Source organism: Paenibacillus chitinolyticus NBRC 15660 (genome assembly GCF_000739915.1).
GTDB lineage: Bacteria > Bacillota > Bacilli > Paenibacillales > NBRC-103111 > Paenibacillus_F > Paenibacillus_F chitinolyticus.
In genome coordinates this window covers 1-57,671 of record NZ_BBJT01000015.1, presented here as the reverse complement: position 1 = coordinate 57,671, position 57,671 = coordinate 1, and the positions used below count along the sequence as shown (strand labels likewise).

Sequence of the window (57,671 nt, the reverse complement as noted above, 5' to 3'; positions counted from 1 at the left end):
CTTTTATACTGTTCGGGGAGTTTGGCCGAATTGTTTCCGTAGGAACGAAAAAAATGGATAGGCGATCCAATTTTGAAAAGAAAGAGACCCGCAGCAACGGGCCGCGGGTCTTAAGATTTATTTATTAAAAGGGGGTCGAGTTTTAGTATAGGGCTTTTATATTAAAGGAAGATGAAAACTGGATTGCAGTTATGTTACAAATTGTTATCGGAGTGTATTCTCATCGCCCGGGGAGTGGTATAGTTCTAGGGTGAGCTTTGCGGCAATGCTTGCACAGAGCAGCTTAGAGGACAAAAAAGACAGAATTTGAAGGTGAACGGTTTTGAGTCAGGCCCCTTTTTACACCGTGCCTCCGGGTACGGGACACACGAACATTCCGCAAGCCGTCATGGCTTCCGCACATACAAGCAGAGAACTGGTCCCGGACGGAGAACGGGACGCTTTTTACTTCCGCCGCCTGGAGGCGCAGGGCATCGCCCTGAACGAGCCTCAGATCCGGGCGGTGAGACACTTCGAAGGACCGCTGCTCACGCTGGCGGGCGCCGGTTCGGGCAAGACGTCCGTGCTCGTCTGCCAGACGGGTTATCTGCTCGCGGTGCGTGGGATCCGGGCGGCGAGCATTTTGCTTGTCACGTTTTCCAGCAAAGCCGCCGCCGAAATGAGAGAACGCATCGCCGCACTGCCGGGAATAACGGCCCAGGAAGCTTCCCGGCTTCAAGCGCGGACGTTTCACTCTTTTTTTCTGCGGGTCATAAGGAGCCAAGGCGTCCAAGAAGAGATTTTTAACGAGACGCGCAGGCAGCACATCCTGCTCAAGCAGATTATGCGGGAGCTGGGCATTCCCGATACGTATCAGCCCGAGACGCTTCTGACGCTGCTTTCCTCTTATAAAATGAACCGTACGGAGCTGCAGGGTCTCCCGCAGCAGACGAAGGAAGAGAAGGAAATCCGCAGCATCCTGATCCGCTATGAAGAGTGGAAGCGGGCCAACGCCAAAATCGACTTCGACGACGTGCTTCTCCGGGCGTACCGGATGCTGAAGGAGAACGAGAGCCTGCTGCGCTCGCTGCAAAACCGTTTCCAGTATGTCATGGTGGACGAGTTCCAGGACACGAACGGCATCCAGTACGAGCTGATCCGCATGATTGCGTCGCCGCAGAATCATTTGATGGTGGTGGGGGATGACGATCAGACGATTTATTCGTTTAACGGGGCGCGGAGTGAATTTATTCTTCATTTCGAAAAGGAGTTCCCGTCCGCCAAGGTGATCACGCTGGCGATTAATTACCGCTCGGGGGCATCCATCGTCGGGCTCGGGAACGAAATCATCCGGCACAACAAGATGCGGCGGGTGAAGACGCTGAAAGCCGCGAACGCAGGCAGTGCCCGGCCCCAGTACATCCGCCCGCTAACGACTGACGAGGAGGCGGAAATCGTCCTCACCCGTATCCGGCAGGATGTGGAGCGGGGGAAACGGAGTTACGGGGATTACGCCGTGCTTTATCGCTCCGCAAGTAACAATCGGGCTCTGCTGGAGCAGCTCGTTCTGCGCGAAATCCCCTATATCGATTACGGGGACGGGCAGCTGCTGTACGAGCATTGGCTGATTAAGCCCGTTCTCGATCATATGCGTCTGTCTCTGAACCGCCGCGACTTCGAGGCGATGGAGGGAGTACTGCCATCCCTGTACATCAACCGCGAGCACGGGATGGCGTATATCCGCCAGCAGGAGGCGCGGCAGCCGAAGAAAGGGCCGCTGGTTCATCTGCTGTCCATGCCGGACAAGAAGGACTTCCAGATAGAGAAGATCCAGACTAGGCTGGAACTGATCCGGGAGCTGAAGAAGCTGAAGCCCATAGACGCGATCCGCAAAATGCGCGTGCATTTCTACGACGCCTATGTCGAGACGGATGGGCGGAAGCAACCGACCCAGCACAAGGAAATGCTCAAGGAGATGCTGGACGAACTGGAAACGTCGGCGGAACGGTTTCGCACCACGGCCGAGTTCGTCTTATTCGTGGACGATGTGCTGTCCCGGAGCAGGCAGAGCGGCCGCCATCTCTCCGAGGAACAGGGCAACCGGGTCGCGTTGATGACCATTCACCGTTCCAAAGGATTGGAGTTTCCGGTGGTCGTCCTGATCGGTGCCTGCGAGGGCAGCCTGCCCCACAGCTCCGTACTTGACCCGAAAGCGGTGGACGGCGCCGCCGATCTCGAAGAGGAACGGCGCCTCGCCTACGTGGCCGTGACCCGGGCCCGCGAGGAGCTCATCGTAAGCTCGCCTTCCCTGTACAGGGGAAGAAAGGCGGGCGTCTCGCGGTTCGTGTTGTCCGCTTTTACGGGGCGGAGCGGCGATACGCCGGCTTCCGGCCGGCGCGCGCAGCCGTCCTCCGGCAAGCGGACCGTCACGGCGGTGAGCCGCACCGCGGCGGCGTCCGGCCGGGCACCGGAGCGAAGCGCACCGGCCGCGCCGGTACGCACGGAGACGGTGCCCGCGTGGCTCTGCACCGGGCCGGGCTGCAACGCCTGGGTGCGGATCGCCGCCGGCGAACCCGCAGCGGGCAAGGCCTCCGGTGCGCCGGTCAAGGCCTGCCCGCTGTGCGGGGCGCCGATGACGGCGGGCCGCCGGGAAACGGCCGTGCGCACGGCCGGCCGTTGAGGGCGCCGGAGTGGGGCCCGCTGCCGGGCCGAGCTGCCGGCGAAGGCTTGCCCGCTGACCGGCGGGCCGTCCCGGGGCGGCCCGGACCCGATGCGGAGGCCGAAGCCTGCCCGCTCTGCGGCCACCGCCTAAGCCGCTCGTACTCCGGCGGGAATAGCTGCCGGAGCAACGTCAGCGCGTCGCTAACGGCGTCTACGGCACTCCCGCAATCCGACCGGAATCGCTCATGCGCATAGAATCTCATAAAAAGAACGGACCGGCATCTCCATACCCGGTCCGTTCTTTTTATTTCCACAAGCGGAGGACCGGCCCCTCCTCACCGAAAACCGGATCGGTGTCTGGCACGGGAACGCTGCGGATTTTTTCCCGGATGGCGGGGGTTGCGCTCTCTTTGTGAAGGTCGGGCTCCATGCCGTCCGGATAGGCCCCTACGATCTTGAAGTCGGGGCTGCCCGACAACTTTTTGTGCCCGGTTCCGGCAGGCAGCACGACCACATCGCCGGTCCTCAGCTCTACCGACTCTCCATGCTCGCCGCCGAGCCGGACTACCGCGCTTCCGCTAATGACGCCCAGTACCTCGTGCGCGTTGCTGTGGTAATGATGGTAATCGAACACGCCGTTGGTCCAGCTGTTCAGCCAGTTATGCCGGTTAAACAGCCTCTCCGTCTGCTCTGCGTTCTCCGAGAAAACCCCGCTGTACAGAAGCACGGGCAAATGGGGATGGTTCGGAATGTCGCCGTCTTCTTTGAAAAAGAATGTTTTCACGTCCACGTCCGCTGCGCTCATGTAAAGCTCCCTCCCTAAATCGACTGTCAAAATAAACTCTTGAAATTTTGGGGACTAAGTTATTGACCCTATATGTAGTTAACCTTCCCGCTATTTTTTTAATACGAGAAAATCAACCAAAAGACCTCCTCCGTTTTGGAACGGAAGAGGTCTTGTTGCGGTTTCCGTTTTTTGGGGCTGCCCGGCCGAACTTCCGGAAAAGCCTTAAAACCGGCCGTTACTGCGGATTGGTTGTCCAGATTCCGGCGGTCTTGATGAATACACGCGGAGGAAGCTTCAGCGTGGTAGTAATCAGCTCCGCTACGTCTTCCGGCTGCATCATCCGGTCTTCGTCGCCGATTTTAAGGCCCGCATTGCTCGCCAAATCGGTATTGACGGTGCTTGGCGTAAGCGCCGTTACACGGATGTTGGATTTGCGGACTTCCTGCATAAGCGCTTCGGTCAGACCGAGAACTCCGAATTTGGAGGCGCAGTAAGCCGATCCGGTTGCAAAACCGCGTTCTCCGGCCGTAGAGGCCACATTAATGATATTTCCGCTGTTTTGCTGGATCATACCCGGCAGGACTGCACGCGTCACATAGTAGGTTCCCATGAGGTTGACCTGAATAATGCGCTCCCACTGCTCGGGGTCCATATCCGCCACCGTGCCGAATTGGGCGATTCCCGCATTGTTGATCAAAATATCGACATGGCCGAGCTCTCCGGTCAGGGAGGAGATGGCCTGCTGCACTTCAGATGGTTTCGAAATATCGGCGGAAGCATAGAAAACGTTGACTCCGTATGTACCGGAAAGCTCTTTCTGAAGGGCTTCCAGATCCGCTGTGCTTCTGGCCAGAAGCCCGAGGTTAACGCCTTCTTTGGCAAGAGCGGCCGCGGCCGCTTTGCCGATTCCTTTGCCGGCCCCGGTAATGATAGCCGTTTTGTTCTTAAGCTCCATGAATGTCTCTCCTTTATTCCCTTGAGGGATCTTTGCTCTCTTAGCTAAGTTACCATAATGGTTACAGTTTATCAAAACCGGCCGAAACTATTTCCGGGTTAAAAAGAGGGTTAAAGAGGGCTTCTTTTCGGAAGTTTTTTTGTACGAAAGTTTGTTTTTCTCAAGACCCAAACTGTCTCTTATCCGCGCACATATTCTAGCAGGGATCCGAAAAAGGAGTGAGAGAATGGGAGCTTTGACTTCGATTATTATATTGACCCGGAACGGGCTCAAGCATACCCGGGCTTGTGTGGAAAGCGTACAAAAGTACACGTCTTTGCCGTACGAATTTATTTTTGTGGATAACGGATCGACCGACGGGACTTTGGCTTATTTATCAACGGTCCGGAATGCGACCGTGCTTGCCAACTCTGTGAATAAAGGCTTTGCCGGGGGCTGCAACCAGGGAATCCGGGCGGCTAAGGGAGACTATCTGCTGCTCCTGAACAACGACGTCGTCGTTACGGAAAATTGGCTGGAAGGGCTGCGCGGCTGGCTCGGTTGGGACCGGACCATCGGCATCGTCGGACCTGTTTCCTGCAATGTGGCGCCTATTCAGCGGATTCAGCCGGACCCTTATCAGACCATGGACGAGATGCAGCGGTTTGCGCGCAAGTGGAGAGAGCAAAACATCGGAATCGGCTTTTATCCGCATCGGCTGATCGGTTTTTGCATGCTTTTTCATAAAAAACTGATTGAAACCATCGGAGGCTTCGATGAGCGTTTTTACCCCGGCGGGTATGAAGATGACGATTTTTGCCTTCGTGCCCGGCTTAGCGGAAAAATTTTGTGGGCTGCCTGCGACGTTTACGTCCATCATCACGGTCACGCGACTTTTACGGCCAATGGACTCGCCTGGAACGAACAAGGCCTCTACAATGCGGAAATATTCCGAAATAAATGGAATTTGGAAGTTTCTGCGGTCGAACTGGAAAAAACGGGCTACAATCCGAGCCTCATCGTCGAGAAGGTTAAAACCTTTTGCCCCGAAAAGCATTTCGTGCATCTAGGAGAAGAAGAGGGCTTGACGTGAGCCCGAATTTTTTTGCACAGGGTAACTCTACAAACCGAATACGTCCGCAGTTAATAGATTAATAGTGGAGGTGAGGTAATGACCGTTTTATTTAACAATTTGATTCAAAACGGTGGCTTCGAGCTGGGAAGCACGGATGCCTGGGGAGTCTATAATGCCGTTGCGGTGAGTACAAATCCCAAGGTTGGCGCATATGCTTGCCTGCTGACGGGTGGAAATGTAGGAGCGGGGATCGTTCAGGCGGTTTTTGCTTTGCCGGGAGAAAGCTACTCGATTTCGGCCTCTTTCGCGAAAACCGGAACCGGAACGAGTCCGCAAGTTAACGTAGCGCTGGCTTACTATGATTCCTCGTATTTGTTCATTTCGTACGGAATAGCCAGCACGATCCAGCAGGGAACCCTTCCCGATGTGGCAACCGGATCCTGGAAAATGCTATATGAGGTAACCGGTGAGGTCCCTGCGAATGCGGCCTATGCCTCTTTTCTGGTGACTCTTTCGCCTTTGCAAAATTCATCGAACGTATTGATGGACGAAGTCTTTGTCGTGAATGCAAGTGCAAGCGCATCGGGCGTTACGGGTGCGACAGGGGCAACGGGCCCCGCAGGTCCGACCGGCCCGTCCGGCCCGGCTGGAAGTACGGGAGCCACGGGAGCTGATGGGGCAACAGGTGCAAATGGAGCCGATGGAGCAACGGGTGCTACTGGGGCTGATGGAGCTACAGGCGCTACTGGAGCCGATGGAGCGACAGGAGCAACAGGTGCCACCGGAGCGGCCGGAGTGACTGGTGCGACCGGAGCCACGGGGGCCGATGGAGCAACAGGCGCTACTGGGGCTGATGGAGCGACAGGTGCCACAGGGGCTGATGGAGCAACAGGAGCCACGGGAGCCGATGGAGCGACAGGTGCCACGGGAGCTGATGGGGCAACAGGTGCAACTGGAGCTGATGGAGCGACAGGTGCCACGGGAGCCGATGGAGCAACGGGTGCTACTGGGGCTGATGGAGCGACAGGAGCCACGGGAGCCGATGGAGCGACAGGAGCCACGGGAGCCGACGGAGCAACAGGTGCGACCGGGCCGACAGGAGCGACAGGAGCCACGGGAGCTGAAGGAGCGACAGGAGCCACGGGAGCTGACGGAGCGACAGGAGCAACGGGAGCCGATGGAGCGACAGGAGCGACCGGAGCCGATGGAGCGACAGGTGCAACGGGAGCCGATGGAGCAACAGGTGCGACCGGGCCGACAGGAGCGACAGGAGCAACGGGAGCTGACGGAGCGACAGGAGCAACTGGAGCTGACGGAGCGACAGGAGCAACTGGAGCTGACGGAGCGACAGGAGCAACCGGGTCGACAGGAGCGACAGGTGCAACTGGAGCCGATGGAGCGACAGGAGCAACGGGAGCTGATGGAGCGACAGGTGCAACGGGAGCCGATGGAGCGACAGGTGCAACCGGTTCTGACGGAGTGACAGGAGCAACTGGGGCAGATGGAGCAACAGGTGCGACTGGAGCTGATGGAGCGACAGGCGCGACCGGTGCTGATGGAGCGACAGGCGCGACCGGTGCTGATGGAGGGACAGGTGCCACGGGAGCTGACGGAACGATAGGTGCGACCGGGCCGACTGGAGCGACAGGTGCGACCGGAGCTGATGGAGTGACAGGAGCAACCGGAGCTGACGGAGCGACAGGTGCTACTGGGGCTGACGGAGCGACGGGTGCTACTGGAGCCGATGGAGCGACAGGCGCTACTGGGGCTGATGGAGCGACCGGAGCCAAGGGAGCCGATGGAGCGACGGGTGCAGCTGGGGCTGATGGAGCGACGGGTGCAGCTGGGGCTGATGGAGCGACGGGTGCAGCTGGGGCTGATGGAGCGACAGGAGCCACGGGAGCCGACGGAGTCACAGGGGCAACCGGGGCCGACGGGGCGACAGGTGTAACCGGAGCTGACGGAGCGACTGGTGTGACGGGAGTTGATGGAGCGACAGGAGCAACAGGTGCAACCGGGCCGACAGGAGCGACAGGTGCGACCGGAGCTGATGGAGCGACAGGAGCGACCGGAGCCGACGGAGTCACAGGTGCCACGGGAGCCGATGGAGCAAGAGGTGCGACCGGAGCTGATGGAGCGACAGGAGCCACGGGATCCGATGGAGCGACAGGTGCCACGGGGGCTGATGGAGCGACAGGTGCTACGGGGGCTGATGGAGCGACAGGTGCTACTGGGGCTGATGGAGCGACAGGAGCCACGGGAGCCGATGGAGCGACAGGTGCCACGGGGGCTGATGGAGCGACAGGTGTAACCGGAGCTGACGGAGCGACAGGAGCGACGGGGGCAGATGGAGCGACAGGTGAGACCGGAGCTGACGGAGTGACTGGTGCGACCGGGGCCGATGGAGCAACAGGTGCGACCGGGCCGACTGGAGCGACAGGAGTAACTGGAGCTGACGGAGCGACAGGAGTAACTGGAGCTGACGGAGCGACAGGTGCGACCGGAGCTGACGGAGTGATAGGAGCGACGGGGGCAGATGGAGCGACAGGAGCGACGGGGGTTGACGGAGCGACAGGTGCAACTGGAGCTGACGGAGCGACAGGTGCGACCGGTGCTGACGGAGCGACGGGTGCAACGGGAGTTGATGGAGCGACAGGTGCAACGGGAGCCGATGGAGCGACAGGAGCAACGGGAGCCGATGGAGTGACAGGAGCAACGGGAGCCGATGGGGCCACAGGAGCAACTGGGACCGACGGAGCGACAGGAGCAACGGGGGCTGATGGAGCGACAGGTGCCACGGGTGCTGATGGAACGACAGGTGCCACGGGAGCTGATGGAACGACAGGTGCCACGGGTGCTGATGGAACGACAGGTGCCACGGGTGCTGATGGAGCGACAGGTGCGACCGGGCCGACTGGAGCGACAGGAGCAACTGGGAACGACGGAGCGACAGGAGCAACGGGAGCCGACGGAGTCACAGGAGCAACGGGAGCCGACGGAGTCACAGGTGCCACGGGAGCCGATGGAGTGACAGGAGCCACGGGAGCTGATGGAGCGACTGGAGCAACTGGAGCCGATGGAGCGACAGGAGCAACGGGAGCCGACGGAGCAACGGGTGCGACCGGAGCTGATGGAGCGACAGGAGCGACCGGAGCTGACGGAGTGACAGGAGCCACGGGAGCCGACGGAGCAACGGGTGCGACCGGTGCTGACGGAGTGACAGGAGCAACCGGGCCGACTGGAGTGACAGGAGCCACGGGAGCCGACGGAGTGACAGGTGCGACCGGAGCTGACGGAGCGACAGGTGTCACGGGAGCCGATGGAGCAACAGGACCTACCGGACCGACAGGAGCCACAGGCGCCGACGGTACTGCGGGAACCGGTCTCACCTCGTTTGCCAGCCGGGGAAATACGGGAGGGACATCGGTCGCCGCAGGGGGACTGGTTCCGTTCAATACGGCCGGCGTCCAATACGGGACGGCTATTACGTTCAGTCCAACTGAGCCGACGACGACTTTTCTGATCAACGAACTGGGCTATTACCGGGTAAGTTTTCTCATCTATACGGAAACGCTCAGCCTGCTGTCTTCGGTAGCCGCAAGTTTCAGCGGGACGGCAGTGCCGCAGCCGAGTGACTCGGTATTTTCACTGGCATTGGCGGGAGGCGTATTGACAGGCGATCTGCTCTTCCAAGCGGAAACGACGGGAAGCCTTACGGTTTCCGTGTCCGGGTTGACGTTAACGCTCAGCGGCACGGGAACGAACGCCCAGATCACGATAGAAAAACTGGATTAACCCGCGTTCGTGATTTTTTCCGGGCTCTCTGTCTTGCGGCAGAGAGTTTTTTTTCGCACAAAAAAAACCCTCGGAAAGAGAATCGGCTCGCCGCCTTTTCTCTTTCCGAGGGTTTTGTTTTCACAGATAGACTGAGTGTGTACGGATGTCTTTTTACTTATATTCTCCGATCAAATAGTTGTAAAAAGGCTCGTCGACCCAGAACCGGTAAGACTCAACTTTGGTAGCCGGGCTGATTTTGCGGATGCCCTCGGCAATGGCTTCAGGTTTGTCGGCCAGGGAAAAGGTTTGGGCATAGTAGTGGCCTTTAGTGATTTTATTGTTGGCAATGACTTTGTAATCCGGCAGCTCGGTTCGGGAATAATAAAGCGGCTGCCACCAAGAATGAGCAATAAGGCCGCTTTGGTCTTCGCTGTTCTTCTTGGCGTATTTCAGGACGATTTCCTGGAACCGGTCTTTTTGCTGGGCTGTGGCGAACTCGAATGAAAGGTCATACTCCTTGGCATAGGCTATGTAGTTCCCGTTGTCGATCTTCACAACTTTGTAATCGTCGGTTTGAACCGGCTCTCCCCATTCTTTCAAGTAAATAAAAGCGGAGGTTTTCGGCTCCAACTGGACGCGGGCATCAATATTTTCACTGCGCAGGAGACCGATCAGCTGAAGGGCGTGGTCGATTTCGCTGTGTCCGTATGTAAGGGAACGCGCGCTGTCAAAGCGGGGCGTGTACCGGTCGTCTTTTACGTTGTAGCCGGTAATCAGATCGGCTTGCAGTGCTTGGTCCACGATGTTTTGCAGATCGGGCTGCTGGATCAGGTTCTGCACATTCCATGCGTCGCGTACCTGGCGGAGAATGTCCGGATCGGAGACACGGCCCAGCTCATGCTTGTACAGGCCCTGCAATTCCAGCACGCGTCCGAGCAAAATTTCCGCGTAAGAGGCGGAAGCAGGCTCATTACGCTGAAAAGCTTCGTGCAGCCCGGCAGGCAGAAGCTCCGTATCCGCGGCTGCGGCGAGTTCCTGGGCGGCCTGCGGCGTCAACTGCGAGATTTCATCGTCCGTATGAAGCTTGGCGAGCGAACGTGCCGCTTTCTCGGCGGGATAGGTATAGGCGAGCTCTTTTAAACCGGCTGCTTTCACGGCGATGTACACGGCCGTACTCTGGGTGAGGGGCTGATCGCCATCGAGCCTGTCTTGGGTGAGGATTCCTTTTTCGTACAACGCCAGAGCGGATTTGTAATAGGGACTGCTTTCCTTAATGTCCTGAAAAGGATTCGGTTTGCCTGACGGCTCCAGGTTAAGAACAGCGGCCAGAGCTTTAACAAAGTCGCCCTTTGTCGGTACGGACGGCAGCGTATAGCCGAACTGGTCTTTCAAGAACTGCCGGTATTCCTCCGACAAAAGAGTGGTTTGCTCTGCCGTCAGCGGGGCTGCTGCCCTAGCACCTGCTCCCTGCCCGTGGGCTTGGCCGGACCACAATGTCAGAAGCAGAGCGCCAGCGGCAAGGGCGGAGCCGAACCGGGTGGCGTTAAGTCGTGTAGCTGCGTACATGGAATGAACCCCTTCCTTGAAATTATTTATTCCAATCAGAAAAGTAGGAATTTATCAGGATGGTATCACCCTTTAAATAAGCTGTCAATACAAGGAAAGAACTTTGCCCGCTCCCGGCTTGACTTCGCCGTTTTCATTCGGGTAAGCTAAATTTATTAACGGCAGTCAAAAGTGAGGCGGTAATAACGTGAGCGAAGTAAAATCCGGATTGTTATACTCCAAAGAACACGAATGGGTCGAAGTGCTATCCGATACGAAAATCCGTGTAGGCATGACCCCTTTTGCACAAGAGCAACTCGGCGACATCGTATTCGTCGAACTACCGAAAACGGGCGCTTCCGTCAAGGCCGACGATATGCTGGGCAGTGTGGAATCGGTCAAAACGGTCTCCGACCTGATTAGTCCCGTTATCGGAACGGTCGCCCGAATCAACGACACTCTGGAAGAATCCCCGGAGCTGGTGAATACGGACCCGTACGGCGCAGGCTGGGTCGCCGAAATCGACATTTCCGGCAAAGAAGCCTTGGACGGGCTTATGACCGCCGATCAGTATCAGGCTTATATCGTTTCGGAGCAGTAATCGTTTGCCGCTCCGAGCTGGGCACCCTGCCGGAAACTTCCGGCAGGGTGCTTTTTTTTCGAGACGAGTAAATTCATCTCTCAAAAAAGACGTTCCCGGGTCGCTTCCGATCCGGGAACGTCTTTTTGCTGTTGCGCCAGGCGATTTTTGCCTGGGCTCACCTGATGCCTTAAAGGCTCCTACACGCACCCTCCGTTTACACGCGCCGTACTAGCCTCAACGCCGCCGTTTGGAGGCGATCGTCTTCTCGATGGCATTTTTCATCGCGTGTCCGGCACGCGCCCATGTCCACCGGCTCATATCCCTGCGCCCCCGGAGTCCCTTCTGCCTGCACAGCGCGGGATGCTCGTAAGCGTGTCTCATCTGTTTTTTAAGAGAGTCGAGATCCGGCTCCGCCCAAAGCTGCCCCTTCTGCGCAAACAAGTGGCGGAAGGAGCGGGAGATCGCTTTCTTCATACCGGCTGCGGGCGGTTTCAGCTTATACGGGACGAGAAAGGAATTGGCCCTTGTCACAAAGTCCATGTGACCGCCCCAGCCTGTCGCGATGACCGGAGTTCCGCTGGCCAGCGATTCTAGGAACGGCAGGCCGACGCCTTCTCCGCGCGTAGGAAGCACGAACGCATCGCCTGCGGTATAGACTCCCCGCACCGTACGGGGGCTGGCAGAGCCGGTCAGGAGATGAAGGGGGGCCGTCTTGTGCCGGATTCCCAGCTCTTTTTTGTAGGCCGCGATGCGGCCGCGGATCCATGCGCCCGATTCTTTCGAGCTGAATCCGCTCGTTTTGATCAGCAGCGCCGCGCGGTCCCGGGCGGAAAATTCCTCCCAGAAAGCCCTGAGCAGGGTTTCGGGATTTTTGCGGTGCTGGAAGGTGAAGACGGAGACGAACAGGAAGGCGCCCTTTTTTGTCACGGCCAGCTTCTTGTTCCGGGGATTAAACGCGCGGGAATCCACTCCATGCGGAACGATGTATACGGGGACGCGGACCCCGCTTCTTCTCATGGCGATTCTGTTCTGCACGGACGGCACGCAAACGGCGTCGAACCGGTTGATGTTCGGGAGCCAGTTCCGGGGGATTTTCGTCGTCTCCCAGACCGCATTCAAGATGAGATAGTCGTACTTTTTTCTCGCTTGCGCGATATTCAGAGTATGCGGCAGGCGATGGTAAACCAGCACCTTCGGCTTCTTCCGGACCAGAGGCCTGCGGGCCAAGGCAAGCATGAGCCTTTTGGATGGGGTGGAGAGGGACGAACGCCTGCGCGCGGGGGTTACTTTGACATGAACGCCCAACCGGTGCAGCGCAAGCACATATTCACGGCCGGCAGTTCCGATTCCGTTGTCGCCCAGCACGGGCCCGTTCCATATGACTTGATAATGACTCACCGTTATCCATCCTTTTTCACAGATTGGCAAAAAATTTCTTCATACATTCTCTCTTTCTATAGAGGAGTTCCGCTTCGCTGTCACACCTGAAAAACATTACTTTAGTTTACGGAAGCCGTTCAGGCTTTGAAACGGATAAGAAACTATTTTGCCCTATCGCTTGAAGGCTCTTTCCCGATCTTTGAAAAATAGGGCCGGTTGCACAGCGGCCGCTAGAACAGACGCCTTTTCCATCCGGTACCCGCTCTCATATATATAAAGGAGCGGTCTATGAAAGAAAGTCTATCCAGATCGGAAAGGTGGCCGAAAGCATGGCGGTTCCCGCGAGGTCTAACAAGTGGTCCAAATACAAGTTTATGAGAAATGCCGCCGGGCTTGTTCCTCATCTGCCGGCAACGAGTCCGATGTCGGAACGTTCCTTCCGGGAAATGTCGGAGCGGTACGGCCGGGTCGTTGTCAAACCCGTTGGCGGGATGCAGGGGCAGGGCATTTTCCATGTGTCGTGCCTGCCCGACGGCCGGTACGAAGTGCAGCATGAAAACCGCAAGATCAAGCTGGCGGGCAGGAGGGAAACTTACGCTTTTCTGAGGAAGCAAATCGGCTCTCAAGGCTATATCGTCCAGCAGAGCATCGACCGGGCGACGGTCGGGGAGAGGGCTTTCGATCTGCGTATTATCGTTCAGCGGAAAAAAAATTCGCGCCGCTGGGTTGTTACCGGGCGAGTGGCGAAAGTCGTGGGCAGCGGCTATTTCGTTTCGAACACATCCAGAAAGGGCCAGCTCCTGCTTCTGGACGAAGCGCTCGGCCGCTCTTCGCTTCACAGGCTGTCCCGGAAAGCGCTGCAGGAACGGATCGATGGGGTCGCACTTGCATGCGCGAAGACGCTGACGGAACATTTTCCGAGGCAGGTCATCTACGGCATTGATATCGGGCTGGACAAGCGCGGAAATGCATGGATTTTCGAAGGGAATTTATATCCGGCCCTGTCTCATTTCGTGAAGCTCAAAGACAAAACGATGTACCGCCGTATCAAGGCTTACGGCGAAGGCCAGTAAAGAACGAGGAAAGGGGACGCGCGGCATGTTCAGAACGATGATGAAATCCAAGCTCCACCGGGCCACCGTTACGGAGGCCAATCTGAACTATGTAGGAAGCATCACGATCGACGAAGATCTGATGGAGCTTGCGGACCTCCTGCCCAATGAAAAGGTTCAGATCGTGAACCTTAACAACGGATCTCGGATGGAGACGTATACGATAACGGGTCCCAGGGGATCGGGATGCGTCTGTCTGAACGGAGCGGCGGCAAGGCTTGTGCAGCCGGGCGATGTCGTCATCATTATTTCCTACGCGTTGATGAGTGAGGAAACGGCGGCGAACCACGTGCCCAAAGTGGTTATTTTGGAAGAAGGCAACAAAGTTGCGCACGATCGTTACGAGGAAAAGCACTCCACCGTGCCGGAACCTTCCTGACAGGTCCTCACGGCGGCGCAGTTGAAAAAGATCCCGAGGACCCTTCCGGAGCAGCTTGGCCGGAAGGGTCTTCGGGTTAGCCGTTAGAGGCCTGCGGAGCGCTGGAGGCGCCGGGCGATTTTCATGAAATCTTCCATTGAAATTCCAGGCGGCGAATATAAAATGCCGGGTATTCCGGTTGTCGACGACATCCCGCATGGGGGTAAGTATAGGGAGCGTTACGGTTAGGCATGTGTGGAACAGCTTGGGCGTGGCTAATATGCTCCGTACTTGGCTGCGCATTGACACCATCTCAAGCAGGATGCTAACGTCAAGGTAATGAAGAGCAAGGAAGGAGATACCGCCATGCGCACCCGTTACGACGTGATCATTATCGGAGCCGGTTCGATGGGCCTGAGCGCGGGTTATCAGCTCGCATCAAGCGGCGTGCGGACGCTGCTCCTCGATGCGGGCAATCCCCCGCACGAGGAGGGCAGTCATCACGGGGAAACGAGGCTCATCCGCCATGCCTACGGCGGAGCCTCCGCGTACGTGCCCCTTGCGCTGCGCGCCCAGAAGCTGTGGGAAGAGCTGGAGCGCCTATCCGGCGAGACGCTGCTGCGGACTACGGGCGTGCTGAACGTGAGCCGCGAAGAGACGGCCAACCACCGGAGCAAGATCGCCAACGCGCGGCGGTACGGCGTTCCGCTGGAGGAGCTCGATGCCGCCGACATCCACCGGCGGTGGCCGGGCTTCTCTCTGCCGGAGGGCTGGAGCGGCCTCTACGAGCCGGACGGCGGGGTGCTGCTCAGCGAAGCCTGCCTGCGCGTCTACCGGAGACTGGCGCTGGAAGCGGGCGCGGAGCTGCTGACGGATACGCCTGTCCGGTCCGTGCGGCTCGACGGAGGCGAAGCGGCCGTGACGACACCGGCCGGAACCTTCGCGTCCGGCCGTCTGATCGTCACGGCCGGAGCCGCGGCCGCGGGCATCCTGCCGGGCCGGCCGCTTCCCGTGACGGCGATCCGCAAAACAGTGGCTTGGTTCCGTGCCGGCAGCGGGCTTTACCGGTCCCCCGGCTTTCCGGGCTTTACCGTCCATACGGGGCTGGGGGAATATTACGGCTTCCCCGACTTCGACGGTTCGGGAGTCAAGGTAGGCCGGCACGACGAGGGGATTCCCGTGAGTCCCGGAGAGCCGAAGCATCCGTTCGGACGAACGGCCGCGGACGAGGAGGAGCTTCGCGCCTTTATGGAAGCGTACCTCCCGGGCGCCTCGGGTGTGCTGCTGAAAGGCAAGGTCTGCCTGTACGAACGTACGCCGGACGAGGATTTTATCATCGGACGGCTGCCCGGGCATCCGCATGTGAGCGTGGCGGCGGGCTTTTCCGGACACGGGTTCAAATTCGCGAGTGTCGTGGGCGAAATTTTGCGGGATCTGACCGTTAATGGAAGGTCCTCTCTGGATCTGACTCCTTTTTCACCGGAGCGGTTCAATTGATTTTAACCGGCGAATGACCGGTTTTCCGTTTCGGAATCTCTCATCCGGGTAAGTAATAGACGTAGGCGGCAGTTAAACAAGACTTCCTAAAAAGCCTGCAAATTTACCGTTTGAGGAGTGGATCATCATGGCTGACAAAATGTCTCGAGAAGAAGCAGGACGCAAAGGCGGAGAAGAAACCGCACGCACGCACGACAAAGATTTCTACCAGGAAATCGGACGTAAAGGCGGCGAATCCCGCGGAAACGACAGCGGCAGAAGCGACGGCAAGATGAGCCGCGAGGAAGCGGGAAGAAAAGGCGGACGCAGTTAAGACGATGAACGTGATCTCGACATATAACTCGACATATAAAAGGACTTGCAGCCCCCGGTTGTAAGTCCTTTTACTATGCGGATTAAGCCGGCCCCGCGCCGGATTGTTCACGGAATCGTTACAAATAGGGCCCAGATGAGCTATCCCTCTTTTGCAGGCATCCCGGTATAATAGGTTTAATTGATGGGAAAAGATGAAAGCAGCCGTAAAGGCGGCATGCCATGCAGTTTAGGGGGATTGAACATAAATGAATGCGCATAAACAGGAAAATTCCGCCGGTCCTTCCGGTTTGAAGTTAACATTCAGGCGCAGGAGATTCGGCACGGCCGTTCTTCTGCTGGTGCTGACAGCGGCGCTTGCCGGCTGCGGTTCGGGAGGCGGCGGACATGAAGGACATGGCGGTCAAGGCGCGGGCCAAGGGACAATCGACACGCTGAATCCGATCATGGCCAAAGTAAAGCTGCCGGCGGAACCGGTCAAACAAGGGACGGAAGCGGCGGTTGAAGTCACCGTCACCCAGGACGGCAAACCGGTGGACGATGCGGACGAGGTTCTTTTCGAAGTATGGAAAGAAGGCGCCCCGGACGACAAGCACGAGAAGATTAAAGGAACCCACGGCAAGGACGGCTTGTATACCTTAAAAAAGAAATTTGACGAGCCGGGAACGTATCTGATTATTTCCCACGTCACGGCCAGAACGATGCACACGATGCCGCAGGTGAAACTCCAGGTGGAATAGCCCGGCGTCGGATATCGTTATGATTCACGATGTAAGTGGGCGGGTCCGGATGGAAATCATCCGGGCTTTTTTGCGATAAGAAGCCCGGCGTTGCCGTGCTAACCGGGCCGCGCTATACTCAAGTCAGGCAAGCCGCAGAGACTGAGGAGGATAAGTACGCCATGACATTCAAATGGGACGGTCATACGCACACGAAGTTTTGCTATCACGGAAATCCCGCCGAGGAACCGGCATACTTGGACCGGGCGATTGAGCTCGGCTTCGAGCGCTATACCATAAGCGAGCATCCGCCGCTGCCGGATAAGTGGGTCGACAATCCGCGGCTCATGGCGGAATTGGCCATGCCGATGGAGGAGCTGCCGGACTATTTGGCTTATGCCGAAGAGATGAAAGCGAGATATGCCGGCAGGATCGAAGTGACCGTGGGCCTCGAGATGGATTACCTGTACGGCAGGGAAGACTTCTCCGACGCGCTGCTGGATCGGTACGGAAGCCGGCTCGAGGACGTCGTCGTATCCGTCCATTATCTTCCCGGAGCGGGCGGCATGCGCTGCATCGACTTCACCGCGGACGACTTCCGGGAAGGTTTGCTCGCCCATTACGGGAGTATGGACGCGGTAGCGGAAGAGTACTACAACCACGTCGAGAAAGCGATCGACTGGGCGGCCGGGCTGCCTATGCGCAAGCGCCTCGGCCACGTGCAGCTGATCGAGAAGTTCCGTGAGGCGCTTCCGCCGATCAGCCCGGAACTGATCGAGCGCAGGCTGACCGCACTGCTGCCCAAGCTCCAGGAGACTGGCGTCGGCATCGACGTGAACGTCGCCGGTCTGCGGGTGCCGACCTGCGGGCAGACCTACGTGCCGCGGTGGTTTCTCGCCGCCTGCGTGAGCCGGGGCATTCCGCTGATTTACGGCTCCGATACGCATAAGCCGGAGCACGTGGGAGCGGACTGGGCCTGGTTTGAGACCGCTTTCGGCACGAGCCGCGCGGAAAGCTGAGAGAAGCGGCCCTGTGAAGAGGCGCTTGGAGCAGCCGCTCCACAGGGCCGCGTGAAGCACCGGAGGCCGTAAGGGAAGTTCTCCCTTACGGCCTCAAATCCGCGGCGGGAAGCCGCCGGAGCCGGAAAGCACCGCCAAGGAGGCGGCCGCGTCAAGCGGGCCGTTTCCTGAAGCGGTGCTTTTTGTGCAGCGGGCGGCTTTTGGGCGCTGTAAGGACGCGGAGAGGAATACCCGCGTCCGCCGCTGAACTCTTGTTCTACATCAATAGAACAAGAGTCAGCAGATCGAACAGGGCCAGCGTGAGGATCGTCTCGTTGCTCGGACCGGGATATCCCGGGAAACCCGGATACCCCGGAAAACCGGGAGCAGGGGGAAAGAATCCCCTTTCCTCGGATTCATCAAGCGGCTGCCCGTATGGTCCTGTTCTTCCATATCCGTTAACATGGCCGGCAATATACCCCTGCCCGTATCCCATGTCAGGTCCATAACCATACCCCTGGCCCTGCCCGCCGGATACTTTCAGCCGGACATAATTCGGGTCCACTCCCATAATCATCCCGTCATAAGTGCGGCCCGATTTGGTCTGCACCCGGACGTGACGGTTCATATACGATTTGCACAAACAATAAAAATCCTCTTTGTACATGGCTGGTGTCCTCCGTTTTCCGTTCTCTTCCCTCCAGCTTATGTGCGGATGCCCTGCCGGGCGTGGGCATCCGGCTGTTTTGGGCGCTCCGCCCGCGGCGGCGGGTACACCCGGAAGGCGAAAAGAGGTTTTGGGCGTGATCAAAACCAATTCCGAACAAACGAGGCTGCTTGCTCGTTTACTGCGGGCGGAAGTCGAGGCTTTTTTTCTTGACAAGAAGTGGTAGAGCCCTTGGCGATACCCCATGCCCATCAAGTTACGTACCCGATTCTTGGGGAAAACATGGCCTATTCAAAAGTGCTCATGGTATATTAATCTCAACGATTTATTACGTCATGGTGTATGGCAATCATTCAGTCGGCAGAGGTGAACAAAATGAAGAATAGCAGGCGAAAGAACAGGGGGACTTTGCAGTATCACATCTCAATGAAGGATCAGGAATTTCAGCTTGAGCCTTACTCGAAACGTTTGTTTGATGTGATCAAGATGGGGCTGCTTTTTGCAGCAGCTCTTTATGTCGTGCTGCTTGTGTTCGAGCTGCTTACCTTGATCGGCTCTTGGAGCAGCAGTTCTTTTCTCGGAATGCAGCGTCTCAATGCATGGATTTGCGGCGGCGTGTTTGTCCTAACCATTGTTGGCGCCTTTCCACGCCTTGCCAAACGTTCTGAGCATAAGCCGGAGCAACTGCGTTTTGAGGATGGATCGCTTTGTTTTCGTCTCAACGGCAACGATGTTGCATGGAGGAGCAGCGACATTCTGGGAGTGAACCAGCACTACCGCCGCAATAACTTGATCACTTCGTGGATGTTCGTATACGATGTACGCACTGCCAAAGGGATATACCGGCTCGATTTGGAAGACTATGCGCGTGAGGTGGTTGTGGCAAATTACTTGCTAGACTGCAACCGGGAGCGCAATGCGGAGAAGGTACGCAAATGGCAGTCAGCTAAACAAGCGTTTCGTACGTCGCATCGGGTGACGTTCGGTACGAAGCGGAGGCTTGTTGTCTTCGAACAGCAGCCCCCTTGTATGACAATTGGACATAAGCGGCTGGAACTATCGTCCGTTCGTCGGATTGTCGTCGATCCGACGGTGGAAGGACGCGGGAGATTGAACATTCATGTGGCGGTTATACAGCAGAACGGCAAGGAAGTGGCCCTATCGTCACTGCGTTACCGTGCCATCGAAGATGACTGGGATTCGTTTTTACATCATCTGTTTGCAATCGCAAGAAGGGCCAATGTCCCTGTGGAGTTGAAGACGGAAAACCGTCGTGATGTGTCGCTTGGCCCGTCACGAAACAAAACATATCCAATATGGAATGGAAAGGAAGGAAGCAGCGAATGACTAGAGTCATAGAAGTAGCGAATAAGTCGTCAGAAAAAGGTTAAATCGACCCTATCTAGACGCTATTTTGACTGTGACTTGACGCTAATTACAAGTGCACTTCAACCTGACATAGGACTACAACCATAAGGTTGGCAAGCATTTTAACTGGACATATCGGAGCTTAGCGTGCATTATTTTCCTTTTCATGAGCTGACCCTTTTAGGTGTCGTCTACGAAAGTATCATATCTAGAAAACAAGCAGCATAGATCATTTTCTTGAAAATGGCCAGTTCATTGTTTCTTTATTGTACCTATTTTTAGGATGCGGAAATCCATGATCATCAAAATTTACTAAAATGCTTGAAGATACCGTGCGTTCATCTAAAGCCAATAGCTTAACTTGATGGGTATGTGGCGATACCCCAAGAAGGGCGATTGAAGAAAACTGGACACCGGAAACAATGCCGGAAAAAGTTAATCGTCACATTCAATATATCGAAGAAAATTTTTACGTACGTAAAGGCTATTCAATTGACGAAGCACGCGAGATCGTTCAAAGGAACCGGGATAAGGAAATTAACTCTTGGGGGGCAAAAAGATGATTACTGTAAAGGACATTATTGAATTTGTGAGTGATGGAGAAAAATTCAATTTTTGTTGTTCCGCGTTTCTGGATTCATTTTATGCTGCCGTCGATCAGCAGCGAATCGAAATGATTAAAGACGAACCGGAGGCATTTCCTGATGTCGAACACTTTTATTATTGTCACGTTGCCGCTATGACTCACAAGCTGGCAAATGATTTTAAGCTGATCGTTCCCGAATGGGTTCATAAAGAAAAATACATTTTGACCGAACCGCATTACGACGTCTTCGACAAAAATAACGAGATTTTAAAAAAATACTTGGAGGATGTCAGTCCGTATGAATTTAAAATTAGAAACATTTTTGTAAAAGAAAATGCACTTGATCGCGTTTAAGGGGACGGTGTAGTTAATAGAGAACTTCAAACTTGAGAAAAGCGAAATGATAAAGCAGAACTTTCGATATTTCCTCGGTGTCTTTTTGTATGGCCTGATGTAAGAGTGGCATGTAGTCTCCCGCACCTGAAACATAGTAGAAGAACACAGTAAGATTCCAATTAACTGACCATATAAATGGCACTGCAAGCGTTTCAGCTTCATTTTCTTACATTTTTGAATTTGAAAAAATGATTTCCACGTCTTAAACAAGATCTCCGCTTACCAACGTAACGAATATAGTTCATGTAAATGAGCGCCTGGTACGACTTGTGATGTGATATTGATGATGTAGAAGTTCATCGCGCTGAGCTTCTTGCTTTTCTCGGAATACGTTAGCCCCTTTTTCTTTTCACGTACGGCCTGATCCTTCTCTCTTTTTCTCATTTGAATCTCGGTCAGACGATACACGACTAAGCGTGCAGGCAATTTCTGATACATCCCAATATACACATCTGAAATCTCCCTTGTTTCTCCTGGCTCAAGCTGTTCCATAATCGATTCTATCGAAAGCTGGATGTACTCAGAATGCTTTTTTACAGTTCCATTACCAAAGGTCTCAGGATGTTCATTTTTCTGATAGACTCTCGTATTTAGCTTTAAACGTAAACCGTAATACGCCTTATTTTCATCAATTGTATGTAAGCCGTTTAAATCAAAGTAACCTAAATCGCGGATAAATAAGTCTTTGGGTAGAATCGAATTCAAACACTCTGTCCCATATGTTTTATCATTTTCTTTCCCATGCCCCGTGTAGAGATTTAAAAATCCTCCGCTTTGAAGTTCATATTCCAGTTGAATTTTAACCCCTGCTGTGTGACTGCTGCCGCCGGATCCTGCATAATGCTCGGAAAAGATGTCGGGAAGTTGAAAAATGGTGGAGTCTAAGATCCGAATACGTGAAAAGTTGCGTGCATATTCGCTATGTATAGATGCTGCCCCCAACAGTTTTTGCTGCAACAAAAGGTAAAGAATCTGCTGATGAAAGGTTACGGCTGCCGAGTTAAATCGTTGATTGAGTCCTTCTGGACTGATCAAGATACCAGTCGAAGCCTCTAATTTACTGCATAGCTGGTTAAGCGATGTTGCTCCAACTTTTTGACTTAGCCAAACGCATAATGATACTAAGTCTTGGGCTCTAAATTTACTTGATCGAGTGACGAAACCTATTGTTTTTGCCAGATCGGAAAGAGAAGAAGGGGACAAATGTCGCGTTAGTTCTTGTGAAAATAATTGAAGTTCCTCTTTAATGCCTAAACTATCCTTTCGTGGTTGATTCTACAAAAAAAAGAATAGTTTATTTCGTTGTGTATGGGTAGTATTTCCATAGTTTGATGGGCATGCGGCGGTACCCCTCTATGAGCTGCTTTGGCTTCGATTCTATCAGTGAAATAGCAGACTATTATTGGGAGCGCATAAATGCTGAGATTAAAATCGTATTATTAGTTAAGTTTATCGATGTTCAAACTCATGACATTCACTTTGAAATCCGAAATATACACAATACAATATGAATGAGTCAGAAAAACTTGCTGACGATGTTGCTAAAGTAGTGGGCACAAATCTAAAAGTAAATAGGGTCAGGAGGAGTTGCATGAAAAACGCCGAGCTTTATGCCGACGAGTGGTCCAAGCTTGCGACAGATCGGAAGAAAGAAAAAATCGAATCGCTGCTGGCTGAATTGACTTTACCATTCATTTTCTCTGGAATGGAGACGTTTTCGCTAAACGGCGTCACAACCGAAACCATAGTGCTCAACTGCGAGGGTCGCAGCTTTGTCTTCGTACCTGGATGCAAGCGAGCGATACTTGGGTGGGACCGTGGCATTGAAGGACTGTATGAGAGCGCATTGGAGGATATCGCATCCAGTTTCGAATCGGTGCTTGACCCGTTGACTTGGTGGAGAAGGCAGCTTGCACTTGCCGTGGACGCACAGGATGGCAATTTGCCTTACTTTGAGGAGCAGGTCATGGAGTTGGAACAGAATCCACCGGAAAAGCCAGATGATGATCTTAAAGCTTTTTATAGTTTTCAGGGACTGGAAACGTATGTCAACGAAAACACTTCTCCTGTGCGGACGGCCGATCTTCCGCCGATGATCGTAGAACGCGGCTTGAGCGAGGCAGGTCTTATCCATCTGGGGCAGGTTAACCGGCGGACGAACGAGCATTGGGTGACGTCCGAGCATTTCGACCGCGTGAAGGATTACTTGTATAAATTCAATACAGAGTTGACAACAGCGGTATATTCAAGATGCTGCCGCTTCGAGCGTACAAAAGACGATCCTGCTCTTTATGACGTCTATCTCTATGAGCGCTTGACATACAAAGATCTCATTTCCCAGCTTGACGCCGAAGGGTTTGCATTGCCGACTGAAGACCAGTGGGAATATCTATGCGGGGCGGGCCGGAGATTGCTCTTTCAGTTCGGCAATCAATTCGACGAGGATTACCGTTACTCTCATATGTGCGAGGAAGGCGAAAATATTTTGGAAAAACCCAATATGTTCGGCTTGTCCATTGCTTATGATCCATATAAATATGAGCTGGTGACTGGACCTTGTCAGGTGAAGGGAGGGGATGGCGGAGCTGCGCTCTGCGGCGGCGAACCATTCATCTATACTATGCTTCCACTGTCAGCGTATTGGCGTGAAACGCCGGACAAAACCGTGCCCGAAGACGGAGAACTGGAAAATGGTTACTACTTCTATCGCCGTGTTTTGATCATCGAATAAAAGTTTAAACTAACATTTAATCAAGCGAATTATCAGTTTGCCTGGATTTCTTCTGTATTTATTCGTTTGTAAAATCAAGTTCTTGTCAATCGACCGATATCGGAGGATAGCAAGCATCATCTTTCCATGGTGCTTTTCTTATACTCGGGATACGTTTTTTTATTACTTTTTCTAATGGGATAATATGTGTTAAATAACTTATATTTATAGACGAATCGATGATTTTTCATTATGGGGTCCTGACGCGTGCCCATCAAGTTAAGAAATTCAATGTTCCCCAAAACGAAAAAAATGAACCGTACTCTCATATGACTACGATAAAAAGTTAAAATTGTTGTTATGGGAGGTTCTCAAAATCTTAGCTTGATGGGCATGTGGTAGAGCCCCTAAAGTAGATAAAAATTTACAGGAGGGACGCCGAGATGAGAATATGTCAGGTCGACGAGGAAATCAGTCTGGAATTATTGGAGCTTAAGCATGCGGAAGCCTTGTTCCGCCTGACGGACGAGAACCGGGAGCAGCTCGGACAGTGGCTGTTCTGGGCATACGACACGAAAGAAGTCGGGGATTCCGTCGCATTTATCCAGTCTACATTGCATGCGTTCGCAGAAGGCAAATCGCTGGCCGCAGCCATCATGGTCCGGGGAGAACTGGCCGGAGTCATTGATTATCATGCGATGGTTCCCGCTCACGGAAGGGCCGAAATCGGGTATTGGCTCGGTAAAGCTCATCAAGGCCGGGGAATTATGACCCGCGCGTGCCGGGCGTTCATTGGATACGGGTGGTCCGAAAAGAACCTCAACCGGATAGTCATTATGGCGGATGTCGAGAACGCGGCAAGCCGGGCTATACCGCAGCGGCTCGGTTTTACGCTCGAAGGCGTGATGAGAGAATGGGAGGTTAAGGAGAGCGGCAAGCGCGACATGGCTCTTTATTCCATCCTCCGCAGGGAATGGACGGAGAATTGAATTTTTTGGATAAAAGGAAGAATCCGGGCCGTTCCCATGATAAAATAAGAGTCGACCGGCGCTTTTGCGCCCGATGACCAGAACGGATCAGGAGGAGATTGTAATGTTATTGGAAGTGATCGCAACAACAGTCGGCGACGCAATCGCGGCCGAACAGGCAGGAGCGGACAGGCTGGAGCTGGTGACCGGCATGAAAGAGGGCGGATTGACTCCGAGCGCGGGCCTTATCGAGGGCACGGTGCGGAGCGTGAAAATTCCTTCCGCCGTCATGGTGCGGCCTCACAGCAAATCGTTTGTTTACGACGCGGACGATGTGCGCGCTATGCGGAGAGATATCCGGCTCATCCGCGAAACCGGCGCAGCCGGAATCGTGATCGGTACGCTTACCCCGCAGAACGAGATCGACGTTCCGGTGCTGGAAGCGCTGCTGGAGGAAGCCGGCGGACTTGAAGTGGTGTTTCACCGGGCGTTCGACGCCGTGCCGGATCAGATTGCGGCCTTCCGGCAGCTCTCCGGCTACAAGCAGATCACCCGCATTCTGACATCCGGCGGCAAACCTAGCGCGCTGGATGCCGTTGACCGGATGAAGGAACTGGTGGAGCTCAGCCGCGATTCCCACATCACGATATTGGCCGGCAGCGGACTGAATGCGGAATCGCTGGAATCTTTCGTAAAAGACACCGGCGTGACGGAAGTCCATTTCGGCGGTGCCGTCCGCGGTCCTAAAGGCGTGGAAGACGATATCGCCGCCGAGAAAATCCGGGAGATCCGCGACATACTGGCGCGTTGCTAGCGGACAGGCAGACAGCCGGACAGGCTCTACGATACGGATCGGGCGCCAGGCTGAAGGGGATGGGGCGGCTTCCCGGAGATGACAACGAACGGCCGGGACCGCCGGCCAGCAGTCTCAGCCGCGCGTTTTTCCCCGGCTCTTGAAGCGGCCCCTGCAAACAGGCCGGTTTTTCCTTCGCGGGAGAGACCGGCCTGATTGCATGGCGCGGCCGCCGGACTGTCCCTGAGAGTCAATCGCCGGGTACACGGGTTTGACTCTCCTTCGCGAAGCGACGCCCAAGCGGGCCCGGGATTTGCGCGCCAGTTGGCCGGACTTCTTCCGCTACCCATACGCCACCCGTAGTTCGGGCAAGCAAAAAAGGCTGTCTCACGGAAGGTGAGGCAGCCTTTTTTGCATATTCGATCATGAGGGGTACGAACTGTGGTTAAGACGGGCAGCTGTTGCAGGAAGACCGAATCGTCGTCTTTATCCCGCTTTTCCTATTACGGCTGGATGTTTGTGTAAGCCGTAAGCAGACTGACCGTAAGGAGCAGCGCGCCAAAGGCGTACTTGTACATTTTTGTCGGCACAGTGGACATGGAAGACTCTCCTCCTCGTTTTTTATTCCTCTTCATTATACAATAAACAAAATGCTTCAGTTGTAAACATTCTGTAATGGTTTCCTTCACAATTGATCTTTATTTCATTTTTTTAAGGTCGCTCAACGAATAAAACGTCCCGCGCCAGTAGACGCCGCCTTGTTTGAGCGTCAGTCCCACGGACCGGACAAGCACGTAGACAAGCAGAGCCGCACTCGCCGGAACGGCGAGGGTATCGAGGCCCGGTGAACCTGCCATCATCCGGATCTGCTTCCGGTAAAGGGCCGTCATGATAAGCACGCTGGCCAGATGGACGAGACTGCGCCAATCGCCGTAGAGCAGCATGCCGAGCCAGGGAAACGTAAACAGCAGGAGCTGGCCCGCTCCGGCCGCTGCCGCCACAGAAACTTTGTAGCCGAAGCCGGAGAACAGATTTTTCTCCAGTCCCCGGACGGCCGCTCTCATGCTCGGATACCATTCGACCTGCAGCCTGCTCCGCCCCGATGCGAGGCGCTGGCGGAGACCGGCCAGCTTCACCCGCGCGCCGAGCTGGAGGTCGTCGTCCGGCCGGAGGGCGATCGCTTCGTGCGTCCCGATCGCTTCATAGGCCCGCCGGTGAATGAGATTGAACGCGCCGATGCCCATGCCGCCTTTCCGCTCCCCGTCCAGATTCGCGCGCCAAGGGCGCGTGAACAGGCTTAGCGAGAAGAGGAAGTGGCGGATGAAGCTGCGCAGCCAGAACGTGGGCGCCGTCATGTGGGGCGTGAGCGTCAGATGATCCGCATGCTCGCTCAGCGCAAAGCCGACCGCTTCCCGGACCGTGTCCGGGTGAAAGCGGATATCGGCGTCGGTAAAGAGCAGCCACTGACCGCGGGCCTGCCGGTAGCCCTGGTACAGGGCGTGGTTTTTGCCGAGCCAACCGCCCGGCAGGCGCGTCACGTGGATCACCCGCATGGGGATGCGGATATCCCCGCGCTCCTCCTCGGACCACCGTTTGAGCTCGTCCAGCGTGCGTCCGGTCCCGTCCTGCGAACGGTCGTTTACGACAATCAGCTCCAGCCGGGGGTAAGTTTGCGCGAGCAGATGCCGCACCGTATCGCGAATTGTCGTCTCTTCCTCTTTGGCGGCGATAATAACCGAGACGAGAGGCGTGGGATCGGGCAGCGGACCGGAAGGGGGCAGTTCGCGAAACAGCCTTGCGCCCCGCAGGTGATCCGCCAGCATGGCCAGCCAGTAGAGCAGGATAAGCAGAGCCAATATTCCGGCTATGGACATGAACGGCCTCCTTGTGGAACAATAATAGGGAACTAGGGGGAAGAGAGCTGCCCGTGATGGGATAAACAGGACTCCTCCTAGGAAAGTGGAAAATAACCGGTTGCACGCAGAAAGAACGGCAGGAAAAACGGGGTTTTCATGCCGGCTGTCCGGCCGTTTTATCCGGGTGAGAACAGCACCGTGTACTTGCATGTACATCAAATCGGTACGTTATAGAACCGGAACATAGCAGCTAGTCTTAACGATTTGTCAAAACAGCGCATCAAAGAAAGGAGGCTCCCGCATGGACATTTCCCGGAACGAAGGGGAAGCCGCAAGCCTTGCCAAACCACCGGCCAGCAAAGCTTCCAAAGCCTCCAAAGACGGCTACTGGAAAAAAGTATCCGGAAGACAGCTTCCCGCCTTCTTTTCGGAAATCCGGGAAGAAGCGGGCGCCGCACTTCCGTGCGTGTTCGTGTGTATCGGCACCGACCGCTCGACGGGAGACGCCCTCGGCCCGCTCGTCGGCTCCATGCTGGCCGAAGCCGGCTACAGCGTCATCGGCACCCTGGAGCATCCCTGCGATGCGAGCAATCTTGTGCAGCGCCTCGCGGAAATCCCGGCGGAAGTCCCGGTCGTCGGCATCGACGCGTGTCTCGGACAGCCGTCTTCCGTCGGGCTGTACCAGGTGTCGAACCGGCCGATTTTCCCGGGCAAATCGCTCGGCAAGAACCTCCCGCTCGTCGGCGACTACACCGTCGCCGCGATCGTGAACGCCGACGGCCCCCGGCAGTACGCCGTCTTGCAGACGACCTCGCTGAACCGGGTGATCGGCATGGCGAGGGAAATCGCCGCCGCCGTTCAAGCGGCGTTCCCGCCGGTCCGCGCTTAGGCCGTCCGTTCGGCGGCGGATCGCTGCGCGAACTCTCGCACCCGCGGGACGCCGCACACCGGGGCCCTGCCTAAGCGACGGCCGTGCGGCGCTTTAGCGCCCGCGCAGGTCCTGCGTGCCCGGCGGAACGGCAGCCGCTCCCAGGGAGCCCGCAGTGCATAGTCTCCGGCGGGAGACCGCTTAAGTATGCTCTTATTATACATTTGCTTCCGCAATGTTGCGAAGCCTGCGTCCCTGAGTCCGCCCGATGAAACACGCGGACAACCAGCCGCAGGCTTGTATGCTTTTGTAAACTTTTTTACCCGCACACACGAATAAAACAGGGAGATGAACCATACACATGAGAAACGGATTTGGCGGAGGGCTGGGCGAACGAAACGGGGGAAAAATGCCCAAAGCGACCCTCAAAGATGTATCCCTGCGCCGCATTTTGGGACTGTTCCGGCTTTACCGGGGACAACTGACCGTGATCGTCCTGCTGGCTCTCGGAGGAGCCGTACTCGGCCTCGTTCCTCCGCTTGTCATGAAAGAAATCATAGACACCGCCATCCCGCAACAAAGCTTTCGGCTCCTTGCCGTCTTCGCCGTTCTGCTCGTGGCTCTGCCGCTGCTCAGCGGCATGCTCGGAGTGGCGCAGAACCACTTGAACACCAAAGTCGCCCAAGGCGTCATGCGCGACCTGCGGATGACCCTTTTCCGCAATCTCCAGCGGCAGTCCATGTCCTTCTTTACCGCAGCCCGGGCCGGCGAAGTGGTCCAGAGGCTGACGGAGGACATCCAGGCGGTCCAGACTGTCGTCACCAGCCTCGTCGTGTCGTCGATTACCCAGATCGTCATCGTCATCACGACCGTCGGCATCCTCTTCGCCCTCGACTGGCGCCTGGCCATCGTGGCGCTCATCATCCTGCCCGCTTTCATTTTGCCGGTACGCAAAGTCTCCGGCGTCCGCAAGCGCCTGCGCGGAGAAACGCAAAAAGTCCGCGCCGATATGTCGGCGCAGCTCGGCGAGATTTTCGGTGTCTCCGGCGCTATGCTCACCCGGATTTTCACGCGCGAGAAAGAGCAGGAAGAGCGTTTCGGCGGGATGAACCAGCAGGTGATGGATCTGGAGCTCCGTCTCAATCTGATCGGACGCTGGTATATGATGTTTCTCGGGGTGCTGGGCCCGCTCGGCACCGCGGTCATTTATATGTACGGAGGATACTCCGTCATTCAAGGAAGTATGAGCATAGGCGGGATCGTAGCCTTCGCGGCCTATCTCGGACGGCTGTACAGTCCTGTCGGGACCCTGCTTAACCTGCATGTGGAGGTGGCGACCGCGCTGGGCGTCTTCCAGCGTATTTTCGATTACCAGGACATGAAGGCCGAAGTGGAGGAGGCGGAAGGAGCGGCCGAACTCCCTCCGGTGAGCGGAAGTATATCGGTGCGTGATGTTTCATTTGCTTACTCGCCGGGTAATACGGTTCTATCCGATATTTCCTTCCAAGCGGAAGCGGGTGAAGTTGTCGCGCTGGTCGGTCCAAGCGGAGCGGGTAAATCGACCCTTATCAGTCTGATGGCAAGGCTCCATGATCCGTCGGAGGGCACCGTAGAGATAGACGGATTCGATGTGAAAAAGGTTAGTCTGTCGTCGCTCCGCCGTCAGATTGCCTACGTTACGCAGGAATCGTTCCTCTTTCACGCCACCGTGAGGGAAAATCTGCTCTTCGCCAAAGAAGACGCTACGGAAGAAGAGCTGGCAGATGCCTGCCGCCAGGCGTACATTTACGACTTTGTGCAGTCTCTGCCGCAGGGATTCGACACCATGGTCGGTGAACGCGGACACCGTCTTTCGGGCGGAGAGCGGCAGCGCTTGGCAATCGCCAGAGCCCTGCTCAAAAATCCGCGCATTCTGATCCTGGACGAAGCGACTTCTCACCTGGATTCGGAATCCGAGGCTTTCGTTCAGGCTGCTTTGGAGCAGCTGATGAAAGGCCGGACGACGCTGGTTATTGCGCATCGCCTCTCGACTATTCTTCATGCGGACCGCATTCTGGTTCTGCAGAAAGGAAGAATAGTGGAGTCCGGCACCCACAAGGAAATGATGGAAGTTGACGGTCTCTACGCACGTCTGTACCGGACACAATTTAAACGGGCAGACGGATGACACAACGGCCCCTTGAATCCAAACAAAGAACACCGATGGTTCCAATCGGATATTTCGGAGTACGGCGGGAGATGCGTACTGTAACGAATTCAAAGGAGGAATTTCCAATGAAGGAGTTCAGTAAGACGCTGGCAACGATGACGAGGCCCTTTTCCTTTGTTCACAAGACGTTAAGCGAGTTTGGTTTCGTGCGTCCCAAGACCCATGAGAACCAACTATATGTTACCACCTTTGCGGATTCCATTACGCAGCGTGTATATACCCTGGCCGTACCGACCCGGCTTCTGGAAAACGGGCATACGGAAGTGTATCTCGGCCACACCCGTTTCGATACGGAGGAGGAGCCGCCTTCCCGTGTCGTCGAAGCGGCCATTTGCCGGATGAAAGAGCTTGCCGATTATTTGAACCAGCCGAACAAACGCCCTCATACCGTCGAGACGGCAAGCAACGGGTATATGGCGACGGATTCTTACGATATCCGCAGGCTGGGCAACGAAATGAAAAAAATGAAAACCAACAGCGAGTTGAAGCAAACCGGACTGATTCCCGATCCCATTCAGTAGCTCTCATAGAAAGGGTCAGGAGGCCCCGCTGCGGCGCGGGTCTTTTCTGGTTCCGCTTTTCCGGTAGCTTCGGCTCCGCTGTTCCCATATACGAACAAAAGGAGTGTTGACGATGACACCGATTCATCATATAAACTACCGGAACGAACATAATGAGGTGTACTGCTGTCTGAGAAATAAAGTCGTGGAGCTGGATGACCGGCAGAAGAGCGATTTTTGCAGCGGCTGCCAGATGTTTGCGGGCTTTGCGGGAGGCAAAGGCGTGGAATGCGAGTGGGAGGACATGAGGGACGTGCCGAACCCGATGCGGGTGACCGACCCCATGAAGGAGTTTATGAGCAACCAGATCCGCAAGATCGAACTGGACGATCCGGCCGTTCTGGCGCATGGAAATTAAGCCCTATAAAGTGTGTATGCCGACTAGGCATATACACTTTTTTTATTTTTTCACCCATAAATATCCAGTACATTCCTTATAATCTTGTATGTTTATGCAACAATTGTGCATGATTTACGTCTAAAAAGAAGTAAGTCACTTTCATCACATACAGAAGGGAAAGAACAGCATGAACAATGGAATGAAAAAAGGACTGGCCGTTCTGGCCGTATCCATGGCTATGACCACGGGGGCGGCATACGCTTCGCCGGCTGCCGTAACGAAAGCGGACAACCTCGTCCCGATTAGCGCGGAAGTGTCGCAGTCCGTACAAGTGACCGTTAACAATCAAGTTCTGGAAGCCGAAGGATATATGAAAGCGGGAGCCAAGGAGGCGATGATTCCTCTTCGCGCCGTGGCGGAAGCGATCGGCATGGAACTGAAATGGAACCAGGAGGATTACTCCGTCGAACTGTCCAAGGACCGTATCTGGACGCTCGTTAAAACCGGCGAAGACCGTTATGTGCTGAACAAAATGTACAAGCCGCTCGGAACGGCTCCGGAGCTTGTGGACAGCAAGCTGTATGTACCGGCTTCGTTTGCCAGCGAAATTCTTCACGGAACGGTAAACGCTCAGGGCAGCGCCGTGTCCATCTCATTCAACGAGAAGAAGGAGAACGTCGTGACGAAAGGTGTTGTAACTTCCGTTCGCAGCGCGGACGGCTATAAAGCGGTGCAAATTCAAGGTTTCGGCACGGCCGGACTCGTTCTCAACGTGGGCGACGACACGGTATTTGTCACCGACAAGGGAGACAAGCTTACGTTCGACCAGCTTGCGCTCGGTCAAATCGTCGAAGCGGAGCACTCCATGGTCATGACCATGAGTCTGCCGCCTCAAACGCCTACATACAAGATTACCGTGTCCGGTTACTCGGCGGATGCCGAGAAGCTGCTCGGAACCTCCGGCACCGTGGAAGAAGTGCGCACGGATGATAACGGCAGCCAAAGCGTGACCATCAAAGGTCAAGGGCTAACCGAGCAGTCTCAGAGCGAAATTGTGCTGCGTCTTTCCGATGCGACGGAAGTCGTTGATAAAGAAGGCGCCAAAGCCGACAAAAAAGCGCTCGTTAAAGGCGCGAAAGTCATCGGCTTCTACAACGGCGTCATGACGAAAAGCCTGCCTCCTATCGGCGGAGCGGTGAAGATCGTCGTAGACGTCGAGCCGGAAGCGGCTGCAGCCCAAGCGGAGTAAGAGAAGCCGGGAGGACTCCGGCTGCGCAAGGGCCGTCCGAACGGCCGGCCACGCATCGGCATTAAGAAAGGCAGTTCCCGTTTTAGAACGGGGGCTGCTTTTTTATTATATTCAGGTATAATCTTTCTTTTTATGCTTATGAAAAGGAGTTATTTTTTAAAAATAATTGAAACTATTTCCCGATTCTGGTATCTATAGGATAAGAATATCCTTTTAAGTTTACGGGATTAACCGCTAACGCCGTTGAAAACTTGGCTTGTTTCATAAATTACGCAAGGGGGAGGCTCCGCTGATGACAATCGCGATCTATACAGATGACCCGGATATGGCCCACGTGCTTTCATATTTTTTTAACGAGACGGTTTGTTCCGTTCACGCGAGATCTGAACTCGGCGGCCTCCCGGAACCGGGCGGCGGGCAGGCGATACTGGCTGTGGGCAGCCCGGACGAGAAAGACTGGTTTCGGCTTAAACGTTCCGTAAAACAGGGAACAACGACCTATTTGATGATCCGTGAACCTATGACTCCGCTGGAAACGGTCTATGCCAAAGAAATCGGCGTGAGAGAAATATTGATGGACCCCGTTACTCGTCTTAGAAGCAAGGCCGCCGAAACGCCGGATAAGCTGATCTCTGTCCTGGTCTGCCCGGGTCTGTACGAAGCGGCGGCGGGTTCCGAGCTGGTCTACATCGGGGAAGGGACCTACTTTCATCCGAAACAGTTCTGTATCAAATACGGCAGTACAAGGATCGAGCTTTCGGAGAAAGAAGCGGCGCTGCTTTCGTTCTTTGTGGAGAACGAAGGGATTGTCGTGACCAAGCATACCATTGCGGAAAAGCTCTGGGGCGGGTACATCCAGCCGGACGGAATCTCCAAGGTGATCGCCAGAATGAAGAACAAGCTGGGGCCCGCCCGCGTATTGATTTCCTCCCGGCAATTGGGGGGATTTATGTATGTCAAAGAGCGGGAGGCGGCGGAGTACGCCGTTACCCGGCGCCTAAAATAAAACCCCTGTCCCGCTTGTGTACGGGATAGGGGTTGGTGTCGGCCGACCGCCGCCGACTGTTCACCTCGGGTACGGTACTTATTTTAAATACGTGGATTTAATATAGTAGAACTCATACTCCGAAGTGGAGAAGTTGGCGAAGGATGCTTTAAGTCTGTCATTGGTGTGAGCGCTGAACTGCATCGTGACCGTATCGTTGGCTACCACGAACATAACGTGCGAGTATTTTAAGGCGCTGATGAAGCCGCCTGCGGGAGTCGTCGTTTTGGTAGTCTTGTAGAAATAACCTTTCGTATCCACCATATACTGCTTCAAACCGTTGGAGATGTTACGGCCTGTATTGACCCAGGCGAGGCTTTCCGGTTTCCAGGTGCTGTCCGTCGGGATGCCGCCGGTGTAAATCGCTTGAGAAACGTAGTTGGCGCAGTCGACACCGCCGTTTTCGGTATGTTTGGCATACTTCGGGTTCCATTTGCTCGTGTCGTAGCCGGACGCGTTCGTTGTGTTCGAAGTCCATTTGTTGGCATAATCCCTGGCGGCAATCCTGTCGTAGGTGACGGCGGCAAGCGGCTGGACCATCGAAGCTTCCGCCGCGCTCTTGACGAGGAAGTTTTTGTTGGTCGTTACCGCTTCCGTCACAAACTCTTCGCCGTTTTCGATCATGCTGGACTCATTGGAAGGAATAAAATAATCCGCGGGAATCCAGTCGACCAGTCCGTTAAGAAATTCCAGATTGGCGTTCTTGAGGTCCGGGCTGCCGTTCACGATCGGAGCCGTAATCCGGAACGAATCGTTCTGGTCCGTGGAAGTCCCGATATATTCTTGCAGATCTTTCATCCGGTCGTTGACGACCTGTTCCGCATCCGTGGAACTTGTGTCTTTGCGCAGCTTCAAGACGTTAAGCTTGCTTTTCAATCCTTTCACGTAGGGCAGCTCATCGACCGATTTCGCCTTGAGCGTTTTATTCAAGGAAATGTTTACGCGGGCCGTCAACTGATTGTCTTTAACCGAGTAATCCGAAGTGGATAATTGAATGGAGTTAATCGTGTAATAGGGCGTGTAGGCTTTTTTGACAAAGTTTTCGACTTCCTTTTGAACGGCCTTCTGATAAAGGTCGTCTTTGACGCCTGCGGGGGATGTTTGGGCAAAAGCCGAAGTCGTTGTAAAAGCGGAAATCAACACCAGAGAAGTGACCATTTTTTTAAGCTTCATAAATAAATTCCCTCCTAAATTAAGTGGATTTAATGGCGGCATGTTCCGACAGAATAATAAAGCGCTTTCGGTTTTGTGCGTTTGTATGTTCTGTACGTTCACCTCCGCTTGAGTCGGAAACCTCCGTAAATCCTTTACACTATAAAAGATATACCGGGCGGAATATTCGGGCTATAGCCAGAACGGGGATACCGGACCGGCATTATGGGGACAAAGCGGGGGCATACCGCGGACACGGTCCCGGTTTCGGGATAGAAAAAAGGCAGCTCCCGTCCTCGAACGGGAACTGCCTTTTGATGAATCCGCGCCGCGCCGTGAACACAGCCGCAGGCTACTTGCTCTTGTCCGGATCTTCCGGCCGGTCGGGCTTACGGAGGGAATCCTCCTCCGTAAGAGGTGCGCGGCCGGTTCCGGACTCGGAAGCGGGAGCCGCCTCGGAGCGGGAATGCTCAGGCTCCCGCGTCGGGTCCGCCGGAGCTTCGGCGCCGGACAGCATGCGCACCACCGGGCGCCCGCTTTCGCCGGCAGGCTGCTGCGCCGCCGTCTCCGCCGAAGGCCCGGGAGCGGGATCCGCGTCCTGCGCCGTCGCATCGGCCGCGGACCCGGCGCTTCCGGCTGCCGTCAGCTCGGCCGCTCTCGCTTCGGCGGCCTGCGCCTCTGCGGCTTGCTCGGCGGCCGCTTTCTTTTTCTTGCCGCGGAGGAACCGCCACAAGGCAGCGAGGGCGGCGACAAGAATGACGCCGAACTTTTTCAGGAAGACGAGCAGCAGGCCGATCAGACCGACCTTTTTGGCGACCGCAAGGCCCGCGCCCCCGAGAATCAAGCCCGACAGACCGTATTCGGCCAGCTTGTCCGTTTTGGAGTTGTATTCTTCGTACCGTTCTCCGGCCTTAACCTGCAGCTTCGGCAGGATGGAGGAGGTCAGCACCTTACGGTCCGCGGCGAGATTTTTCGGGTCGGTCACGAGAACGACGGAAATCACGCCCTTCCGGGTAAGTACGTTGACGTTATAGTTGACGAATTTTTCATCCTTGGAATCGTGTCCCAGCAGGGACCAGGAAAGGCTATGTATGTCGTTATCGTAAAAAGGTTTTACATCCCAGCCGTCGACGAACAAGCGGTTGGATACATCCCCTCTTTTATTCGCTTCTTCCGTTCCGGTTTTGTAACTTTCAAGGAGCTTGTCTGCATCGATTTTGTCCTTCTCGTCGTCCTTGACGTGGCCGGTTTCCTCATATTCGAAAATAACCGCCCAGTTCTGCTTTTCGTCTTTCGGGAAAACGGAACCGATTTCTCGGTTGTTTACGTGGGAACCGTTTTGCTGCTCAAACTTTTTGGTATCGGTATCATTCAGAAACACAAAATCTTTGCCCAGATCCAGCTCGGCGATTTGTCCGAGTTCCACTTTTTTCGGACCTTCCACCCAGTTCAAGGTTTCTTCGGCCGAGGCCGGGGCCGTCCATAAAGAGACGCAGAGGGCTGCGCCGGTTACCAGGGTAATTAACTTGGGAAGCTTCAAAATTTTCTCTCCTTTGTTTATAAATGATTAATAATTAAATATTGATCATTATATAATTTATTAATTATTTTACAAGACAAATAATGGTTATAATCTTTGTTTATTTGTTTCTCCGCTCTCAATGGTCTACACTATACATAAGGTTTCGTACTCTAATTAAGAAATGAGGATGTCCAGGATGTACATTGCCGTAAATACCATTGAAGTTCCCAATCCACCGCAAATGGTCGAAATGTTCCGCAAGCAGGCGCCTAACATGAAAGAACTCCAAGGCTTTCTCGGACTGGAAGTCTGGACCGACGAACAGGCAATTAAAGTGATCACGAAGTGGGAAAATAAAGAAGCGTTCGAGGCGTATACCCAAAGCGAGGTTTTCAAACGTTCTCACGGCGGCCATGGAGGCCAGGAGATGAAGCCGAAAGCGCGTCTTTCGTATTTCGAAGGCGAGACGCTCATCTAGGGAAAGCTTCCGAAACTTTAACGTACATTCATTCGTTTATAGGATAACGGCCCCGCTTCGGGGCTGTTTATATTTGTAGAGGCGCCGTTTGCTTAATTCCCGTGTCTAACGTGTCTAAAGGGATGAAACCGCCAAACGGCAAAATCCACATGTGCTTAACCCGTTTTTACGTTTTTAAACCAGGAGTGCTGCTTAATGAAAAAAACTGCCATAATAGCCGGCGCGTCGGGACTGGTAGGCAGAGAGTTGATCTCTGTCCTTATCGCCGATCCCGGTTACGAGAAAATTATCGTCTTGGTCCGCACGCGAATCGAGGGACGGGACAGTGAAAGCAAGTTTCATCAAATCGTGACGGATTGGAACCCGGAGCAGCTGGAGCAAGCTTTGCGCGGAGAATTGAAACAGGCGGATGTGTTTTGCGCGCTGGGCACCACGATCAAGAAAGCCGGGACACAGGAACAGTTCCGTGAAGTCGATTATGAATACCCGATGATTCTGGGCAACCTGGCGAAGAAGTACGGGGCCCGCCAATTTCTTGTCGTTTCCGCCATGGGAGCGAAGCGGGATTCGAAATTTTTTTACAGCCGGGTCAAAGGAGATCTGGAACACGGTTTATCCAAACTGGGACTTCGTACACTGCGAATATTCAGACCTTCCCTCCTGCTGGGAGACAGAGAAGAAGAATTCCGTTTCGGCGAGAAAGCGGGAGCCATTGCCGCGAAGGCCTTCTCTTTCCTGATGGCGGGGGGTCTTCGTAAATATAGGCCGATACCGGCTCAGCGGGTCGCTGCGGGGATGGCGCAGGCCGCCAAGCAGAAACCCGAAAGTATCCGCATCTACGAATCGCATCAGATTTAACGCGAAAGAGCCTGACCGTTCACGATTGAACGGTCAGGCTCTTTTTGTTTGCTTGCATGCTGCACGGAAGCGGCGTCAGGACATGATCAGCGTCCATAACTGTTTGCCGATCAGCACTGTGGTCATGATCAGAAAAAGCGGCTTGACGAAGGAAGCGCCTTTGCGGATGGCGAAACGGGTTCCCGCCAGCGCGCCTCCGATCATGGCGATCCCCATCGGAATTCCGTACGCGAGACTTACGGAATCCAGCAGGAAGAAGGTGACCAGCGCACCGATATTGCTGGCGAAATTAAGCACCTTCGAATTGGCGGATGCTCCCACGAAATCAAAACCGAGCAGCAGAAACAGAAAAATAAGGAACGAGCCCGCTCCGGGCCCGAAGAAGCCGTCGTAAAAGCCGATAACGAAAGCTCCGGCCGCCAGCCAGAACCTGCTCCGGGACGTAAGGCCGCTGAAAGTGGACGCCGCTCCCCAGTTTTTTTTGAGCAGCGTGTAGACCGTCACGGCAATGAGCAGCACCACGACCAGCGGTTTAAGAAACTCGGACGGTATCCGGTGTACCAGCAGCGCGCCGAGCATCGAACCGGCCAGGGACAGCGGAAAAAGCGCCGCCGCCAGCCGGAAATGGATTTTTCCGGAAAGCAGGAACGAAGTCATGCTGGTCAGCGAGCACATCGTTCCCGCCAGCTTGTTGGTTCCGAGAACGAGCGCCGGCGGAAGCCCCGTAAACAGCAGGGCCGGAACGGTAATAAGACCGCCCCCGCCGACAATCGAATCCACGAAAGCGGCCAAAAACCCGGTCACAATCAGAAAAAGCAGCAGTTCCCAGCTTAAAGCTTCCATTATGTGCAGCCACCGTCCTCCAACCTGTGATACCTTTTCCCAATTGTACATCGGAAGAAGGAAGGAGGACAGATGAAATTGCGGGCCCGCTTATTTCGTTTTGGAACCGGAAGGTTTGCTTACTCCGCTGGTTGATCCGCGCAGTTTCAGAAGCTCCGATACCGTGACGAAATGATAACCCCGCTTCGACAGCTCCGGCAAAATTTTACGGATCGCATCGACCGTATTCATAGAGCCCAGGACATGATCGTGGAACAGGACAATGTCACCTTCGCGGGCGTTGTTCAGCACCTTGTTCACGACCCGGTTCACACCTGGAGCTTTCCAGTCCTCCGTGTCCTGGTGCCAGGACCATAGAATAGGCAGACACCCTTCCGCCAGAGAGACATGGACGAGCCTTTCATGGTAATAGCCGCCAGGCGGGCGGAACAGGACGGGTGCCGTTCCGTTTATGGATTTGATCACCTTCTGTGTCGCCGCGATTTCGCTGCGGATGCTTTCCGTGGAACGGTTGTTGGTCAGAAAAGGGTGGCTGTACGTATGATTGCCGATCTCGTGCCCCTCGGCCGCCTCTCGTTTGATCAGTTCGGGAAACCTCTCGGCCCTTTTTCCGACTACGAAAAACGTGGCTTTCGCCCCGTACTTTTTCAGCTCGTCCAAAATTTGCGCCGTCTGTACCGGGTCCGGTCCGTCGTCGAACGTCAGTGCAATCACTTTGCCTGCGGACGGGACCTCCCAGACGATTTCTCCGCGCTGTTCGTAATAATCCCGATCCCGGGGTTTGGCGGCAGCGGCGTGCGGATCTTTCTCCGCCGATATCGGCGAAGCCGGTGAAGCGGTTGAACGGAGCCGCAGCCCGTTCACGTCTTCCGCCCGGGGTGCGGAAACGGTTGGCCCGCTTGAGGCGTGAAGCCCGCCGGATGCGAGCGCGGGAGCGGGTGCGAGGGTGAAGAAGACGCAAACGGCGCAGGCCGCAGCCGTCCGCCGCAAGGGGGCCTTGACAGACCCGGAATTCTTACTCATGCTGACTGATCCTCCTGTCGGTTTGCATGTCGGATAAGGGTTAGCCTGCCCTTACATCTCCATTTCATCCGGCTTTCCGAAGGCTGTTAGGCAAAAAAAGCCGGTTCCGCAAGCGCGGTCCGGCGTTCATTCTTATCCCCCGTAAGCGCTGCGGAACGCTTTGGACAGCGTATCGGCGTTCACGTCCCACAGGACGGCTATCTCTGGAGCGACATGTTCCTCCCACCAGTCCGCCTGGACTTTGCGGTTATCCGAATGCTCCACGATGAACGCGATGTTCTGGGCCACTTTCCGGGTATATAATTTCTCCGCTTCTTCGATTTTTTCCGGAGAGACGTACACCTTCAGCCGTTTGACGGTTCGGTAAAGCTCGCGGCTGCACGAACGGCGTATTCCCCTGGCGTTAGGAATTTGCGGCTTATGCTTCTCGTTGGTTTTATTCTTCAACCGGATCGCCTCCTTACTCTGTTTCAGTGTATGCGGCTGACCTGCCGGAAGTGAGGAGGAAAGGGAGGGGAAACCTGAGAGCGCCGCGATAAACAATAAAAAAAGGAAGCCTGAGGCTTCCTGTCAGTCGATGACATTGATATAGGCGATCATCGGGCCGCTGTGGGCGATATCCGTGTGAGTCATGCAGATGAGCCGGTAGGTTCCCGTTTTTTCCGCTTTGAAGTTGACGACTGTTTCTTTGCCTTTTTTTACTTCGCCCTTGATATTCAGACCCTCGATAATAAAAGGATGGCTCGCTCCGTTGACTCCGTAAATGCTGAGCCGGATATTCTCGCCTTTGCGCACGACAATCGTGCCGGGGTCCCAACGGTAAGCTTCGATTTCTTTGCCGTTCTCCAGCTTCGTGGAAAATTCTCCGGTAACGAGCTGGATCGTCCGTTCCGAAGCCGTGGCCGGCTCCGCCGCCGTAGACAGGATTTGCGGATTCCGGAAAAACAGGACTGCCGCGAACGCTACGCACAGAAACCCGAGGAACATGACGAAGTGATATTTTTTGAGCACAAAAGATTTGAACATGAACTTTCCCCCCCAGACCAGTTTGTACACTATATGCGCGGGCTTTTCAGCTCATGATGAAAATAACGGGACAAGTAAAAGTTGTCCGCGGGGTCGGTCTGTTGATCCGTTCGCCGGCACTTCGCCTACCCTGGATTTCGCCTGGCCCGGAAGAGGCCCGCGGCTGTATCGGCTATCTGCGTAAGCTTCTTTATCGTCTCCTTTACGGCCCGGCCGTATTGTTAAGTGGTTGGCGGCCTTTCTCTATGGTAGAATAGGGGAGATTCTACTAGAAGAAGGCGCGGGAAGACCCGCGAATCGACAATCATGCTGGGGAAAGTAGGTTGGAGATGGGAGAGTTTATTCATTCGCTTTTGGTATTTTTTGAAGGCCTCGGGTACTGGGGGGTCATGCTCGGGCTGATGATCGAAGTTATTCCGAGTGAGATCGTCCTTTCGTATGCGGGCTATCTGGTAGCCAAAGGCGAGATCGGTTTTGCAGGCGCCGTCTTTTTCGGCACCGTGGGTGGAGTCATCGCCCAGATTTTCGTCTACTGGGTCGGCCGTTACGGCGGACGTCCTATTTTGGAAAGGTACGGCAAGTACATATTCATTAGTAAGCACCACATCGACGTTGCGGAGACCTGGTTCAACAAATACGGAACAGGCGTTATTTTTACGGCCCGTTTCATACCGGTCGTCCGGCATGCGATCTCGGTACCGGCGGGGCTTGCCAAAATGCCTCTGGGACTCTTTACGTTCTATACGACGCTGGCGGTTATTCCGTGGTCCATGCTGTTCGTCTATCTCGGGATGACCCTGAAAGACAATTGGGAGAACATCGACGACATTGCAGGCAAATACACAGTTCCGATTCTAATCGCAGCTATCGGTCTTATGATCATTTATCTGGTAGCCAAAAAAATGCGGGCAAAGCGTAAATAACGCAGTTTGCCGCCAAAGAAGGGATGGATTTTATGAGCACCAACTTATCCGCCGTCATCGGCAAAGGCTTAACGCCGCAGCAGTTCATCGACAGCATGCAGCGCAACCAGGAAGCGTTTCTTGACTGGTACGGGAAGTTTCAGTGGGAGACAGAGGACGACCGGGAATTTTTCGAATCCCTGAACAACCGTGACGACCTGCGCTGCGTCATCATTGCGGCTGAGTGGTGCGGCGACGTCGTGCGCAACATTCCGGTCGTATTCAAGGCGCTGGAAAACAGCGGAATGCCGGTAGAAGTCCTCATTATGGAGGAACATACCGACGTTATGGACCAGTTTCTGACTTTCGGCGGACGCTCCATTCCGGTCGTTATTTTCACGGATACGGGCGGCCACGTGCTTGGTAAATGGGGTCCCCGTCCTGAACGGGTACAGGCTGTCATGAAAGCCTTCAAAGAAGGAAATCCGGACCGCGAAGCACCTGATTACAACGATAAAATCCAGGCGGTACGCGCGGAAATGCTCCGCCAGTACGGCGAAGGTGTCGGCTATCAGTCCGTCATCGTAAGCGAGCTCCGCGAGCTGCTTTCCACGTTCTGACAGGAGGGGTACGCATGATCCGCATCGAAACATTTAAGCTCGGTCCCATGGAGACGAACGCTTACCTGCTGACCGACGAAAGCGGGCAGAAGGGCGTTGTCATCGACCCCGGCATGAAGCCGGGACCGCTGCTCAAGCGCATTAAGGACATGGAGATCGAAGCCATTCTGCTTACGCATGCGCATCTCGATCATATCGGAGGCGTGCAGGAGCTCCGGGAACTGAAGAAGTGCCCGGTCTATCTCCACGATGCCGAGAGCGACTGGCTGGGCAGCCCTAAGCTGAACGGCTCCGCGCGCTGGCCGGACGTTACGGACCCGATAGTGGTCGAGCCGGCGGAATACGCGCTTGATGAGGGACAGGTGCTCGAATTTCTCGGCGCCAAGATCAAGGTGTTTCACACCCCGGGCCATTCGCCGGGCAGCGTCAGCTTCCTGTTCGACAACCATCTGATCGGCGGGGATGTGCTGTTCCGTCTGTCCGTGGGCCGTACGGACCTTTCCGGCGGCGATTGGAACACGCTGCTCGACTCCATTCACGGAAAGCTTTTCGAGCTTGACGACGACGTAACGGTTTACCCGGGCCACGGTCCGAAGACTACGATCGGTTACGAAAAACAAAACAATCCGTATATTTAAGGGCAGTAATCCTTTACCGCCCCAAAAAGCCTCCGGAATGCAAGCCGGGCGAACTCCTTTTTGCTGACAACGGATCCTTCGGGACATCGGCGTCAGCGGACGGGCATTCGCCGGGGCACGGCATCCGGAGGCTTTTTTTTCATGCGAAAGCCTAATTTCAAGGGGCTGGGTGTATACCGTGTTCCGGGTGGGAACAAACCCATAGACTGTTGGTGTAAGGCTGTAAGCCTACTTTCCGCGCAAGGCAATTAAATACGGATTGATAACATACAGGAGGGAATACCAATGGAACATGTTAAAAAACCATACACTGGTCCCGTCTACACCCCCAAACAAACGGGTCCTATGCCTCAAGCCGTAGCGCCCATGCCCATGCCAATGCCCATGCCGCTTCCGGCACCGATGCCCATGCCACTGCCTTATCCCGGACCGCTGCCGTCCCCGGTCATTCATACGCCGCCGCCTATGCCTATCGTCAAACCGGTGATTGTAGTAAGCTGCAAACCGCATTATCCCGTCTGTCATCCGATCAAACCGATCGCGAAGAAATGCCGGCCCGACAATTCCGCCAGTATCCTCGTCCTTTTCATTCTTCTCGTTATCATTTCAAGCGGTTTCGGTTACGCCAAACGGTGTTAGTTCGGAGGTTTTCCGCAAGGAACGTCTGATTAAGAGCAATCCTTCAGAATCCGAATGCGAAAGCGTGCGGGTTCTTTTTTTTTGGCGGAATATATCCGCACGAAGCGTCGGCTAAGAAGGAATACCGGACTGACTTGCGATAAAAAGCTTGCCTGCACCGTAAAAATGTGATATTTTGGAAAAAGAAGACACGAAACGAATAGATTTGTTTGCGAAGAACGCAAACTTTCGGCAGAAGCCGCGAGTTTGCGTTTTTTAGTTTCGTTTTGTGAATTTCATAACCCTCATGCTTCAAAAAGCCCGCTTGAAGCGGTGTTTCGGGCAGATTCCCCGTTTTAACCCCGCCAGTCGCTTCATTCCCTCGCTGCATAATGCGCTTCATCGGTTCGGTTTAAAGGCTGCATGACTTCATTTCTGCAGCCCCGGACCAGCCCCGCGTCATTCCCGAACGAACGGGAACGAACTTAGAATTCCTCCCGATCGTTCTAGACTTGGACCTTCGGCCGCATACAAGATTCAAAAACATTGAACCTTCCGTACGTTCAGCCGTGGAGTAAAGTCAACCCAAAGCCCGTTGCCCGTCAGCGGGTTTTTGCCCCGCGTCCATCATTTCCCCCTCGATTGTCCCGTGTGCGTTTTGCCGCTCGAAATCTGTTTGCGCCTCCTCGCCGGAGCGGGGTATGATGACGGTATAAGAACCGTAAGAAGGGATGGATATTAATGAACAAAACGGATCATCCGTACGCGGAAAGGCAGCAGCGGCTGCAAAAGGCGATGCAGGCCGGCGGTATCGACGCCTTCCTGGTAAACCATCATGTGGACTTGTACTATTTTAACGGCTCCATGCAAAATGGCTATTTGTTCGTTCCCGCTGAAGGCAATCCGCTGTTCGTTGTGCGCCGCAGCATCACAAGAGCGCAGCAGGAGTCGCTCGCGGAGGTGGAGGAATTCGGCTCCCTCCGCACGCTTAAAGACCGGCTCGCCCAGCGCTACCCCGGCGTATTCGCTTCGGGGAAAGAGGCCGTCATCGCCACGGAGTTCGACGTGCTCCCCGTCCAGCAGTTCCAGCGGCTGGAAGGGGCTTTTCCCGGCGTGAAATGGAAAGACGGTTCGCTGCTCGTCAAAGAGCTGCGGATGATCAAGTCCGCCGATGAAATCGCGCTTATCCGCAAGGCCGCGGACGTTATCGACCGGACGCTGGAGAAGGCGCTCGCCGGTATCCGGGAAGGGATGCCCGAGTTCGAGCTGATGAGTCTCATCGAGCGGGAGAACCGCCTCCAAGGCCATCTCGGGCTCATGCGCATGCGCGCGTATAACTCCGAGCTCATTACCGGCTGCGTGGCGGCAGGGGCGGCTGCGGCCGAGCCGACTTATTTTGACGGTCCGGCGGGCGGCAGGGGACTCAGCCCGGCAAGTCCGCAAAGTGCGGGCAGCCGGCCCATCGGCCGCAACGAGCCTATTCTTATCGACATCGGCTGCAACATCGAAGGCTACGTGATCGATCAGACGCGTACCGCGGTGATCGGCGCTTTGCCGGATGAGCTTCAGCGCGCATACGAAATTTCGGAGAAAATTTTGAAGGAAGCCGAAGCGATGATGAAGCCGGGCACCGTTGCGGAGCATCTCTACCTGCAATCGCTGGATACGGCGTCTGCCGAAGGACTGGGCGGCCATTTTATGGGGTACGGGATTGATCAGGTTAAGTTTCTCGGACACGGAATCGGTCTGGAAATCGACGAGTTTCCGGTGTTGGCCAAAGGGTTTAAATACAAGCTCGAGCCCGGCATGGTCATCGCCGTGGAGCCGAAATTCACATTCCCTGGACTGGGTGTTGTCGGGATCGAGAATACATATGCCATTACGGAAACCGGATTCGAGAAGCTTACCGTATCCCGGGAGGGCGTCCTGGTTCTCTGACAATAGCCCGCATCCGCAGCGGGAGTTCAACCGGAGGTCAATAAAAACTCCCCCCAAACCGTCCGGAAAACAGGGAGACGTTTATGGACAGCGTACTCTTTTTTTAGTACGATGTTACTAATCCATGCTAGATTCGAAGGTAGAGTTTATGCTTTCCGCATCGCTTCAGGAGAATCGGGACAGGGCAGCTCAGCCCGCTCTGCATGGGAAAGGGGGAATCCGGATGCTGTCTTTGGGAGCTCGCGTGATCATTGTAGAGGACCGGCTCGAGCAGAATCTGCCGATCGGCGATTACGCCTACATCATCGCTTATGACCGCAACAACGACAATTTGTTCGACTATGTCATCCGAGTGCCGAAGCTGAATAAACATTTTTTCGTGCCCGCCTCAGATATCGAACTGGAAGAAGTCCTGCTTCGTCAGGAAGTCGACCGTTTGGAGAAGGAAGCCTTGATCGATTTCGCGCTGGCGACGCGCAACGAAGAACTGTTTAACCGAGTGATGAATGGCGAACCGGTTGAAATCGTTGCAGAGAAGAGCAAAGAAGTTCAAAGCGCCGAGGATTTCATCAAACAGGTGAACCTTCGCGCTTGGATATAGATGATCGTTTGAAGAGCTTCGGGGCTTGTTTCCCGTACAAAAGATTGCAAACAGAGCCTTTCCGACTTAGTTGACCCGGAGGGGCTCTTTTTGCGATCTGACTTTTGCATTCCCGCGGTTACCGAAAAACCGCAAAATTCCGCTTATTTCTGCGTTTTCGGCCGCGAATCAATTGAGATCAAAAAATAACTAGGCTATAATAGGTAGAATGAATTTGGCGTGTACATACAAAGAGAGGTGCGAATCGTCTGTGAGCATTACTATTAAGGATGTCGAACACGTGGCCAAGCTGGCCCGCCTTGATCTTTCTGCCGAAGAGAAGGAACAGTTTACGGAGCAGCTTAACGCTATTTTGAAATACGCCGAACAGCTTGGAAAGCTGGATACGGAACATGTGGAGCCGACGAGTCATGCCATGTCCGTCAAGAACGTGACGCGGGAGGATGAAGTCCGTCCGTCCCTGCCTTTGGACAAAGTGATGCTGAACGCTCCGGAAGAAGAAGACGGGCAGTTCAAAGTGCCCGCCGTTATGGAGTAATACGAACGTTTAACCAGACCTTGGAGTTTGCACGGTTGTCTGTTATTTGAAGGGAGGCACCTTACGTTGTCGCTATTTGAGTTGAGATTACAAGAATTACATACACAGCTTCTGGATAAAAAAGTATCCGTCACGGAGCTGGTCGATCAGTCTTACAAGCGGATCGCCGAAGTGGACGGCAAAGTAAAAGCGTTCCTCAAGCTTGACGAGGAGAATGCCCGCCGCTCTGCCAAGACGCTGGACGAGCAGATTGCCGCGGGAGAATCCCGTGGGATCCTGTTCGGTCTGCCTGCAGGCATCAAGGATAACATCGTGACCGAAGGCGTCACGACCACGTGCGCGAGCAAGTTCCTGTCGAACTATACGCCCGTGTACGACGCGACTGTGATGCGCAAACTGAAGGAAGCCCAGGCGCTTCCCGTCGGCAAGCTGAACATGGACGAGTTTGCCATGGGCGGCTCCAACGAGAACTCCGCGTTCCACGCGACACGCAATCCGTGGGATCTCGACCGCGTACCCGGCGGTTCCAGCGGTGGCTCTGCGGCTTCCGTGGCTGCCGGCGAGGTGTATTTCTCGCTGGGCTCCGACACCGGCGGTTCGATCCGCCAGCCGGCCGCCTACTGCGGCGTGGTCGGCCTGAAGCCGACCTACGGGCTCGTGTCCCGGTTCGGACTTGTCGCGTTCGCCTCTTCGCTGGACCAGATCGGTCCGCTCACGAAGAACGTCGAAGACTCCGCTTACGTCCTGCAGTCGATTGCGGGCCACGATCCGCAGGACTCCACGTCGGCGAACGTGGAGATTCCCGATTACGTCTCCGCATTGACCGGCGACGTCAAAGGGCTCCGCATCGCGGTGCCGAAGGAATACCTGGGTGCCGGTGTCGACCCTCAGGTGAAGGAGAAGATTCAGGATGCGCTCCGCGTGCTGGAAGGGCTGGGAGCGGTGGTCGAGGAAGTTTCCCTGCCGCATTCCGAGTATGCCGTCGCGGCGTACTATCTGCTCGCTTCATCGGAAGCGTCCTCTAACCTCGCGCGTTACGACGGCGTCCGTTACGGCATCCGTACGGACAACGCGAACAACCTGCTGGAAATGTATCATATGTCCAGAAGCGAAGGTTTCGGTCCGGAAGTGAAGCGCCGGATTATGCTCGGGACTTACGCGCTCAGCTCCGGTTATTATGACGCCTATTATCTGAAGGCGCAGAAAGTCCGCACGCTGATCAAGCAGGATTTCGATCAAGTTTTCGCAAACTACGATGTCGTGATCGGCCCTACGGCTCCTACGACGGCGTTCCGTCTCGGAGAGCAGGTAGGCGACCCGCTTACGATGTATTTGAACGATATTTTGACCATCCCGGTCAACCTGGCAGGTATTCCGGCCATCAGCGTACCGTGTGGTCTGGCCTCTGGCCTGCCTGTAGGACTGCAGATCATCGGGAAGGCGCTGGACGAGTCCACCGTGCTGCGCGTAGCTCACGCTTTCGAGCAGAACACCGATTTTCACAAGCAGCGTCCGCAGCTATAACGCGTAACAGGAGGGATCTTTTTGTCAGCGACTGAAACGAAATACGAAACCGTGATCGGGCTTGAAGTTCACGTTGAACTGCATACAAATTCCAAAATCTTCTGCGGCTGCTCCACCTCGTTCGGCGCGCCTCCGAACACGCATACGTGCCCGGTCTGTCTCGGGCATCCGGGCGTTCTGCCGGTACTTAACCGGCAGGCTGTCGAATATGCGATGAAAGCCGCCATGGCTTTGAACTGCGAGATCGCGGACGTGACGAAATTCGACCGCAAAAACTATTTCTATCCGGATTCGCCCAAGGCGTACCAGATTTCCCAGTTCGACAAGCCGATCGGCGAGAACGGCTGGATCGACATTGAAGTGGGCGGGGAGACGAAACGTATCGGCATCACCCGGCTGCATCTGGAAGAAGATGCGGGCAAGCTGACTCACGTCGACGGCGGTTACGCTTCGCTCGTTGACTTCAACCGGGTCGGAACGCCGCTGGTCGAGATCGTCTCCGAGCCGGATCTCCGCTCTCCGGAAGAGGCTCGCGCGTATCTGGAGAAACTTCGCGCCATCATGCTTTACTGCGACGTTTCGGACGTCAAGATGGAAGAAGGTTCTCTGCGCTGCGACGCCAACATCTCTATCCGTCCGGTAGGCCAGGAGAAATTCGGCACACGCGCGGAGCTTAAGAACATGAACTCCTTCCGCGGCGTACAGCGCGGTCTCGAATATGAAGAAATCCGCCAGGCGGAAGTGCTGGACGGCGGAGGCGAGGTCGTCCAGGAAACACGGCGCTGGGACGAAGGCCAAGGCAAGACGATTTCCATGCGGGGCAAGGAAGAATCGCATGATTACCGCTATTTCCCGGATCCGGATCTCGTGAACCTGCATATCGATGCCGCTTGGAAAGAGCGCGTAAAATCGTCGATTCCGGAGCTTCCGGATGCCCGTAAAGCACGCTACGTAAGCAAGTACGGACTTCCGGGCTACGATGCCGAGGTGATTACCGCTTCCATGAAGATGGCCGATTTCTTCGAGGAAAGCTTGAAATATACGTCCGACGCGAAGGTTGTTTCCAACTGGATCATGGGCGACCTTCTCGGGTATCTCAATGCCGGCGGACTGGATTTCGGCGAGATCCGAATAACTGGTCAAGGACTCGGTGAAATGATCGGTCTGATCGAAAAAGGTACCATTTCCAACAAAATCGCGAAAACCGTTTTTAAAGAAATGATCGAAAGCGGCAAAGCGCCGCAGCAGATTGTCGAAGAGAAGGGTCTCGTTCAGATCAGTGACGAAGGCGCCATCAAATCCGTAGTCGAGCAGGTTGTGGCAGGCAACCCGCAATCCGTAGCCGATTATAAAGCGGGCAAAGAGAAGGCGGTCGGCTTCCTCGTCGGCCAGGTTATGAAAGAAACGAAAGGCAAAGCCAATCCCGGCTTGGTCAACAAGCTCATCGTGGAGACTTTGCAGGCGCAATAAGCCGAACAGCGAAAGAGTTTTAGGCACATCGAACGGCAAGTCCATCAGGATATGCCGTTTTTTTACAACATGAAGGGCGTAAAACGGGCATGAGGAGATGAAAACGATGATGAGACAAATCCCCCTGGACGATGTTCAAGCCGTGCTGGAGCTGCTTGCTCTGCAGACAACCGCTTATCTCGTAGAGGCCGGATTAATCGGGTACAAAGACATTCCGCCTCTTAGGGATAGCCCGTTAACCCTGCGGTGTTCCAAAGAGACGTTTACGGGGTATTATGTCAATGACCGGGAGGAGGGGCGGGAAGAACTCGCGGGCGCAATCGCTTGGGAAGAAAAAGGAACGGAGCTGACGATTACGCGGATGATGGTTCACTCCCGTCATTTCCGCCAGGGAATTGCCTCCGCATTGATTCGGCATGCGCTCACGACCAACCCGCAGGCGGGCCGATTTGTCGTGTCTACGGGAGAAGCGAACCTGCCCGCCGTCCGTCTTTACGAGAAATTCGGTTTTCACCGTACCGGCAAACGCACGATTGCCCCTTCTATCGCTTTGGTGACATTTGAAAAAATTCGGGGCATCCAATGAAACAGAAACAGGGGCATGTTGCGAAAAGTTAAGGAGCGTGGGAACGAAGTTGAATGATCCTTGGGTAATCGGGCAGTTCGATTTGACGATTAGACTGATTTTGGCTTTGGTGCTTGGAGGATTGATCGGCTTCGAACGGGAGCTGAGCAACCAGGCGGCCGGATTCCGGACGCATATCCTGGTCTGTGTCGGTTCCGCTTTGATCATGCTGCTCTCCATCTACGGATTCAGCGCGTTTTCCAAAGAATTGAATGTGCGTATGGACCCTTCCCGGCTTGCGGCGCAAGTAGTCAGCGGCATCGGTTTCCTTGGCGCCGGAACGATCATACGCAACGGCTTTTCCGTTTCCGGACTTACGACGGCAGCCTCGCTTTGGGTCGTTGCGGCAATCGGCCTCGCTGCGGGAGCCGGGTTTTATTACGCGGCCATCCTATCCACGATCATGGTCGTCCTTTCTCTGTGGATTTTAAATAAAATCGAGCACAAATATTTCGGCGCCAAGAAACGCCATCTGATCCGGGTTCATGCACTGGACCGGCCCGGCAATCTCGGTAAAATCTCCGACATCCTCGAAAAGAATAAAGTGCAGATACGCAAATTCGGCGTGGATGAAGAAGAAAGAGATGAGCGGCAGACGGTTATGATCTATCTGAATGTCATCATACCGGATTACCATCTGGTTCCTCTGCTGCTGGATGATATCCGTCATCTGGACGGCGTGGTGGGAGTAACCATGGAATAATCGGAAACGTCAAGCGGGGCGAATCGGCCCTGCTTTTTCTTTTTTATCCGATTTGAAGGGGGAATCTTTTTAGTATCGTCAAAAGATATGTAAATCGGATGTTAAGCACGTTATAGTAAAGAGGGCACAAGAGAAAGGGCGGTGAAGCAATGGAGCACCTGACAGACGAACAGCTGGTGGAGCAGATTAACCGGGGTCAAGCGGAAGCTTATCGCGTATTGGTTGATCGGCACAAAAGCTATGTGTATACGCTGATTTACCGCATGGTGAACCATCGCGAAACCGCCGAAGACTTGTCCCAGGAAGTGTTTCTGAAGCTGTACCGCTCTTTATCCCATTTCAGAGGGGAGAGCAAGTTCACGACATGGCTGTACCGGATGACCGTTAACCTCGTTACCGATTACCGCCGCGCCCAGCGCAGGCGTCCTGTCGTTCCGCTGCTCGACAAGCTTAAGACCTGGTTGGCCGACCGCAGGACCGAGCCCGAACAGCAGGCGATCCGTCATGAAGAGAGCGACTCCCTCCACCGGATGATCGCTCAAATGCCGGAGAAATACAAACTGGTGATGTATCTTTATCACTTCAAACAATTGTCGTACCAGGAAATATCGGATGTGACCGATCTTCCCCTAAAGACAATCGAGACGCGCTTATACCGCGGCAAAGCCATGCTTAAAGAAAAATGGTTGGAGGTGTATCCAGATGCCCGAACAAACGCCCAGACGTCCCAGTCAGCCCCGGCTTCACGCGCTTCACAATAGCCCGGAACTTCCGCCCGCACTCCAAGCCGAACTAAACGGCATGAAGTTGCTCCAACCTTCCGCCAATTTCACCGACCGGGTGATGAAGGATGTCGCCGCGGGGAATACCGTGCCTGGATTTCGGCCCGTAGCGCCGAAGAAACGAAGGCATTCGGAACTCGTCAATCTTTTTGTCGCCACAGCGGCTACTTATATATTTATCAACTCCGGTCTTTTGAAACTTTTGAATTCGCATGTGGCCGACTGGTCCGAATTCGTCCAACATTTGTCCAACAGAATAGGATAACGTGCATGAACGATCATGCAGCAAGGAGGTACGGAATGTCACAACAATTCTCTTACACCCCAGGAGGCTCGCCCGAGATGGATGACTTGAAAGATCCGCACTTTTACGAGGAGCAGCGGCGGAACTATCCGCCTGGCTCCCCTTACGGCGCGCCGTCATATCCCCCGTATTTTCAACAGCCGCCCAAGAAGAAATGGCTGGCCATGCTCCTTTCCCTGATGATGCCGGGAACCGGCCAATTTTATGTGGGGATGATGCAGCGCGGATTGTTTATCATGATGCTCGTCATTATGGATATTTTCGCGATTGTGCTTTTCGCAACACGGGATGAAGGAACGAACGTGGCCATGATCACGCTGTTTTCGCTCATTCTGCCGGTTATTTACTTCTACAACGTATTTGAAGCTTTGCAGCTTACGGATATCGTAAACCGCCGCCGTTTTTACGGAGAATCCGAGGAATTGACCGATCCTCTGCAAAAGCTGGCTAAAGGCGGAAACTTGGGTATCCTGCTGATTGCGGCGGGCGGATTCCTTTTTCTGGCCAGCAGCAAACCGGTTTGGCTGGAATCTTTCTTTAAGCTGTTCGGTTCTTATTTCGGAGCCATCGTTTTGATTATCGGCGGAATTGCTCTCTTTGTCTGGGAAACGAAAAGAAAACAATAGATCGGGTGATCGGATTGATTAAAGCGGGCAGATTTACGGCAGCGGTGCTGTTTGTCACTGTTGGCGTATCCATGCTTCTGGACCGGGCCGCAGGCACCCATATGGTGGGGCAACTGATACGCTGGTGGCCCTTTTTGTTTGTGGCCGCAGGGCTGGAATTGATAGTGCTGCAATTTCTGTCGAAGTCCCGGGAAACGGCCGTCAAACTGGACCCGGTGGCTATTTTTTTCTCGGTGATAATCTGTGCCGTTGTCGTCGGCTCCCAGGGATTCAGCCAGGGGCTGCTGTCCGGGCTTAACTTCAATGTCGATGCGGTGCAGGGCCGTAGCTTTGACAAGGAACCGACGGAGCTTACCCTGACTCCCGCGGTAACCCGAATTCACGCAATCAACACGAACGGCCGCATTGAGCTGGCTGCTGAAGACGGGGATGCCGTCCGGATTCAGGCAACGGTCTGGGTGAATGACGACGACGAGCAAGAAGCCCGCAAAATCGCGGATGCTTCACATGTCGAGCAGAGCATTCAAGGGGCTGAATTAACGCTTAAAGCGGTCGGGGAAGAATATACGAAGGCCTGGTTAGTCAAAAATAAAGCGAGGATAGATATTACCGTTACGCTGCCGCGAACGGCGTCTCTCGATTATTTGGCCGAAACGGAAAATGGCTCCATTCGCGCGGCAGGCCTTCGGACCCCAAACCTGTTTTCCGCACATACGAGTAACGGATCGATGGAATTAACCGATATTCAGGGAAACGTAGAAGCGGTTACGGAGAACGGCAAAATCAGTGCAGGTTCCATCTCGGGAGCCGTTAAAGCGCAATCTGTCAACGGCGAGATCGTTGTGCGGGACACGGGAGCGGGGGTTAACGTTGCCGCCTCCAATGGTAAAGTCAGCCTTTCCTCCGTTAAAGGGGACGCGGTGGCTCGTACCGACAACGGCAGTATAACTATCAAAAATGTCTTCGGCCGCGTCGAAGCGCATACCGAGAACGGAGCGGTACGGCTCGAATCCGCCGAAATGGCCGGAGATTGGCAGGCCAGCACCGATAACGGCCGGATTACGATCCGCCTCCCCGGTGGAGCGGGCTTTAAGGTTCAAGGGTCCGCGAGGGTGCTTCATACGGGGCTCCCGATCCGGCTGGAGGAGGAGAAACTGAGCGGTACTGTGGGAAGCGGCGAACATATCCTTGCGATCCGGACGGATGGCGAGATTTCCCTGGAAACCGTAAATTAAACGAATCCCGCCTGCATCAGGCGTTGACAAGTGCAATTTCTCACACGTACAATAGAAGAAAGGTTGTATCTGTGTCCACCGAGTACACAGTACTGCCCCTTACTAACAGGTGGTGAGAATCATGTCCGAACATTTGGAAGAAGCGCTTGCCAAACTTAAAACGACAGGTGTTCGCATGACTCCGCAGCGGTACGCGATTTTGACGTACTTGTTCGACTCCTTCAACCACCCTACGGCTGATGAGATTTACAAGGCGTTGGAATCCAAATTTCCGAATATGAGCGTGGCCACGGTTTACAACAACCTGAAAGTGTTCATAGACGCGGGGTTAGTACGGGAATTAACCTACGGGGACGATTCCAGCCGTTTCGATGCCGATTTGTCCGATCATTATCATGCCCGTTGCCAGGTCTGCGGCAAGATATCCGATTTTGATTACTCGCCGATCGTTGATGTTGAGCACGTTGCCGCTCAGCAAACCGGCTTTAGGGTAGGCGGGCACCGGCTTGAAGTCGTCGGACTTTGTCCGGATTGTGTAGGCAAGGCGACGCATTGATTTGTCGTTTTCAAACTTCCATACACGTAATTACGCGAACGTATTAGCCGCTCTTCGTTATCGGGCGTGCCGATACGTTTTTCTTTTTCTGAAAGGATGTGCAGAAGCTTTTGAAACAGCCCTACATGCACGGCTCGAAACGCAAAAAGAGCCGGTTCCGTTCTTTTATTCTTTTGCTTATCGTACTGGCGGCCATCGCTTACCTGGTCATGAACCGGCTGCCCAATAACAATCATATAACGCCTTTTTACGCTAAACTGGACAAGCCAGTGTTCTATCAGGGGGAAGCTTACGAAAGCTCCGCCTTGGGGTCCCAAGAGGCCATGAAACTCCCTTTGGGACTCATAACCAAGTGGATCGATCCGGCTGTCCGCAGCGAGGCTTCCGGCAATTCCGTTATTTTGACAACGGAACAGGCCGTACTGCGGCTTCAGGCCGACAAGGTCTCCGCGTCCCGGAACCTCAAAGAAATCCCCCTTGTATCGCCCATGACAAAACAGGGAAAAGAGTTCTACGTACCCGTTTCCGTTCTTAAGGAGCTGTACGGGATACAAGTCAGGGAGGATGCGGTAACCGGCGCCGTATCGCTTTTTAATCCCGGGGAGAAGATCCGCTGGGGAACTTTTCGCGGAAAAGAAGGAGGCGAACTGCGCAGCGGCAGCTCGATTCGTGATCCGATCACGGGCAGCTTGGTGGATGGCGAGCGTGTCATGATTTGGGGCGAACAGAACGGCTGGTACAAAGTTCAGCAGACCGGCGGACGTGCCGGTTTCGTTAAGGCCTCTCATGTGACGGGAGAAAAAGGGGAGGAGATTCCCGAATTTCAGCCTCCTGCCGCGAAGCCGCGATGGAAACCCCAAGGCAAGCTCAACATGACATGGGAACATGTCGTCACGGCAACGCCCAAAACGGCCTCCATTCCTGAGATGCCCGGCCTCAATGTCGTGAGTCCTACCTGGTTTCATCTCGCTGACGAGAAGGGGACCATCAAGAATCAGGCCGACTCCGATTACATCAAATGGGCGCACGGCCGCAATTACCAGATCTGGGCCCTTTTCGACAACTCTTTTGAACCGAAAATGACGGGCAAAGCGCTGGAAAGTTACGAAACCCGGCTGAACATGATCAACCAGCTTCTGTCTTTTACAAAGCAGTATAATTTGCAGGGCATCAACATTGATTTTGAGAATATGAACAAATCGGACGGGCCTAATCTGGTCCAGTTCGTGAGAGAAATGGCTCCGCTGCTCCATGAGCGGGGACTGATTCTGTCCATCGACGTAACGGCAAAATCGAGCAGCGATGCCTGGAGCCGCGTATATGATCGGCCGGCTCTGTCCGCTGCCGTGGACTACATGATGCTCATGGCCTATGACGAGCACTGGGCATCGAGTCCGAAGTCGGGCTCAGTCGCGTCTCTCCCATGGGTGGAGCGTTCTCTTAAGCAGATTCTCGACGAAGACAAAGTACCGCCTTCCAAGCTTGTGTTGGGCATTCCTTTTTATACGCGCATATGGACCGAAGAACAGAAGGATGACGGTAGTACGAAAGTCAGCTCGAAGGCTGTATTTATGGAGAAGCCCCGCAAGATTATACAGGAGAAGGGCCTGACTCCCGAATTTCATGAAGACATCGGACAAAATTACGTCGAGTACAAAGAAGACGAAAAACTCAACCGGATCTGGCTGGAGGACGAAACGTCTGTGAAAGCTCGTCTGGAGATTGTGAATAAATACAAATTGGCGGGGGTCGCTTCCTGGCGGCGCGGTTTTGAAGAACCGGCTATATGGAAGGTCATGGCCGATGCCCTCCAGTAGAAATAGACCATGGGTCCTTATCCTGGGAAAGATTGAATCCGGGCAAGTTTAAAAATTCCACTCGCTGGCCGAACCGCTCGTAATCATTAAATTCCTACAAAAAAAAGCTGTCATCCGTAATGGAAGGCAGCTTTTTTACATTAATTTTTAGATGAGTCGATTGCGGTCGTGGCAGAGCCGGTTTCCGGCTGGCGGATATTTCCTTCATCCGAGATTTCGGCTTCCGCGGGTGCCATCGAAGGGTCGACCGTCAAAATCGTTTTGCAGAACATGCACCGGTCCGTTTTACCGATCATCTTCGTTCTTTTGCCGCACTCAGGGCAATCGAGCGCCACGGCGGAGGTTGACATCATGCCCGCCCAGAAGTAAATGGCCATACTTCCAAGCATACTGATCATCCCGAGAATCAAGAAGATAACGGCAATAATTCGCCCGACGGCGCCCCAGTCGAACACGACCCCGGCCAAGCCGATGATCATAATAAGCATGCCGCCCATGGTCAGCAGCAGACCCCATAAGCGGAATTCATTGATTTTACTTGATTTTAAAAGCAACGGTGTTCCCCTCTTTTCTACAGGCATTTTCGGAATTAAAACACAATTCGTTCTCATGTAAGCAGGAAACGGCTAAGGAAAGTAGAATTACTTTTCTAACGAACGAATGATGGCTTCGGAGTCTCTGCGAATACTTTTGTGGGGATGTTATCTATCTTAGCGCGTATTTCCCGGACTCCGTTACAGCGTGGTAATTCGTATCGCTATCCGCAGCAGGTTGCTTTCATCACAGAAGGATGTGCGATCCTTCTGCTGGTTTACTACCAATCATCCGGACACTTACAACTCCATACATCATTATATAGAAGACATTCATCGTATACAAGGAAGATGGTTGAATTCGTCCGTATTTGAACAGGGCTGCTGCAGCGATTAGATCGAATTTCGTTAACGGTCTTTGAAAGGGGAGATCCAATTGGATCGTCAATTGTATTTGGAAGACTCTCGGGAGCGTACGCCTTCTCTGCCGGAAGAGCTGCGCGACCGCCAGCTGCTGTCGGAATTCTCGCTTTTTCTGAACAAGTATTTGAAGAGCAAATCCTACATACTCGAGGAACATCTGCTCGACGCTTACCAGAACGTGCTGGAAGCTTTGCAACACTGGGCGCGCATTGTCATCATCGAAGAAGGGGAAACTGTTCAGGAAGCGGTCTGGAATCAGGTCCGTTCAATAAACAGCGGCGTATACAAATTGTATGAAGAGCTGACCACGAGCAAGGAAACGTTGAAACAAAGAATCCAGCTTGTTCTTCTGGCATGCGAATTTTCGGTCATGTCCAAAATGGAGCGCTGCTGCAAGCCGCTCATCCAGCGTCTGGACTCAAGGCCCGAGCCGTGGAGTGCGGATGAACTTCTGGAACAGCCCGAGATTCAAATTTTGGGCAACAATCTTCATCAGCTTCTTAATAAACTCGTCAAAAAAACATTAGTCAAAGAAGTGGCTGTTCCTGCGGACGCGGAATGTTCACAGCTCTTGCTGCGGTATACGCTATTCAAAAATTAACTTCAACCGAAACGGGTTGAGGAAGTCAGGCGGCCCTTACAGGCTGCTTTTTCTTTTTTTGATGCTCCAAAAACCTTGATAAATAAGGCCTTAGGGGCAGTCATGTTTTTCCAATACGCAAAAGGGTTGACTTCATAATAGGTTTCATGGTAAATTAATTTTCGCCCCTTCGGAAGGCAAGTTGCTAACAAAGGACAAGCCGCTAACAACGAAAGGAGCGCTTGAAAAAAAGTGCTTGCATTACTAAGTCCAAATGTGGTATAGTAGTCAAGTCGCCGCTAAACGAGGCAAAGCGACAAAGTGCGACAGCAACTTACAAATTGTCCTTTGAAAACTGAACAACGAGTGATTGAAGCGTCTCGAGAAATCGAGACAATTAATGA

General features: G+C 54.5%; 53 protein-coding genes and 1 pseudogene. 40 read left to right on the top strand and 14 right to left on the bottom strand.

From position 1 onward, the window contains the following. Positions 1-322 precede the first annotated feature (322 nt). The gene (locus PCH01S_RS25710; protein ID WP_042234589.1) at positions 323-2,659 is read left to right on the top strand and encodes an ATP-dependent helicase; all 2,337 of its coding nucleotides are present in this window, start codon (positions 323-325) and stop codon (positions 2,657-2,659) included. 285 nt (positions 2,660-2,944) lie between these two features. Here the strand turns inward: PCH01S_RS25710 and PCH01S_RS25705 are convergent, their stop codons facing one another. Then, positions 2,945-3,445: a cupin domain-containing protein gene (locus PCH01S_RS25705; protein ID WP_042234587.1), complete on the bottom strand. Its 501-nt coding sequence runs from the start codon at positions 3,443-3,445 to the stop codon at positions 2,945-2,947. 217 nt (positions 3,446-3,662) lie between these two features. Beyond that, entirely contained in the window at positions 3,663-4,382 is a 720-nt protein-coding gene (locus tag PCH01S_RS25700; RefSeq protein ID WP_042234585.1) for a 3-ketoacyl-ACP reductase, read from the bottom strand. A 226-nt stretch (positions 4,383-4,608) separates the two neighbouring features. On the opposite strand from PCH01S_RS25700, the gene PCH01S_RS25695 reads away from it, so the two are divergent. Both PCH01S_RS25695 and PCH01S_RS30005 read left to right on the top strand, forming a co-directional pair. Further along, positions 4,609-5,454 (top strand): glycosyltransferase family 2 protein, encoded by an 846-nt coding sequence (locus tag PCH01S_RS25695; RefSeq protein ID WP_042234583.1) that lies wholly within the window; start codon positions 4,609-4,611, stop codon positions 5,452-5,454. A gap of 78 nt (positions 5,455-5,532) precedes the next feature. Then, positions 5,533-9,231, top strand: coding sequence for an NTTRR-F1 domain (locus tag PCH01S_RS30005; RefSeq protein ID WP_084706681.1), 3,699 nt, complete (start codon positions 5,533-5,535; stop codon positions 9,229-9,231). Between the two features lie 153 nt (positions 9,232-9,384). On the opposite strand, the gene PCH01S_RS25680 is transcribed toward PCH01S_RS30005, so the two are convergent. Further along, positions 9,385-10,779, bottom strand: coding sequence for a hypothetical protein (locus PCH01S_RS25680; protein WP_042234580.1), 1,395 nt, complete (start codon positions 10,777-10,779; stop codon positions 9,385-9,387). Between the two features lie 187 nt (positions 10,780-10,966). On the opposite strand from PCH01S_RS25680, the gene gcvH reads away from it, so the two are divergent. Further along, on the top strand, positions 10,967-11,359 hold the full coding sequence (gene gcvH / locus PCH01S_RS25675) for a glycine cleavage system protein GcvH (RefSeq protein WP_009673270.1): 393 nt from the start codon (positions 10,967-10,969) through the stop codon (positions 11,357-11,359). Positions 11,360-11,575: 216 nt separating this feature from the next. Here the strand turns inward: gcvH and PCH01S_RS25670 are convergent, their stop codons facing one another. After that, the gene (locus PCH01S_RS25670) at positions 11,576-12,739 is read right to left on the bottom strand and encodes a glycosyltransferase family 4 protein (protein ID WP_042234577.1); all 1,164 of its coding nucleotides are present in this window, start codon (positions 12,737-12,739) and stop codon (positions 11,576-11,578) included. Positions 12,740-13,050: 311 nt separating this feature from the next. Between PCH01S_RS25670 and PCH01S_RS25665 the strand changes: the two genes are divergently transcribed. The 6 genes from PCH01S_RS25665 to hisJ all read left to right on the top strand — a co-directional run bounded on the left by PCH01S_RS25665 (position 13,051) and on the right by hisJ (position 17,738). Continuing rightward, entirely contained in the window at positions 13,051-13,794 is a 744-nt protein-coding gene (locus tag PCH01S_RS25665; protein ID WP_042234575.1) for a YheC/YheD family protein, read from the top strand. Between the two features lie 25 nt (positions 13,795-13,819). After that, on the top strand, positions 13,820-14,212 hold the full coding sequence (gene panD, locus PCH01S_RS25660; protein WP_042234573.1) for an aspartate 1-decarboxylase: 393 nt from the start codon (positions 13,820-13,822) through the stop codon (positions 14,210-14,212). A 345-nt stretch (positions 14,213-14,557) separates the two neighbouring features. After that, positions 14,558-15,688: an N-methyl-L-tryptophan oxidase gene (gene solA, locus PCH01S_RS25655; RefSeq protein WP_042234571.1), complete on the top strand. Its 1,131-nt coding sequence runs from the start codon at positions 14,558-14,560 to the stop codon at positions 15,686-15,688. Between the two features lie 127 nt (positions 15,689-15,815). Continuing rightward, the gene (locus PCH01S_RS25650; protein ID WP_009673287.1) at positions 15,816-16,001 is read left to right on the top strand and encodes a KGG domain-containing protein; all 186 of its coding nucleotides are present in this window, start codon (positions 15,816-15,818) and stop codon (positions 15,999-16,001) included. A gap of 247 nt (positions 16,002-16,248) precedes the next feature. Next, positions 16,249-16,740: a FixH family protein gene (locus PCH01S_RS25645; protein ID WP_042234569.1), complete on the top strand. Its 492-nt coding sequence runs from the start codon at positions 16,249-16,251 to the stop codon at positions 16,738-16,740. A gap of 161 nt (positions 16,741-16,901) precedes the next feature. After that, positions 16,902-17,738, top strand: a complete 837-nt coding sequence (hisJ, locus tag PCH01S_RS25640; RefSeq protein ID WP_042234567.1) for a histidinol-phosphatase HisJ — start codon at positions 16,902-16,904, stop codon at positions 17,736-17,738. Between the two features lie 256 nt (positions 17,739-17,994). Here hisJ and PCH01S_RS25635 read toward each other — a convergent pair whose 3' ends face one another. Next, positions 17,995-18,384: an LSm family protein gene (locus tag PCH01S_RS25635; protein ID WP_042234565.1), complete on the bottom strand. Its 390-nt coding sequence runs from the start codon at positions 18,382-18,384 to the stop codon at positions 17,995-17,997. Positions 18,385-18,726: 342 nt separating this feature from the next. On the opposite strand from PCH01S_RS25635, the gene PCH01S_RS25630 reads away from it, so the two are divergent. Continuing rightward, complete coding sequence (locus PCH01S_RS25630; RefSeq protein ID WP_129112538.1) at positions 18,727-19,731, top strand: hypothetical protein; 1,005 nt, start codon at positions 18,727-18,729, stop codon at positions 19,729-19,731. A gap of 580 nt (positions 19,732-20,311) precedes the next feature. Then, positions 20,312-20,692: a hypothetical protein gene (locus tag PCH01S_RS30695; RefSeq protein ID WP_042234561.1), complete on the top strand. Its 381-nt coding sequence runs from the start codon at positions 20,312-20,314 to the stop codon at positions 20,690-20,692. A gap of 31 nt (positions 20,693-20,723) precedes the next feature. Here PCH01S_RS30695 and PCH01S_RS29995 read toward each other — a convergent pair. Continuing rightward, positions 20,724-21,982, bottom strand: a pseudogene (locus PCH01S_RS29995) (IS4 family transposase); the annotation flags it as partial. Positions 21,983-22,325: 343 nt separating this feature from the next. Here PCH01S_RS29995 and PCH01S_RS25615 point away from each other — a divergent pair. The 3 genes from PCH01S_RS25615 to PCH01S_RS25605 all read left to right on the top strand — a co-directional run bounded on the left by PCH01S_RS25615 (position 22,326) and on the right by PCH01S_RS25605 (position 25,226). Beyond that, positions 22,326-23,465, top strand: a complete 1,140-nt coding sequence (locus tag PCH01S_RS25615) for a hypothetical protein (RefSeq protein ID WP_042234560.1) — start codon at positions 22,326-22,328, stop codon at positions 23,463-23,465. A gap of 422 nt (positions 23,466-23,887) precedes the next feature. Next, positions 23,888-24,433 (top strand): GNAT family N-acetyltransferase, encoded by a 546-nt coding sequence (locus PCH01S_RS25610; protein ID WP_042234558.1) that lies wholly within the window; start codon positions 23,888-23,890, stop codon positions 24,431-24,433. A 103-nt stretch (positions 24,434-24,536) separates the two neighbouring features. After that, positions 24,537-25,226 carry a copper homeostasis protein CutC gene (locus tag PCH01S_RS25605; RefSeq protein ID WP_009673288.1) on the top strand — a complete coding sequence of 230 codons (690 nt, stop codon included), beginning with the start codon at positions 24,537-24,539 and terminating at the stop codon, positions 25,224-25,226. 677 nt (positions 25,227-25,903) lie between these two features. On the opposite strand, the gene PCH01S_RS25600 is transcribed toward PCH01S_RS25605, so the two are convergent. Continuing rightward, the gene (locus tag PCH01S_RS25600) at positions 25,904-27,079 is read right to left on the bottom strand and encodes a glycosyltransferase family 2 protein (protein WP_042234556.1); all 1,176 of its coding nucleotides are present in this window, start codon (positions 27,077-27,079) and stop codon (positions 25,904-25,906) included. A gap of 283 nt (positions 27,080-27,362) precedes the next feature. Between PCH01S_RS25600 and yyaC the strand changes: the two genes are divergently transcribed. The 6 genes from yyaC (at position 27,363) to PCH01S_RS25570 (ending at position 33,293) form a co-directional block, all read left to right on the top strand. Beyond that, positions 27,363-27,950, top strand: coding sequence for a spore protease YyaC (yyaC, locus tag PCH01S_RS25595; protein ID WP_042234554.1), 588 nt, complete (start codon positions 27,363-27,365; stop codon positions 27,948-27,950). Positions 27,951-28,290: 340 nt separating this feature from the next. Continuing rightward, positions 28,291-30,096 carry an ABC transporter ATP-binding protein gene (locus PCH01S_RS25590; RefSeq protein ID WP_042234552.1) on the top strand — a complete coding sequence of 602 codons (1,806 nt, stop codon included), beginning with the start codon at positions 28,291-28,293 and terminating at the stop codon, positions 30,094-30,096. 107 nt (positions 30,097-30,203) lie between these two features. Further along, positions 30,204-30,659 carry a hypothetical protein gene (locus PCH01S_RS25585; protein ID WP_042234549.1) on the top strand — a complete coding sequence of 152 codons (456 nt, stop codon included), beginning with the start codon at positions 30,204-30,206 and terminating at the stop codon, positions 30,657-30,659. A 112-nt stretch (positions 30,660-30,771) separates the two neighbouring features. Further along, positions 30,772-31,056 (top strand): hypothetical protein, encoded by a 285-nt coding sequence (locus PCH01S_RS25580; RefSeq protein WP_042234546.1) that lies wholly within the window; start codon positions 30,772-30,774, stop codon positions 31,054-31,056. A gap of 169 nt (positions 31,057-31,225) precedes the next feature. Then, positions 31,226-32,287: a copper amine oxidase N-terminal domain-containing protein gene (locus PCH01S_RS25575; protein ID WP_042234543.1), complete on the top strand. Its 1,062-nt coding sequence runs from the start codon at positions 31,226-31,228 to the stop codon at positions 32,285-32,287. A gap of 292 nt (positions 32,288-32,579) precedes the next feature. Further along, positions 32,580-33,293 carry a winged helix-turn-helix domain-containing protein gene (locus tag PCH01S_RS25570; protein WP_042234540.1) on the top strand — a complete coding sequence of 238 codons (714 nt, stop codon included), beginning with the start codon at positions 32,580-32,582 and terminating at the stop codon, positions 33,291-33,293. A gap of 78 nt (positions 33,294-33,371) precedes the next feature. Here the strand turns inward: PCH01S_RS25570 and PCH01S_RS25565 are convergent, their stop codons facing one another. Together PCH01S_RS25565 and PCH01S_RS25560 are read right to left on the bottom strand one after the other, a co-directional pair. After that, positions 33,372-34,505, bottom strand: a complete 1,134-nt coding sequence (locus tag PCH01S_RS25565; protein WP_042234537.1) for an amidase domain-containing protein — start codon at positions 34,503-34,505, stop codon at positions 33,372-33,374. Positions 34,506-34,836: 331 nt separating this feature from the next. Beyond that, complete coding sequence (locus PCH01S_RS25560) at positions 34,837-36,024, bottom strand: DUF2167 domain-containing protein (protein WP_084706679.1); 1,188 nt, start codon at positions 36,022-36,024, stop codon at positions 34,837-34,839. A 178-nt stretch (positions 36,025-36,202) separates the two neighbouring features. Here PCH01S_RS25560 and PCH01S_RS25555 point away from each other — a divergent pair, with 178 nt between their 5' ends. Next, a complete protein-coding gene (locus PCH01S_RS25555) occupies positions 36,203-36,484 on the top strand; it encodes an antibiotic biosynthesis monooxygenase family protein (protein WP_009673274.1) in 282 nt (93 codons plus the stop codon). Between the two features lie 195 nt (positions 36,485-36,679). Further along, entirely contained in the window at positions 36,680-37,342 is a 663-nt protein-coding gene (locus tag PCH01S_RS25550; protein ID WP_042234534.1) for an NAD(P)H-binding protein, read from the top strand. 75 nt (positions 37,343-37,417) lie between these two features. Here the strand turns inward: PCH01S_RS25550 and PCH01S_RS25545 are convergent, their stop codons facing one another. The 4 genes from PCH01S_RS25545 to PCH01S_RS25530 form a co-directional block, all read right to left on the bottom strand. Further along, positions 37,418-38,185: a TSUP family transporter gene (locus PCH01S_RS25545; protein WP_042234531.1), complete on the bottom strand. Its 768-nt coding sequence runs from the start codon at positions 38,183-38,185 to the stop codon at positions 37,418-37,420. A 90-nt stretch (positions 38,186-38,275) separates the two neighbouring features. Continuing rightward, positions 38,276-39,208 carry a polysaccharide deacetylase family protein gene (locus PCH01S_RS25540; RefSeq protein WP_042234527.1) on the bottom strand — a complete coding sequence of 311 codons (933 nt, stop codon included), beginning with the start codon at positions 39,206-39,208 and terminating at the stop codon, positions 38,276-38,278. A 132-nt stretch (positions 39,209-39,340) separates the two neighbouring features. Then, positions 39,341-39,655 carry a hypothetical protein gene (locus PCH01S_RS25535; RefSeq protein ID WP_042234523.1) on the bottom strand — a complete coding sequence of 105 codons (315 nt, stop codon included), beginning with the start codon at positions 39,653-39,655 and terminating at the stop codon, positions 39,341-39,343. Between the two features lie 123 nt (positions 39,656-39,778). After that, positions 39,779-40,234 (bottom strand): cupredoxin domain-containing protein, encoded by a 456-nt coding sequence (locus tag PCH01S_RS25530; RefSeq protein WP_042234518.1) that lies wholly within the window; start codon positions 40,232-40,234, stop codon positions 39,779-39,781. A 329-nt stretch (positions 40,235-40,563) separates the two neighbouring features. On the opposite strand from PCH01S_RS25530, the gene PCH01S_RS25525 reads away from it, so the two are divergent. The 16 genes from PCH01S_RS25525 to PCH01S_RS25440 all read left to right on the top strand — a co-directional run bounded on the left by PCH01S_RS25525 (position 40,564) and on the right by PCH01S_RS25440 (position 55,731). Further along, positions 40,564-41,157, top strand: a complete 594-nt coding sequence (locus tag PCH01S_RS25525; RefSeq protein ID WP_042234515.1) for a DedA family protein — start codon at positions 40,564-40,566, stop codon at positions 41,155-41,157. A gap of 32 nt (positions 41,158-41,189) precedes the next feature. After that, positions 41,190-41,756, top strand: a complete 567-nt coding sequence (locus tag PCH01S_RS25520) for a thioredoxin family protein (protein WP_042234513.1) — start codon at positions 41,190-41,192, stop codon at positions 41,754-41,756. A gap of 14 nt (positions 41,757-41,770) precedes the next feature. Continuing rightward, positions 41,771-42,394 (top strand): MBL fold metallo-hydrolase, encoded by a 624-nt coding sequence (locus tag PCH01S_RS25515; RefSeq protein WP_042234510.1) that lies wholly within the window; start codon positions 41,771-41,773, stop codon positions 42,392-42,394. A 285-nt stretch (positions 42,395-42,679) separates the two neighbouring features. Beyond that, positions 42,680-43,033: a hypothetical protein gene (locus PCH01S_RS25510; protein ID WP_042234507.1), complete on the top strand. Its 354-nt coding sequence runs from the start codon at positions 42,680-42,682 to the stop codon at positions 43,031-43,033. Positions 43,034-43,753: 720 nt separating this feature from the next. Next, positions 43,754-44,950: a M24 family metallopeptidase gene (locus PCH01S_RS25500; RefSeq protein ID WP_042234502.1), complete on the top strand. Its 1,197-nt coding sequence runs from the start codon at positions 43,754-43,756 to the stop codon at positions 44,948-44,950. 223 nt (positions 44,951-45,173) lie between these two features. Beyond that, positions 45,174-45,551, top strand: coding sequence for a hypothetical protein (locus tag PCH01S_RS25495; RefSeq protein ID WP_009671386.1), 378 nt, complete (start codon positions 45,174-45,176; stop codon positions 45,549-45,551). A 250-nt stretch (positions 45,552-45,801) separates the two neighbouring features. Next, positions 45,802-46,089 (top strand): Asp-tRNA(Asn)/Glu-tRNA(Gln) amidotransferase subunit GatC, encoded by a 288-nt coding sequence (gatC, locus tag PCH01S_RS25490; protein ID WP_042234499.1) that lies wholly within the window; start codon positions 45,802-45,804, stop codon positions 46,087-46,089. Between the two features lie 66 nt (positions 46,090-46,155). After that, on the top strand, positions 46,156-47,613 hold the full coding sequence (gatA, locus tag PCH01S_RS25485; protein ID WP_042234496.1) for an Asp-tRNA(Asn)/Glu-tRNA(Gln) amidotransferase subunit GatA: 1,458 nt from the start codon (positions 46,156-46,158) through the stop codon (positions 47,611-47,613). 21 nt (positions 47,614-47,634) lie between these two features. Beyond that, positions 47,635-49,083 (top strand): Asp-tRNA(Asn)/Glu-tRNA(Gln) amidotransferase subunit GatB, encoded by a 1,449-nt coding sequence (gene gatB, locus PCH01S_RS25480; RefSeq protein WP_042234494.1) that lies wholly within the window; start codon positions 47,635-47,637, stop codon positions 49,081-49,083. Positions 49,084-49,189: 106 nt separating this feature from the next. Then, positions 49,190-49,669, top strand: a complete 480-nt coding sequence (locus PCH01S_RS25475) for a GNAT family N-acetyltransferase (RefSeq protein ID WP_042234491.1) — start codon at positions 49,190-49,192, stop codon at positions 49,667-49,669. A 49-nt stretch (positions 49,670-49,718) separates the two neighbouring features. Further along, positions 49,719-50,411 (top strand): MgtC/SapB family protein, encoded by a 693-nt coding sequence (locus PCH01S_RS25470; RefSeq protein WP_042234489.1) that lies wholly within the window; start codon positions 49,719-49,721, stop codon positions 50,409-50,411. Between the two features lie 149 nt (positions 50,412-50,560). Further along, positions 50,561-51,172 carry an RNA polymerase sigma factor gene (locus PCH01S_RS25465; protein ID WP_042234486.1) on the top strand — a complete coding sequence of 204 codons (612 nt, stop codon included), beginning with the start codon at positions 50,561-50,563 and terminating at the stop codon, positions 51,170-51,172. Between the two features lie 321 nt (positions 51,173-51,493). Continuing rightward, positions 51,494-52,123 (top strand): hypothetical protein, encoded by a 630-nt coding sequence (locus PCH01S_RS25455; RefSeq protein ID WP_053228785.1) that lies wholly within the window; start codon positions 51,494-51,496, stop codon positions 52,121-52,123. Between the two features lie 5 nt (positions 52,124-52,128). After that, entirely contained in the window at positions 52,129-53,358 is a 1,230-nt protein-coding gene (locus PCH01S_RS25450; RefSeq protein ID WP_042234480.1) for a DUF4097 family beta strand repeat-containing protein, read from the top strand. Between the two features lie 121 nt (positions 53,359-53,479). Continuing rightward, entirely contained in the window at positions 53,480-53,914 is a 435-nt protein-coding gene (locus PCH01S_RS25445; RefSeq protein ID WP_042234478.1) for a Fur family transcriptional regulator, read from the top strand. Positions 53,915-54,024: 110 nt separating this feature from the next. Further along, the gene (locus PCH01S_RS25440; RefSeq protein ID WP_241688739.1) at positions 54,025-55,731 is read left to right on the top strand and encodes a glycosyl hydrolase family 18 protein; all 1,707 of its coding nucleotides are present in this window, start codon (positions 54,025-54,027) and stop codon (positions 55,729-55,731) included. Positions 55,732-55,871: 140 nt separating this feature from the next. Here PCH01S_RS25440 and PCH01S_RS25435 read toward each other — a convergent pair whose 3' ends face one another. Next, positions 55,872-56,285 carry a DUF2614 family zinc ribbon-containing protein gene (locus PCH01S_RS25435; RefSeq protein ID WP_042234477.1) on the bottom strand — a complete coding sequence of 138 codons (414 nt, stop codon included), beginning with the start codon at positions 56,283-56,285 and terminating at the stop codon, positions 55,872-55,874. 415 nt (positions 56,286-56,700) lie between these two features. Between PCH01S_RS25435 and PCH01S_RS25430 the strand changes: the two genes are divergently transcribed. After that, a complete protein-coding gene (locus PCH01S_RS25430) occupies positions 56,701-57,288 on the top strand; it encodes a hypothetical protein (RefSeq protein ID WP_042234475.1) in 588 nt (195 codons plus the stop codon). Positions 57,289-57,671: the final 383 nt, after the last annotated feature.

Coding starts and splice junctions, on each gene's coding strand:
- PCH01S_RS25705 (WP_042234587.1), bottom strand. CDS start 3,445: ATGAGCGCAGCGGACGTGGACGTGAAAACATTCTTTTTCAAAGAAGAC.
- PCH01S_RS25700 (WP_042234585.1), bottom strand. CDS start 4,382: ATGGAGCTTAAGAACAAAACGGCTATCATTACCGGGGCCGGCAAAGGA.
- PCH01S_RS25695 (WP_042234583.1), top strand. CDS start 4,609: ATGGGAGCTTTGACTTCGATTATTATATTGACCCGGAACGGGCTCAAG.
- PCH01S_RS30005 (WP_084706681.1), top strand. CDS start 5,533: ATGACCGTTTTATTTAACAATTTGATTCAAAACGGTGGCTTCGAGCTG.
- PCH01S_RS25680 (WP_042234580.1), bottom strand. CDS start 10,779: ATGTACGCAGCTACACGACTTAACGCCACCCGGTTCGGCTCCGCCCTT.
- PCH01S_RS25665 (WP_042234575.1), top strand. CDS start 13,051: ATGGCGGTTCCCGCGAGGTCTAACAAGTGGTCCAAATACAAGTTTATG.
- panD (WP_042234573.1), top strand. CDS start 13,820: ATGTTCAGAACGATGATGAAATCCAAGCTCCACCGGGCCACCGTTACG.
- solA (WP_042234571.1), top strand. CDS start 14,558: ATGCGCACCCGTTACGACGTGATCATTATCGGAGCCGGTTCGATGGGC.
- PCH01S_RS25650 (WP_009673287.1), top strand. CDS start 15,816: ATGGCTGACAAAATGTCTCGAGAAGAAGCAGGACGCAAAGGCGGAGAA.
- PCH01S_RS25645 (WP_042234569.1), top strand. CDS start 16,249: ATGAATGCGCATAAACAGGAAAATTCCGCCGGTCCTTCCGGTTTGAAG.
- hisJ (WP_042234567.1), top strand. CDS start 16,902: ATGACATTCAAATGGGACGGTCATACGCACACGAAGTTTTGCTATCAC.
- PCH01S_RS25635 (WP_042234565.1), bottom strand. CDS start 18,384: ATGTACAAAGAGGATTTTTATTGTTTGTGCAAATCGTATATGAACCGT.
- PCH01S_RS25630 (WP_129112538.1), top strand. CDS start 18,727: ATGGCAATCATTCAGTCGGCAGAGGTGAACAAAATGAAGAATAGCAGG.
- PCH01S_RS30695 (WP_042234561.1), top strand. CDS start 20,312: ATGATTACTGTAAAGGACATTATTGAATTTGTGAGTGATGGAGAAAAA.
- PCH01S_RS25615 (WP_042234560.1), top strand. CDS start 22,326: ATGAAAAACGCCGAGCTTTATGCCGACGAGTGGTCCAAGCTTGCGACA.
- PCH01S_RS25610 (WP_042234558.1), top strand. CDS start 23,888: ATGAGAATATGTCAGGTCGACGAGGAAATCAGTCTGGAATTATTGGAG.
- PCH01S_RS25605 (WP_009673288.1), top strand. CDS start 24,537: ATGTTATTGGAAGTGATCGCAACAACAGTCGGCGACGCAATCGCGGCC.
- PCH01S_RS25600 (WP_042234556.1), bottom strand. CDS start 27,079: ATGTCCATAGCCGGAATATTGGCTCTGCTTATCCTGCTCTACTGGCTG.
- yyaC (WP_042234554.1), top strand. CDS start 27,363: ATGGACATTTCCCGGAACGAAGGGGAAGCCGCAAGCCTTGCCAAACCA.
- PCH01S_RS25590 (WP_042234552.1), top strand. CDS start 28,291: ATGAGAAACGGATTTGGCGGAGGGCTGGGCGAACGAAACGGGGGAAAA.
- PCH01S_RS25585 (WP_042234549.1), top strand. CDS start 30,204: ATGAAGGAGTTCAGTAAGACGCTGGCAACGATGACGAGGCCCTTTTCC.
- PCH01S_RS25580 (WP_042234546.1), top strand. CDS start 30,772: ATGACACCGATTCATCATATAAACTACCGGAACGAACATAATGAGGTG.
- PCH01S_RS25575 (WP_042234543.1), top strand. CDS start 31,226: ATGAACAATGGAATGAAAAAAGGACTGGCCGTTCTGGCCGTATCCATG.
- PCH01S_RS25570 (WP_042234540.1), top strand. CDS start 32,580: ATGACAATCGCGATCTATACAGATGACCCGGATATGGCCCACGTGCTT.
- PCH01S_RS25565 (WP_042234537.1), bottom strand. CDS start 34,505: ATGAAGCTTAAAAAAATGGTCACTTCTCTGGTGTTGATTTCCGCTTTT.
- PCH01S_RS25555 (WP_009673274.1), top strand. CDS start 36,203: ATGTACATTGCCGTAAATACCATTGAAGTTCCCAATCCACCGCAAATG.
- PCH01S_RS25550 (WP_042234534.1), top strand. CDS start 36,680: ATGAAAAAAACTGCCATAATAGCCGGCGCGTCGGGACTGGTAGGCAGA.
- PCH01S_RS25545 (WP_042234531.1), bottom strand. CDS start 38,185: ATGGAAGCTTTAAGCTGGGAACTGCTGCTTTTTCTGATTGTGACCGGG.
- PCH01S_RS25540 (WP_042234527.1), bottom strand. CDS start 39,208: ATGAGTAAGAATTCCGGGTCTGTCAAGGCCCCCTTGCGGCGGACGGCT.
- PCH01S_RS25530 (WP_042234518.1), bottom strand. CDS start 40,234: ATGTTCAAATCTTTTGTGCTCAAAAAATATCACTTCGTCATGTTCCTC.
- PCH01S_RS25525 (WP_042234515.1), top strand. CDS start 40,564: ATGGGAGAGTTTATTCATTCGCTTTTGGTATTTTTTGAAGGCCTCGGG.
- PCH01S_RS25520 (WP_042234513.1), top strand. CDS start 41,190: ATGAGCACCAACTTATCCGCCGTCATCGGCAAAGGCTTAACGCCGCAG.
- PCH01S_RS25515 (WP_042234510.1), top strand. CDS start 41,771: ATGATCCGCATCGAAACATTTAAGCTCGGTCCCATGGAGACGAACGCT.
- PCH01S_RS25510 (WP_042234507.1), top strand. CDS start 42,680: ATGGAACATGTTAAAAAACCATACACTGGTCCCGTCTACACCCCCAAA.
- PCH01S_RS25500 (WP_042234502.1), top strand. CDS start 43,754: ATGAACAAAACGGATCATCCGTACGCGGAAAGGCAGCAGCGGCTGCAA.
- PCH01S_RS25495 (WP_009671386.1), top strand. CDS start 45,174: ATGCTGTCTTTGGGAGCTCGCGTGATCATTGTAGAGGACCGGCTCGAG.
- PCH01S_RS25475 (WP_042234491.1), top strand. CDS start 49,190: ATGATGAGACAAATCCCCCTGGACGATGTTCAAGCCGTGCTGGAGCTG.
- PCH01S_RS25465 (WP_042234486.1), top strand. CDS start 50,561: ATGGAGCACCTGACAGACGAACAGCTGGTGGAGCAGATTAACCGGGGT.
- PCH01S_RS25455 (WP_053228785.1), top strand. CDS start 51,494: ATGTCACAACAATTCTCTTACACCCCAGGAGGCTCGCCCGAGATGGAT.
- PCH01S_RS25445 (WP_042234478.1), top strand. CDS start 53,480: ATGTCCGAACATTTGGAAGAAGCGCTTGCCAAACTTAAAACGACAGGT.